Below are 57,671 nucleotides of genomic sequence, written 5' to 3' on the forward strand. Positions count from 1 at the left end.
TTCATGACCAAATAATTCGCTTTCTAACAGTTCACCTGGAATAGCACCACAGTTTACCGGGACAAAAATATTATCGGTACGATTAGATAAAAAGTGTACATTGCGAGCAATTACCTCTTTTCCTGTACCCGACTCACCTAGCACTAAGACATTCGCTTCGGTTGGTGCAACTTGTTCAATCAGATGCCTAACATTTTGTATCTCGTTACTTTTACCAACCAAGCTACGGAATAGCCGCGTTTTATTGTTTGCGCTGGTTTTGGTCGATGGTTGCCGTCTTTTATATTCTTGACAGCGATGTAACATTTGAGTCAAAACAGGATAAGTAACAGGCTCGTCTACCGCCCCAACAATATTACCTTTAGTTTTAAATACTTCTATATTACCGACAAAAATAAAAGGTTGGCGTGGAAATTTTTCACTGATATCTGACGCTAGTTCATAATTAGATGCATCTATCAACACAGCATTCGCTTCTCGTTGATTTTCTAAAGTAGAAATAGCAGACGAGAATGTAACGCTAGTAGAAATTTCACCTAAAAAAGCTAAAATAGTCGTTAGATTATTTGCTCTCACTTCATCAGAACTAATAATCAAAATATGACCCATACCACCCTCAGCTTTGCATTGTTGATTATAATTACCTGTAATGTAACGATTTTAACCATTCAAGGCTGGATAGCAATAGCATTTGAAGTAAATTGTTTAGCTTATTTTGGGCAAATAAATTATTCGCCTTTATCAATCAACAAAAAAAGAGCGGCAAAGCCACTCTCTATACTCAAACTTTTTACTCAGCTTCCTATCAAAACCAAACAACCGTAAAATGATGAAAACCGTTTGGCTGGTGTCTTTCAATTCTAGGTATGCCCTTGCAACCCTCAGCTTAACTTTCGTCGCGATAAAACACAGAAGCAATTTATCCCTAAAGTGTCAAATACTACCCATTTAATAGGGACAGAACTTGCCCAGCTTGTTGATTAGCGGCACTTTGTACAGCAATATTCGCTTCGCTTAATATTCCTGCCGCTACATTTTCAGATGTGGCCTGTGCATAATCAGTGTCTTGGATCCGACTGCGCGCGGCGGCTACATTCACATCTGTTTGTTGAAGGTTACGCGCCGCACTTTCAAATTGGTTTTGGGTTGCCCCTAAATCAGCCCGTGCACTACCGACAAATTCTATTGCACTATCGGCGGCAGTTAACGCATCTTCAGCACCTTGCGCTGTACGTAAATCAACATTCAATATATCACTTAATCCCGAAGCAACATCTTGGGTTTGCACGGCGATTTTTTGCCCTGCATTGGCGCCAACTTGAAAGTCGATATTGCTGCCGGTGCTCAATAATGACTTTCCACCAAACTCAGTTTGCTCGATAGTTTGCGAAATATTCTCTTGTAATTGACTGACTTCTGCTTGAATAGCATTGCGATCTGAATCGCTCAGTAAGCCATTTCCTGCTTGTACTGATAATTCGCGGATCCTATTTACATCGTTATTAATCCCAGACAAACCGCCTTCAGCAACCTGTGCCAAAGAGATACCATCATAGGCATTGGATATAGCTTGACGAGAACCTTCCACTTGCGAGGTTAAACGATCAATAATTTGCTGGGCCGCCGCACCATCGGCAGCACTATTAATACGCTTGCCAGAAGACAGTTTCTCCATAATAGATTCTTGCTTGTTTTGCACTTGTTGTAATAAAGAAGTGCTCGCACTACTATCAAATGAAATCATGATTTTTTCCTCAGCTAAGTAGGCACAGAATAGCAAATCATTGCACAAAACGTAAGCATACAAAAAGTATCAACATCCATAAATAGGATAATAACTCATACGCTAGAAGGCCTAGTGATTGCACTAAAAGTTACCGATAAAACAAAAGTTAATTTAAATCTAGCATACACCTAGTTTTTTAAATCACTACGAGTAGAATAATTATCAACTAAGTGATTGATAAATAAACGCTGTTTGAACGTTTAGCTGCTAACTTCTATAGAGTCCATTAAAACATGCTAAAAAATATACGACTACATATTGAAAAAGATGAAGATAAACAAAAGTTACTAGACGAAAAGTTAGCCGCCATAATCGTAGAACGTCAGAAGAATAATATAAACAGCTTTGCCCGCAACATTCCTTCCCTAATGCCGATATTGAATTCATCTGACTTACAAAGCCACTCTCTTTTTTGTAATAAATTTGGTGAAATAAACATAGTTGATTATGGCTTAGGGCGAACACTTTATGGTTTTCATCCCAAAGAAGAAATACAAAAACAACTAAAATCCTTCGAACAACATGCACCTTACATTTCATTATCAGCAGAACAAGGAAAGTCGTCTTCTCAACAGTCAGCAGAGCGTTCAACCAAGCTCAACTCTAGTCAAGGGTATCTTGATTACACTGCTTGTGAGCCTGTATCTGATGAGATTGAATGTGTAGTGGTATTAGGCTGCGGTTTAGGCTTGCACATATTAGATCTGGTGCAGAACAAGAATATTAAATACCTCATAATTTATGAACCACAAGCCCAGTACTTTAAGTGCTCTACGCTAGTCACTGAATGGAATGAAATTTTTGAAATAGCCAAAATCAAAGGTACACAGTTATTTCTGCAAATTGAAAAGGATGGACGAGACTTAGTTAGTGATTTAGAAGAATTAAAAGCCCACACGAATGTTCAGGGCTTTTATTTATATAAACATTACAATCATTCAGTATTTAATAGTTTATGCCAAGAACTCACCTCAAAATCTTGGAACACACTCATAGAGCAAGGCATTAGTTTTACCTTAGACGAAAATTACAATCAATACGTACCCATTTGGACGCCACCGATCGAATTAGACAAACATAAAGATGTCTCTAAAAACTCAAGTTTATTCAATAGAAACTTATTAGCTCTGAAAAAGTATTTCCCCGATATATTTAAAGAATTTGAAAATTATCAAGTTAAAACGTGGATCCCTATCGAAAACCAAGATGGTGAAATTAATATTATTAAACAGGACTCGCTTAACACTTGGTACGGAGAACATCCCCGCAAAGATTGTGAGTCAAACTTTAATAATTTTAACGAACAACCCAACAAAGACGGGTTAGTTTTAGGGTATTCAGGTACCAAACTGGCTCATTACATCCACTATCAATTTGTTAAAGAAACGGAGAAACTACTAGAGCAAGCAGAAAACGAAATTGGCGCCCTACCCGATAATGTTGCTTCAATTATTATGTTCGGGGTGGGCGTGGGTTATCAGATAGAAAAATTACTTGCAGAGCACACAGTCGAAAAACTATTTCTATGTGAACCCAACACAGACTTTTTTACGCTTCTCTATTTGCCATTGACTGGCAAGCAATATTTGAAAAAATTGACCAATCTGATGCACGCATCTATTTAAATATTGGTGATGACGGTACAAACTTATTTAGAGATTTACTCAGCCAGTTCTATGCTATTGGCCCCTACATCTTAAACAACACCTACTTTTATCAAAGTTACTACAATGCCTCCCTAAACAAAGCGATTTCACAGCTACGAGAACAATTACAAATTGTTATCTCAATGGGAGAATATTTTGATCATGCCAGATATGGAATATGCCACACTCGTGAAGTAATTCGTCGAGGCGCACCAATACTCAGGAAATCTCCGGCTCAAGAATTAACAGCCGACGACAAAGATGTCCCTATTTTTATCGTAGGAAATGGTCCGTCTTTAGACATGTCGATACCATATATCAAAGAAAACATGTCTCAAGCGATCGTTATTTCCTGCGGTACGGCCTTAATGCCTCTTAGTAAAGCCGGAATAACCCCTGACTTTCATGCTGAGATCGAACAAAACCGTTCAACCTTTGATTGGTGCAGTAGAATCGGAGATACAAATTATCTAAAAAATATCAGCCTACTATCCTGCAACGGTATCCACCCTGATACCTGTCATCTATTTAAAAACGTATTAATCGCGTTTAAAGATGGTGAATCATCAACGGTATCTGCGTTGAACCTACTCGGCGAGCAAAACTTCGAAGTGCTAAAGCACGCATTCCCAACCGTCAGTAATTTAGTATGTAACCTAGTTAGTCGAATTGAATTTAATAACATTTATTTAATTGGTGTTGACCTCGGTTTTGCCGATGTAAATCACCACCACTCTAAAGATTCAGGATATTACGATGATAGTGGGCAACAGTTGTACGATTATGCTGAGAAAAATAATACTTCATTAATAGTCGCTGGTAATTTTCGACCAACAGTTAACACCAAGCACGAATTTAAAGTGTCTAGGCAGGTTATAGAACAAGTGACAAATGAAAAAAACAGAAGTCAGGTAATGTATAACTGTAGTGATGGGGCTAAAATTAAAGGAACTATCCCATTAAGGTTAGAGAATATTTTACTGACAAACACAGTATCTTCAAAAAAAGTTACGATTCAAAAAATACAGAATAGTGTTTTTCAACCCGTTGTTGGGAAAATAGATTTTCCACAAATGTTCGACAATCAGTATTCCATCGACGTACTAAGAGACGAATTCAAAGAACTACAAAACACAGTTGATAGTACTAAAGCAACGGCTGCCGATATACAAAAATTACTCAGCACTCAAAAGAACATACTTTTTAACTCTTATCGTTCAGGTAAGTCACTGTTGTTTTATCTATTATACGGGACGGTAAATTACGCCAATGCGTTTTTAAGTAAAATGCTAGCCTCCAGTGATGGCTCAACTAGAAGCCTAGAAACATTAGAGAAATCATTATTGTTATGGAAAGAAGGCTTAGAAAATATTGCTGAAGATTACTTTACTCGAATGAATGATTATGACTCGTCATCTTCATTCATGAATATTCGTATTAACAAAATTTTACAGAATTTAGAGGTAACTCATCAGGTCGAATGCATTGATAATTACCCTTCAGAGACATTTAGACAAGCGTACTTGCAACTTTTCAAATTGCCACCGTGCAAAAGTAAAAACGAGGGTCAACCCAGAGAATTAGTTATTTTCGGTCGTGTTGAAAACAACTTGCAACAATTACAACATCCTAATTTGAAAAGGATTTTTATTGGGAGTATAGGGGGAAAAATCCTCTGTTGCATCACATATCCCCCACTACGGACGCTGTTACTAGCTTATATTGGTATAATTGGCACAAACCACTATTAGAAATCACTCATCACGACGTAGAAGCTGGAAAACAGCCATTTATGCATCCTATTTATCATCCTAGGCTTATGTCTATAATGCGTAAGCATCTTGATAAACCTGCTTTGTATATCCCCAAGTTAGCATTTTTAGAATCAGAAAATGTATTACCTGTAGCAGATATACAAGAATGCTTAGATAGGGTGCATGACATAAAAGCCTTTATTGAGTTTGATTTATATCTATTTATTCCCTTAATTGAAACAGGGTTAGAAGAGTTAACTATTGATATTCGTGGTAATCGAGGAAAGATTCATTCTGGCAATGTACTCATTGAACACATGTATTACTTAATCGACAATGAGACATATATGAAAAGAGTTAAGCTACTAAAAGACACGGTCGATAACCAATAAAAGCTTTAATAAATAGGAAATAAATTGGAAGAGCATAGTTTTGTCAAATTTGTAACGGGCATTGATCTGGTTTATTTATCTAATCCCAAAGTGGCTAGTAGCAGCATAAGTTACATGCTGATGATGCAATCCTATTTGTCACAATCTGATATTGGCGAACATAGTGAATTAGGAAAGGCAATAACAAACAGGCGTCCTATAACCAAACCCTATCCTAAATTGCCTATATTTACTTTTGTTCGCGAGCCAATCGATAGGTTTGTCTCTTATTACAACAATAAATTTGTGAATGCCCCAACGAATGGGTTTGAACTTAAACATTTAGATAGACTAGGATTCAGTCCTACTATGTCAATTGATGAAGTAGTCAACCATATGCTAGATATTCCTGTCTACAAAATGGAACATCATGCACAGCCGCAGTTTCGTATAGTATGTAAAGACAATAACCCAATTGCTGATTTTGTAGGAAAAGTTGAGAAAATTGCCCATGAATGGCCAGTCTTAGCCAAACTATCAGGCCAGAATTTGCAATTGGGTTTATTCAGAAATAAAACGTCAAATAAATCTTTCAATACTGAAGATATAAGCCCATCAACCCTTTTAAATTTGTATAAATACTATGAAGGTGACTATCTCTTATTTGATTACCCATTACCAAACGGCATTCCAGAAGACTATGACCAAACTGCCATTACTCATACTCCAGAAAAAGAAGTGCTACAAAAAATAAAAATAGAACTAGATAACCGGAAAGAGCATTTGCGACGAACTGCTGAAAGGTTAAATAACGCTGATTCATTGAGGGACTACAAAAAGAAAATGACAGAAAGGTGGCGTCAATTTAGCGTAGAAGAATATAGAACATGCATCTCATCTAACTAATTCAGGATTATTAAGCGCTAATGAATGAAAATAAAAATTCTATAGATCTTCGGTCACTTCAAAAACTATCAGACCAATATATAACCAGTGATTATAAAGTAAGTATATTACCTTTTTGGACGCCATCGACCAATTTTAGTTTGTTATTAGACCTTAAAGACGTTGATACATTAAAAGAAATATTGACGTCAAATAGAACTGAAGTCGATTACGATGCACTGCCTTAGTCAGAAACTATCTGCCCCACGCGTGACTATCGCTGTGCCATGTTTCAATGGAGCTCAAGCGCTACCTATTTCTGTAAATAGTTTACTTGCTCAAACATATCATGCAGTTAATTTGCTAATAGCGAATGATGGTTCAGAAGATGAAAGCCTTGAAATAATTAAAAAATTCGCAGCAGCAAACAATAAAATACAATATTTGGATTTACCAAGAAATAACGCAAGTAAAACAAGAAATATCATCCTCGAAAAAGCTAAAGATTATGACTTCCTGTGCTGGTGTGACTGTGGCGACGAATTACTACCAAACGCTATTTTCAGCATGGTTTACCAAGCTCAATTGAAACAAGTGAATGGCAGCGAAAAAATAGTTGTTTTACCTTTAAGAGAAATAAGAACCCCAAACGGAAAAAAATGTTTTACCTCAAAGATCTCTAGGTAAGGGTTTGAATGCATTAAAACGCCATCTTACCTTTCTCAATCCTGTCAGCCTCCATCAAGGCGGATTAATTTCTAGCCAAGCTATTTTATCGGTTTTAGAAAACTCGCCTCATATGTACGAAGAAAACCAGCAAAATGGTCCCGATTTTTTAGCTACCACAAAATTATTATCACAAGACTCAGAAATAGTATCGACCACAACACAATTATCAATTTATAACATTGAGGAAAGCACCTCTGAGCTTGGTGAAAAAAACAACAAAATTATTACCCGCTACCCTGATTTTATACAAGGTATGGAAAACCATTCTTACTATTTTGATCATCACCTTGATAATGTCCATTTTAAGAATAATGCGATCGGCACACACTATTTACGCCGAGCCATAATGTTAGAAAATGCCGGTGATAGCGCTTTAGCTAATGATGCTTATATGAGGTCAAAGAGTTATACTCAGTGGGCGCAAAGAGTACTGGAGTTAAGTAAAGTCTGTGAAAAAGTTGATGATGTGGTTCGTTTATACGAATTATTCGATAGCTCGCCTTCAGCATACTTAGAAATTGATTTTTTCAATACTACGCTGGTTCTACACAAAAAATCACGATACTTCGCCGTTTACTGACTCATGGTGAATATGAGAATGATCTACTCGATAAAGCTATCGAGTTAATTGACAAATATAACATACAAACCATGTTCGATTTAGGCGCTTCAGTAGGGTTATATAGTGCGATTATTGCTAAACATACACAAGTGAAAGAAGTACACGCATACGAACCTACCCCTCTCACTACGATTTATTATCTAGGACTCAACAAGCGAATAACCTACAAGGCAAAGTGCATACTTATGAAAAAGGCGTTGCGGACTTTAACGGGCAATTAACGTTAGCCATATCAAATTCATTTGGCGGTGCCAATCGACTAATTAATGATGCCGATGTAGGAAAAAGCATCGATTTACCAGAAATACATCACGGCAAAAGTCTAGTTCATTATGACAATGTAGAAATGATCGATGTCATTAGTTTAGATCACTGCCATAACATAAAAAACGAAAGGCTATATTTAAAAATTGATATAGAAGGGGCAGAATTGCCCGCACTAATAGGCGCAAAGAACTTATTAACACAAAATGAATGTGTGTTACAAATTGAAGTATCTCCCAGACAACAACCTGAGATTAAACAGTTTTTAGAACAAAATAATTATACCTATTTAGAGACGATAAACAGAGATATGTTCTTTTATAGCATGACTTTACTTTCTACTGAGACTTAATACCAATCACAAATTGAAATGTCGCCATTAAAACCCTGTTTTAGTTCTCCGGTAGGTAAATAATCTGATAGCGCTTCAATATCCCCATTGCAAAAGCCAATATCCGGTAAATTTTGGATGGTTTTTTTACGCACAATGACACTAATATTGTAAGCATATTTTAACACCGCCGCATCACGACAATCGAAGCCAGCCAATACCAAATGGTATAATAATAAGCCCCCATTCCATAAACTGACATGCCCCCTACAATTTCATGCTTTAGTGGAGGAACGGTAATAACCAGAATACCATTTTCCTCTAATAGAGAGTGGAGCTTGCGTAAAAAAAGGTTAGGGTTTAATTGGTGCTCAAGTACATGGGAGCACCATAACGCCTCATAAGGCTCTGCTGATTGGTATTGCATTACGTCTTCAAACACGAAATTAACATCGTGGTATTCGGCTGTATTAAGGTCTGGATGTTGGCGGTAATCTAAAGCAGTTACCGTTTTTTGTTTCGACTGAAATGTCGGGTATGCCAGCCAGCACCACAGCCAACATCAAGAATAGTATGAAACTCAAAATCCTTAAGTAGCTTTTGCATAGCTTGACCTGAAGTAGAATACTTTAACAAATCAGCATACTGCTCATCTAATTTTTCAAGGTAAGATCGATCATTATCATTAAAGTAAAACATAAATAGGTCCAAATTTAATACTTGTTTGTTGTAGAGTAATCGGCTGTATAACTAGATACATTATCTAAAATTAACACTTTGCTATAAGAGAGAAGTAATATTTAGATTTTTCCCTATAGAATTCAATTGAACTTTAATTTCATGATTATATTTAAAAGCGCAGATAACAACATTGTCCCCATCAACTAAATCTAACGGAGTAAGAACAGAAATATCATCGATCTCCACAATATTTTTCATTGTCAAAGCCTTATCAACAATCCCTCTTACCGGAACACTTAATTGGGGTAATATGAGTTTAGCTACAGTTCCATAGCCGTATAGAACTACTGATTGATACTTGTTAACCGCTTCAATATTTCGACCTAAATCAACTAGGGACTGATAAACCAGTTGCGCTTCCTGATCCGCAGATAAAGCAATTGTGTTTTTAGCAAATTTTTCATAAGCGTAAAAAGCATCAAATTTATGCCGCAAGAAATTATCGTAATGATAATAGCTCCACGTTGAAGTTAAGTCAGTCAGTTGCAAGACGTTAATCCAAAACTGTGCATCAAAGAAACACTCATAAATATTGACGTAATTGTCGTCAATCGGTGATTTATAAAGACATACAACCTGTTTATTAAAATACTTAGCTTCTATGAGTACAGATGACGATACTGCTATTACAGTCTTTACGTTTTTATTCGACATCAATTCATATACATTCACATTTTGCAGATATACTAACTTTTCGATATTTAGCCCACTTACTATTTTGCTAAAGTCTTTTTCTGGCATAAGAGGATGTTTGATTAAGTAAACTTTTTGATGGTTTGCAGCAATGTCCCGGATACGCGCCTTGTAATCGAGCAAGTTAAGAAACTTAGTGCCTTTCTGACACGCTTTATCAATAAAAAGTTGACCTATTATAAGTGCGCTGTCCGGCTCTATTTCAATATCATTCAACATGAAATTGTCACAATGTTCTGATAACAACTCAGCCTGTTGGTAAAAAAAGCGTCAGGAGTACGATTAGAGATTAAGTGCTTTTGAATTGAAGCGACATTTGAATAAAACGAAAACATAACATCTTTGCAAAATCGCAATGGAGAAAACCATATATCAATATAGCTTATGCCTAAACAGTCAAAATAGTGTCGAGATTGCGGAGATAACTCATAAGCTATTAACAGGTCTACACCAGCCAAATAGTCAATCACTAACTCATTAGACTCAACACTGTTAATATCTGGTTCAACAAAATTTACCATTTGATTCGGATAATCTTGATTGATGAGTTCAAAAAATTTCTTTATGGGAAATACATGTGTTAAATCAGAATCTAAGGTTGGATTCATACCTAGATTAGTCAGTATTTCGGCTAAAAAATGTAATTTTTCGACACTCTGCTTACCAACATGGGCTTGCGTCGTTAGAAAATCATAACTTATTAAAATATGCTTCATTAGATGAATAGGACACAAGAATTACTTCTCAGCTCTCCACTTTGTTATAACCTGTCTGTAATGACGAACAGTCTCATTTAAAAACAGTTTGTCTGTAAATAATTGACTAACGATATCTCGACAACTTGAAAATAATGTACCTGAATCAGCAATTTTTATAGATTGCATGAACTCCAACATTTTAACTTTTAATTCTTGCCAGTCCCCTGTTTTCACCAAAATGCCTTGGCTACCATTTGTTATCATCTCGACAATTCCACCCGTTGCATAACCGTAGACAGGCGTCCCTGCAGCCAAAGACTGTAATACAACCAGAGGGAAGTTATCCGCTTTACTGCAATTCAAAAAAATATTCGCGGAGTTATAGCAAACATTTAGTTTATCTGGGTCTTGAACAAAGCCTGTGAAAAAGCACTCAACACCTTTAAATAAGGCTTTATCTTTTTCTGAAATTTTACCAACAACCAAAACCTGAAAATCGGCATCCACATCTTGCAGGATCCTAATAGCGTCATCCATTCCCTTAAAACGATCATTAATACTATAAGCCAATAACAAGATCGTAAATTTAGCAGGATCCAAGCCTAAGCGAGTTCTACTTTCTACTTTACTCTTAGGATAAAAAGTTTTGATATCAACACTATTGTGAATTACCGCCACTTTATTTTTGTCGATACCCGCCGATACAGCCATATTTTTTATAAATGTGGAGGGCGCGATATAACTGACATTTTCTTTAAATAACCTCTTTTTAAGATGCAATTGAAGCGACGTAAAATCAAACTTACCCGCGATAGGCCATTCATCACGTTGGGGACATTTACCGCATTGAAGTTTAAAACGTTCGCACCCCAACGAATTTATACATCCTCCGGTAAAAGGAGAGAAATCATGCATTGTCCAAACAACGGGAAAATATTTCGACAACATACCAATTGTAATGGGCGAAATTGCAGTAGTCGTATCGTGAACATGTATAACGTCAATATTTAAACGGAACATTTCAGATTTAAGGTGCAAATATTCCCATGGCAATAATTCTTGTCCCCCCAATTTTCGCAGCCTATGGTCGATGTATTTTATTTTACTTTCATACTTTCCGTAGATGCTACTTTCATTGGCATCGTAACCATATTCTTTATCGCGTCGAAAGTGATGACAAAAATGTCCACTTTGTCGAAGTAAGTTAGCTAAATTAGTGGCAACTTGACTACCGCCTCCTCCTAAGCGTGACGCTTTAGAAATGAGTGCAATTCTCATTAATCATTTCTTCCGAACGTCAACTTGGAGTGATATTTGACAGGCAAAATCACAGGCTAAGTACCTCAACTATTCCCTGCGGGGATTTCTGCGATTGTTCATAAATAATTCTAGAAATTTCATCTTTGTAAGCAAATGAAGATATTAATATTCTTTTACAGCCTTTTTTCAACGCTGTATCTAAACTAATAACCTCATAGCCAGAAACAGTATATTGGTCACAGACCTCCGCTTTTCTGTCAATTAAAAACTCGACATGTAAGTCAGCTTTTTCTATATATGGGAGTAACTTTTCAAAGAACAAACCCGCACCATAGACAGAGAAGTGAGTCCATTTTTCTGTCTCTAAACGTTCGACTAAACTTAGTACATTATTATCTGTATCCATTGACATAAAGCCGGACTGCTTTATAAGAAACTTTTCTGATAACAGTGTAATGATGGCTTGGGGCCAATGAATTTTTCCAATTTTAAGTTTGAAATTTTGGCAAAACTCTAGATGAAAATTAGCAACGCCATATTGCTCAACATCTTTCAGTTGAGTTGCGGTAACTATCGGATAGGCAACATTTGAACCAAAATTATCCTGATGAAAAATACGCGTAAACAACGCAGATTCGTCTTTAGTAGGAAATTGAATATAACGATACAATATCGGAATGACTTGTTGGATCTCGATACAACCGAAGCCTAATTCATAATGCGTCAAGAAGTACTTTTCAACTCCACACATAAAATCTTGCACACTATTCGAATTTTCTACCAAAGCGTCTGCAACAATTGGCGAACCGACTTCGTCATTTTCATACCCTAAAGTCGTCCCGCAATCCCCGACCAAAAAAGGTTCTATACACTCTGGTGAACGAGAAAATAACAAGCGCAAGTCTCTGACATCCGTTTTGGCATCGAGAAAACTCCTATAGTGAGTTGTACTCGCATAGCGATATATTCTTTGCGATGAATATAACAACAGATTAGCTGCGCTCTTGGTATTTAAAATCAACTCAATTTGATGTTGAATAGTCCCCCCATTACCTAAATCAACGACAGTGCAATTTTCAAAGTTATCTCCGATATTATGAGCGTAATAGCGGATGAATAACTCCTTCTGCATAGCGATGTTTTGTTTGACTGTTTGGCTATTTTTTCTTGCCACTTCAGTCAACTGTTTTAACAAATTCTGTCCCTGATAATACAAACCATCAGCATTTCGCAGTAAGACTTCGGCATGAGATTGCAGCATGCCATCTGGTTTTAATAAAAAGTCTCGATAAAAGTCATCGACTGTATAGCCACGTCTTTGCACCAGTATATACAGCAAATCCTCAAACCAAGTATCAGACTCTATATTTATCGATGGCCAAAATGTGGATTTACGTGATGCATAAAGCTTTTTAACGTTAATGTTCGATACATTACGTTGTTTCAAGCGAGTTTCAATTAAAGGAGCAAATACCTCAGCTTCTCGCATCAGGCACAAAATACAAGCACTTCCTGCAGCTATGGTTTTATCAATTACCCAATCAGAAAACGACAATAAAATCGGCCCCCAAACCAAAGAACCGATACTAAACGCAATAGGTTCTGAACGGGCTTTAAAGTGTGTTGATGAAAGCATTCTCGCCGAATTGAAATTTTGCGTTTCAGAAAACAGGCGACTTTCTAAACCCCAAATAGCTTTAATGTCCAATTCAGCAGACAGATATTTTGCTTGAAGTTTTTTTGTTTCGGCATGTTGAAATCCGAAACAATATTATCTCCAAGATGTAACCAGCCAGACTTATCGATTTTTTGTTCGTTGGCTAAGTGCTCAAACAATAAACCCGAAGATTTATTCAGTTTGTACTCAGAAGAAACATGTAACGGTAAAGATTGTAACAGCGTTGAATTGTGGAAGAAGCAATCACGTATTTGTGTTCGGCTAAGATACATATCAGAAATTAAAATCACTTCGATACCATCATCACGAAGTAACTCAATAAATTTCTGCATAGGCTGATAGATAAAGCCGACTTGTTTTTCAACCTCTAACTCTGCTAGTTTTAGTTTTTTATTGACAGCAGATGAAAATGGCAATTCTGTGTATATATCTTCAAGTGTGACTTCACCATATACAGCCTGTCGCCTTAGTTGGGTTTCAATATTTACTCTAAGTTCTTTAAACTCTTCGCATCCCATAGGCCACTCATTTTCGTTTCCATAAGCTTGCAAGGCCATTGAAAATACATCTGTAGGATGGGCCACTTTTCTAAAGACAATCGTATCAAACACGTCAATTGAGACTAATTTGATCTTTCCCTCGTGTATAAATTTAGCGATAGAATTAAGTAACTCTGACATATTAGAAGAAACCTTTCGTCATGCTTAGAACCAACATTTGAAAACCAATTTCACGTTATTCATTCAAAATAGTTAACATCAAGAATTTTCTGCATCGCTTCTTCACTAGGAATGATAGTCGGATTGTCTACCGCACCATCCCATGTTTTAACTGGCACTTTCCAGTTTCCATAGTGTTCTTGCAAAAATATTTCAGGATGATCAGGAAATAACATCTCACCAGCAGTGGTCGATTTAATAGAACAAGGTAAAAAACCTTTAGTACTAATAACATTGGCGGCAGGCTCGAACCAGAAGGTTTTTTCACCGCGTACATAATGCATAATAAAATCGAACATCACACCGTCTTTATACAATTGCATTGAACCCACAACCCTCCCCTGAGTGAATTTCAAAGGTGGCGTACAGTGCCAGTTTTTACCAAAACGGGCTTGCAAAAAAGAGTCGGTTTGAGCAGGGCCGTAATAAACACGGTTATCAATAGTATGGGACTGAGCGGGAAATAAGGGCTTATCAAACCAATGTTCACAATTAAGATCACGCCAACCAAAACCTTTCTCGTGTTCTATATATAAAAAGAAATTGACTCGCCATTGGCCAGTCACTAATAAAACACTTTTGATCTGCTTGTTACTATAACTTAACGACACCTCACCCATTGTTGCCAAAATCTGCAACAACTTGTTCAATTGCTCAGGCCCTTGAGGATTAATTAACACACCCAGGGTATCCGTTTCTGCAAACAAACACTTGTCTCTATACAGATTGAGCAATGCGCCGCCAATGATACAATGTTCAGTATTGTGCTGCTTTAGCACATCAGTTAGCGCTAACAATAAGTCTAACCCTGCGTCTAATTCTTTTTGCGGCCTGACGCCTAAATGATGTACTCGGCATTCATAACCAAGTTCCCGATACACGGGCTCTAGTGCAAGTGTGGCTGCGATATCTCGTTCAAATACGGCAAAGTCTAAGTCTTTATCCCAAGGTAGAAAATCACCATCACGGACCATACCTAACAATGAGCCACCAATTAAAACCGCTTCAATTGCAGATTGATTAGATACATCTAATACTTCTCTGCATACTTGATGAACGTTGGCGTAATCAGAATAAATCTTATTTAAGTTATATATCATAAAAGGACTACTCTATGGCCTTAACTAAATCTAATACACTATCTAAACCCTGTTTAATTTTCTGGATAGAAGCGCTATCTATTTGTGATAGAGCTTTTTTCAAATCAGTGGTTGAGATGCTGGGTGTTCTGGGTAAATATACCACTTCGCAATAGGCGTTTAATTCATCAAATTTCCCTTGCCAATCGGCTCCTATACCAAAAATATCGACTTGATGCGTCTGAATATCAGATACTTTTTGTGCCCAGTTATCTTCTGCTATCACTTGGTCAACACAGCCTAACGCAGCGACTATTTTTGCCCTTTCTGCATAACCGTAGATACATTGTTTGCCTTTTAATAAATTAAATTCATCGGTAGACACACCGACAATCAATTTGTCTCCAAGCTCGGCTAAACGCTGCAACATATTCACATGACCAATATGTAACAAATCAAAAGTGCCATAGGTAATAATTGTTTTCATTTAACTCTCAGCGGTAAATACGGTGGCAGACTTAACGTCACTTAACGACCAATCTTTTTGCGGAACTTGCCACTCACCATAATGCCGTTCTAAGTATGCTTCAACATGGCTAGGTAAATTAACTACACCACCTGCAAATGGATGACTTTGAATAGCACTAAAATGTTTAGCCGGCATTCGAAAACCACGAGAAGCTAAACAATAGTCCATGTAATCTCCCTGAATATACTTAACAAAAAAGTCGATACCGGGAAAAGCACCAGCGTCGTCATTAGGCAGTAATTTAAGGGCTCGAATTGCGCCAATCGGCACCGCTCCGTAGGCTTGTTGATTTACATATTTATGTAACGTCCACGTCACACCTGTTAGTGCAAACAGTTGGGGTAATTGTTGCTCTATCACCGCTATGCTGTGATCCAGATAATTGGCATCAATAGAAAAATCTAAATCGTCATCCCAAGGAATAAGAGCATTATCTCGATACACACCTAATAACGTACCAGCATCAATATAATGAGGCACCTCAAGAGAGGTTAAATTTTTAGACAGGGTCAGTAACAACTCTACTGCGGTTTGCCCTTGCCGATGAGAATTTTCTAATTGTATGGGCTTTATCTGTCTTGCAGGCAATACTTCCACTTTTATTTGTGGAACAAGTTGATGCAATTGCTTTTCTATTTGCTCAAAAAACTCACTAGCAATCAATATTTTATCAGGAGCCAGCGCTGCGATATCTGTTGGAGAAACAATGGGGATACCCTCAATGTTCGCGCCATACTTTTTGCTATCATTATCAACAAACGCCAAAACATCATAGTGTTCAGATATAGCAGACAGTGCTGAACGACCAGACAAACTTGCGCCGAATATCACAACTTTTGCCCCTCGGTTAAGGGTTTTCTGCATATATTTATCCTATTTAAATTCAGCGGCTAATTCATATTATAATTAATTATCGGCTTACACTGATTTGACTTTAATCGAACAAAAGATCTAAGCCGTACTACCCGCGTCGACTGTCATCACTGTGCCGGTAATTGACGATGATTTATCACTCAGCAAAAATATCACCATGGCCGCTGCATCTTCTACTGTGGCTAATTTCCCCAAAGGACTGCGGCGTTTAATGGTAGCCAATTTGTCACCTTGCAAGCTATCTGTCATGTCAGTTTGCATATAACCTAGCGCCACACAATTCACCGTAATACCGGCTTTACCTACTTCTCTGGCTAACGACTTAGTAAACCCCTCAAGGGCTGCTTTACTGGCGGCATAAACACTTAAGCCATTAAATCCCGTCTTAGCAATAATCGATGAAATATTAATAATGCGCCCGGTTCGATTCAGTAACATAGAGCGCAATAAATATTTGCTCAATAACATAGGCGATTGCACATTCAATCGCATTACATTGTCTATTTCGTTATTTGGCATAGTTGCTAAAACGCCGTCGTGCCCTACAGCGGCATTATTAATTAAGCCATAGGGTCTGCCAAACTGTTTGATGATTTGCCGGCAAAGTGCAGGGATTTTCTCTAGATCAGAGAGGTCAGCTTGTATAAAATGGCAATGCTCAGGTGTCGATTCGGATAATGCCTGCAACTCAGCAGAGAGCGTTCTCGCGATAGCCACCACAGCATAACCGGCGGTTAACGCTTGTTTACAAATCTCCAGGCCCAAGCCTTTGCTTGCACCCGTGACGATGACATAATCGGTCATGCTTTTACTTCCTGTTTTACTGTCGATTGAGTTTACCATTTACGTTATGGGCCATGTGCTCAACCACAGTAATTTTGGTAGGAATTTCAAAACGTTGCAATTGATTTTTGCACATATGAGTGACTTGACGTCGCATACTGGCAATATCCAGCTTAGCCAGCTCTGAATTATCAAACAAAACAATATCAGCCACCACTAACTGCCCCATCAAAGGGTTATTTTTAGCATACACCCGAGCTTGACTCACATCGGCAATTGTTAATAAAACCTGCTCAACTTTTTCGGGATACACTTTATTGCCTCCCACATTAATCGCACCAGTGGCACGCCCCAAAAATACCACCCTGTCAGCAACCACTTGCACCTTATCTTGAGTATCCATAAAGCCTAACTCATCAGTCGTAATATTCGATGGCACTTTAGCTTGTTTATTTGGTTTAACCAGTAAGTGATGTTCACTAGATATTTTAAGCGCCAGCGGTAATTCGCTATTATGCAGCCAACTTAGTGGAAACCCAGCCTTACCATCGCTTACCACAAAGCCTACTCCCGCTTCGGTAGAAGCATAAATATGCCGAACTTTGGCCTGAGGAAATAATCTAGCTAGCTGATCTAACAATGTTTGATCAACAATTTCCCCGCCTAAAGTGATATGACTCAAGGCTAGATCAGGTAATTGCTTAGTCATCAAGAGTTGTCGCCATAAACTAGGTGTGGCCGATACCGCTGTTACCTTGTTTTTTTGCATTAATGCTAACTGACTTAACGGCTCGCCACCTGTTGCATCGACTAAATCAGCCCCACTAAGCAAGGCTTGTAAAACCACTTGTAAGCCAGCAAAACGACAGGCTTGATACATTAACGCCCAGCATAATTTTTGTAACCTTGCGCTGTGTTTCGTCTCTGCGGTTAAAGAAATAAGAGTATGAGCAAACCACTTAGGCTCACCCGTCGTGCCTGAAGTAGCAAGATACCAACGAGTATTCGAGACTAACGGCAACATCTGGCTATTGGACACATCTTGCCCGTTCAAGGGCCAAACTTGTAGTCCATCCACCAACGGAATAGTGACATTGCTGGCACACAAATACATAGCCGAACAAAAACCATCAAAGGCGATTAAACTAACCAAAAAGTCCACTAAATGGCGATCAGTTAAGGCAACTTTCTTACCTCTAAGCTGTGGATGCCGTTGTCTAATTTTGAGCGCTTTTTCCACTAAATCATTTACAGACATAGATTGCTCAGCGTAGAACAAGGTGCCATTCTTTTGTTGCTTTTGGATTTGCTCTAGCAGATTAGCCATACAATTACTGTTGACTAGCGCATTGCTGATAAATGGCGACGAACTCGCTAAATGTACTGGGGTAAGTGTCAATTGCGAGCTCTGTAAAGGGATCAAAACCCAAGTCCTCTTCCAGTTGTGCCACTAGCATGGCATAACCAAGTGAGTCTAGACCGCTTTCCAATAGCAAAGTGCTGGCTTCTATCGGCTCAACGAGCTGGCAATCGCCTAGCTCGGCAACTTGTTGCATCGCCAGTTTAATTTGTTGTTCTAAGTCCAAGGTCATTCCTCTTATAAAAACTGAATGTCGTTACTCAGGTTACGAATATTTTTGGGTAACTTTTGCAGTATTGTCTCGCGTTTTAGTAACCATTGTTTAAGTTCATATTGGTAATGCAATATAGCAAATTGTTGGCCATTTCTTTGTCCGCCATTTTCGAGGCTAACTTGTTCATATTCAAATACTTTGTGCATTTTATTTGCCGCCGTATTAAAGGACAAGACTTGTGCCAACAAATGGCTGTATCTAATGCGCTTATCACTAGTAAAGGGCTGATGAATAGCGACAAAATCCAACGCCGCCAACTCTAAAATAATGCCCGTTACCTAGCCACACATTGGTTTCACCTAGATAACACCCCCACTCTGGCGTACTGGTGTGTAGATCTGAAAAATTCAACACCCCTATCGGCTGTTTATTCTGCCATAAAATGAAAAATTGGCGGCTTGTATCACACGCTAGCTTTTCAAACCAACGGCAATGATCTTGCCACTCCACTGGTTGATCGTTATGCATATTCTGTTGAATTCTAGGACTATTACGCCACTGCCACACTAGCTTCAACTGTGATTGACTTAGGGCTTTAAACTCGTGACTGGGTAAGCCAACTTTCATACGGCAAATTCACTTTTGTCTGACAGTGTTAACATCAGTTCGCTGATAGCTTTTGCTCCATCTTCTATAGGCTGCTGCAACGCCTTTACATGCATTGACTGCAGCAATTCAGCTTGCTGCCACAAACTCATACATGTACTGATCAATTCATCTATGCTCACCTGGTCCCATTGTTTTACCAGACACCACCCCTGCTTAGCAGCTTGTTGACTGGCAAATTTTTGATTATCTGCAACCACCAGCAACATAGCCGGCGTCGCGCAAGCTAAACACTCAAACTGACTGCCGCCCGCCGCTGATAAAGCCAAGCGAGTACCGACTAATATTTCAGCCATATTTTGACAGTCATGATGATGAGTAACATTCAATTGACTATTGGCGATGAAATGTTGCAAAGTGTGCAATTGTGTATAAGCAACGCCTGTGACCACTGTTATTGACATAGCCGCGTTAATTTTCTGCAAAGACTGTAGTGCCAGCAAAGTCATATTCTGGGGATCACTACCGCCAAACATCAAGGTTAGCGTGTTACGCTTACGCCAGTTTTTGTCACTAACCTGTAAAAACTCTTTCCTTAATACCTGATAACTTTTGCCAAGCGCCAACTGAGCTTGGGGCGCGCTAACTTGGTAATTTAGCTTTGATGCGTTATGGGCACCATTAATCACTAGATCAGCGTGCAAATCTCCGCTGTTATTCATGTCATCAAAAACAGCAAGTTTGTAATTGTCATGACATAGAACTTGTCGGTAACTTGGGGCAAATTGATAACCATCTAGCACTAACCAATCTGCACCGAGTTCGGAACATTGATGCTTGACCCAGTTTGCCTCAAGCAGTTTTATATCGTGGTAGTCATCGCTTACTTGGTTGCTAAGGGCTTGCTCATCAAAAGTGGCAAGCGGCATAATATCACCAACCCAATCGCGGCGTTTTTGGCAAAATGATTGCGATGATTCAGACATAATGAACAGCACTTGGTGGCCTTCACTATCAAAACTTTGCGCCAGCGCCAAACAGCGCATGATATGGCCCAAACCAATTTGGGGTTCACCCTCTACCCGAAATACTATACGCATTTTAGCCAACATAGATTATTCGATCATCGACCAATGTAGTGCGGTGCCTTTTCGAAGTGCTTGTTTAGCCACTTTCCCTTGAACTGTCTGCCAGTATTTAGGCGCTAGACCAAATGCAGGGCGTACAATACGCATATTATCTGTGGTTAACACTTCACCTTGTGCTACATCTTGACTGATATAAATCGAGCGACGATATTGCTTCGATTTTTCTTCAGCTTGGGTGCCAGCATAGGTAACTTGGCCCAACGCTTGGTAGGCACGCTTAGTTTCAATCACTAAGCGACTTAATTCATCCGGCTCCAAAGAAAACGCAGCGTCTACTCCACCCGCACTCCTATCCAGTACAAAATGTTTTTCGATAACTGTCGCGCCTAAAGCTACGGCAGCAACAGACACACCCACTCCGCCCGTGTGATCAGACAAGCCAACTTGGCAATTAAATGCCTGCCGCATATTGGCGATAGTAGCGAGATTCGTATTGGTAGGATCTGCTGGATAAGTGCTGGTGCATTTCAGTAAAATAATATCTTGGCAGCCAGCTTCTTTGGCGGTATTCACCGCCTCTTCAATTTCACTTAAGCTTGCCATACCAGTAGACATGATCAAGGGTTTATTTTTGGAGGCTGCCTTTTGAATTAACGGTAAATCGGTCAACTCAAACGATGCAATTTTGAAGCATGGAGCGGCTAAATCATCCAGAAAATCCACGGCCTGTTCGTCAAATGGTGAGCTAAAAGCGAGCAAGCCTAAAGACCTAGCAAACTCAAATAAAGGTTTATGCCAATCGTATGGCGTGGCTGCCTTTTGATACAAAGCATGTAAAGACTCGCCACTCCACAAACTGTCTTTTTCTTGGATCACAAAGTGGTCGTTATCCACATCTAAAGTCATACTATCAGCGGTGAAGGTTTGCAATTTAATAGCATGGGCTCCCGCTTTTGCTGCGGCTTCAACCATTTGCATAGCTAGCTCTACGTTTTGCTGATGGTTACCACTTAGCTCAGCAATAATAAAAGGAGGGTGACTTGGCCCTATTAGCCTATTACCAATTCGAATATCAGCCATGGTTTTCACTCTCAGCCTCTTCAGCTAAATGCTCGAAAATGGAGACGATACTCTCGGTTAAGTCTTCAGCTTTATCGCAATCACAAGGCAGTTTCTCGTTTATCATGTCCGAGTACTGCAGCGCGTGTTTAGGACAAGGCGCGCGTTGTTCTGTGGCAAAGTCAGGCATTAATACCGCAGGCTCCGCTGTAGCAGTTATAAGTAACACTGGGCAATTAACCGCCTGAGCATACCAACGATCACCACTTGATTTACATACCACTAAATCACTTGCGCTCATCATTTTCAGTAAGGTGACAGGGTTATCATGACTATCTGCACGAACCCACACCTCGTAGCCTTGCTGTTGTAGTAACTTTTTCAACTCTGCTGTATGAGGGTAAATATATCCATCTTCAGAATGTGTTAAACACAAGCCAATGACTTGGCTCGATTTCGCTTTTTTGGCTAAGCGCTTATCCGCACTGATTTGTACATTCTGTTGCAATTCAGCTATATCAAAACCACAACAGTGTTTTAAGTAAAACTCCGGATAGCCGCCATCGGGTAGTACCGAAGAATGCCACCAAGGTGTTAACCACTGTCGCATACCAATAAAAGTACTGTCCAGAAACGCACTAGGCACATTAACGTATTCCGGTTCTAAGCTTTGATCCTGCACCTTATCGAGTAACTCAGCAATAGACAAACTGATAAAGTTACCAACTAAGGGCTCTGCGGCGTCTTTTAAGAAACGAGATAAAAAGCAGGGCATAAAAGCGGTATCTAAATTAACGATCTGTGAATATTCTTGGCCTATAATGTTTTCTGCCAATCCTAAAAACGACTCCATGGCTTGAAAAAATCATCGGGCCATTGTTCTGCCGATAAAGTATGCATATGAACATTTGGTTCACTGGCACTGATTATTTTTGCAATATCATCATTAAAGGTTAAAAAGTGTATATCAGCTCCGGGCAGTTGTTGCATAAAAAAGCGAATAGCAGGCAAGCCAATGGCACAGACATCAGCCGCAGCCAACATACGTATAATTAGCACTTTGTCATTTTTATTGGCAAGCTTAGCCATTGAATACTCCATTTTTTCCTTGTATATACGCTTTATACATTAATTCAGCCCTAATCCAGTCCTCCAAGGTGTCAATGTCTTGCACCAAGTATCGAGGCAAAAAATGGGAATACTGTGCTGACTAAAAATTTTGTCTTTTTGTAAATATGCTGCGGTTCTTCCCCAGTAGAATTGGCCTGCGTCATGAAAAGCGTCTGTTAAGTCTTGAGATCTTTTGCCAATATCTTCAGGCCACAAGGCAGCAACTCCCTGCTCAGATGAAACGAGTGCTCTTTGCACAGGAAAATCAAAACTGGTGACTGAAAATGCGAATTGCATACTTTGTTTTTGCTTCAGTTGTTCTATCCCAGATAGTAACGAACTCGGGCTTAAAAAAGGGGCGGTAGCGTAGATACAGCAACAAAACTCTGGTTCAAACATATTCTGTCGGCAGTATTCAATGGTATGGCGAGTAACGGGGGTAGTGCCTGTAAAATCATCGGCTAAGTCTGCTGGGCGTATAAAAGGCACCTCAGCGCCAAATTGAATTGCCACTTCAGCTATTTCTTCACTATCGGTAGACACAATAATTTTTTCGAAGGCTTCACTCGCTATCGCCGCTTCAATTGAATACGCAATAAGCGGCTTGCCAGCAAACAGTTTAATGTTCTTTTTCGGGATCCGTTTGCTCCCCCTAGCAGGTATTACCGCCAAGTTCACACTAACACCTCACGCAACGAAGCAATAACGTGTGTCTGTTGGTCAAGGGTCATGTCTGCGAATAAAGGCAAGGTCAAGGCAGACGAATAAAACTGTTCTGAAACTGGAAAGTCGCCTTTATTAAAGCCCAAATGTTGATAGTAGGGATGAAAATGAATAGGTATATAATGCACATTTACACCAATCCCAAGGGCATGCAATTTATTATAAATAACTTCTCGATCATGATTTTGCAACTCTACCATGTACAAATGCTAAGGCACTTTCTTCGGATAGCTTAGCATCGGGTAAGGTAATAGGTAGATTGGCAAGTTCAATATGATATCTAGCAACCAACACTTTTCGTTTTTGTATAAAGCTATCTAGCTTTTGTAACTGAGACAAACCTAAAGCCGCATGTAAATCGCTGAGCCGATAGTTGTAGCCCAATTCAATTTGTTGGTAATACCAAGGGCCATGACTCTGCCCTTGCATGAGCTCTAAATCACGAGTGATGCCATGTTTGGCGAACAAAGTCAGTTTGTCACGTAAAAGCGTGGAGTTAGTCAACACCGCTCCGCCTTCTGCAGACGTAATTGATTTAACAGGATGAAAACTCAACACCGTCATATCCGAATAACGACAACTGCCAATTTTAGTCCCTTGATAACGTCCACCTAGGGCATGAGCTGCATCTTCAATTAACACAATATCATATGCACTTGTTAGTGCTCGAATAGACTGCATGTCACAACTTAAGCCAGCGAAATGCACCACGACTAAAACCTTAGGCAAGGTATTAGCTTTATTGGCTTGGTTCAGTTTTATGCTAAGCAGCTCGACATCAATATTACGGCTAGTGGCATCAATATCGACAAAATCAATTTTGGCTCCACAATACAACGCACAATTGGCTGACGCAGCGAATGAATTTGGCACTGTCCATACGCAATCACCTTGACCGACACCCGCAGCTAAACAGGCCACATGTAACCCAGAGGTTCCACTATTTACCGCCACCGCATATTGACTAGAGGTATAGTCACACAGAGCTTGTTCAAATTTTGGAACAACCGTACCTTGAGTTAAAAACTGATTACGTAACACATCGACTACCGCTTCTACGTCAGTTTCGTCTACAGAATGTTTGCCATATGGGAGCATGTAAATAATCGCTTACAAGGTGTCTTTGTCGAGTTGGGTTAACTCTTGAACCGTTAAAAAGTGAGGGTTGGTGCCAGAATGATATTCAAACTTATCAGACACAGCTTGCCCACATTCGCCTAATTTATTCTTCTTATAATCGATATTTTTATCAAAAAATTTAATTGCAGGTGTAATCACATAATGATCATCAAATTCGAGGGAATGATGGGCCATTTCTTCTGGTACCATCACTTCATGTAATTTTTCACCTGGACGAATGCCTACTAGTTCGAATTGACGACTACCGCTAATAGACTCTACCAAGTCTACAATACGTATTGATGGAATTTTAGGTACAAATATCTCGCCACCCTGCATACGTTGAAAGTTCTTAATAACAAATTCTACCCCTTCATCAAGGGTGATCCAAAAGCGTGTCATTTCTTCGTGAGTGACGGGTAATACATCCACGCCTTGAGCCAGTAACTTATGATAAAACGGCACCACAGACCCTCTTGAGCCCACAACATTGCCATACCGGACAACCGCAAACCTAGGCCCCTTAGCGCCAGCAATATTATTGGCTGCCACAAATAACTTATCTGAGGCTAACTTAGTTGCCCCGTATAAATTAACCGGATTGGCAGCTTTGTCTGTAGACAAAGCAATGACGCGACTGACATTGGCATCGATTGCCGCGTCAATCACATTTTGGGCACCATAAATATTGGTTTTAATACATTCATTTGGATTATATTCAGCCGCGGGAACTTGTTTTAACGCCGCTGCATGTACTACATAATCGACATCGCGCATTGCTGATATCAATCTTTCTTTATCTCTTACATCACCAATAAAATAACGCATCGGTGATGCATCAAAATCTTGCTGCATTTCAAACTGTTTTAATTCATCGCGGGAATAAATAATGACTTTTCTAGGTGAGTAATTCTTCAGCAGATACGCAGTAAAACGTTTACCAAATGACCCTGTTCCACCGGTAATTAGAATTGATTTATTGTTGAACATAGCCAGCCTTAATATTCATTTTCGCAGAATAAGTTAATTTTGCAGAGATACCTTTAAACTAATCTTAACAGAGTTGTTTTTAACTTTAACAATCAATTATTTATATTTTTTAACGGCTTTCCTGCCACGCAGTAAACTTGAAAGCTGTTTTAATGACGTTTTAAACAATTGATTAGCATAAGCAACTAACGCGCCATTTACTGCTAATTCTGCTTTTACGAAGTTTTCTTTATCTAAATCAGAAATTTCAGTCAAAAATTGTTGAATAAAATCATCTCGGCGGGTAACTAATTTGAGAAATGTAGCTTCATCAGGCTCTGCCTCCTTAAGCAAAACAGACAAATCCTGATTAATATCTTTTAAAGGAGAAGGTGTGTAAGTGTGGTTTAACGTTATGTTTTTCAAACTGCTGCTTGACGCTTTTGCCTTTGCATTTCATAAGCCTCTTCTTTTGCAGACTCAGGAATTTGCATCCAGGCCGTTTTAATCGGTAAAAGTAGAGTAATCACTTCGTCAATAATCTTCAAGCTATTCTGTACATTGGCATCGATTAGGCGCTGTAACATGTATTCATACAAATCAAACAGATTGCCCGCCGCTTCACTTTTTGTAGACAAGTCTAATGTGTCTCGCAAATTCATAATTATTGCCGAGGCTCGAGATAAGTTTTCCGACTTGCCAGCAAAATCTTTTCGCTCGATACAGCCTTTGGTGTAAGCCAATTTATCCAAAGCGCCCTGCATTAACATAAGGGTTAATCTATGGGGATCTGCTTGGCTAATGTCTTGTTTAAGATTGCCTTTTTTATAGGCATTGATACCTTTTAACGCCATGTTATTCTCCGTTAATTGTAGGGGCTATTCAGTGTCGTCTAACTACCTAAAGACGCCAACAAAGCCGAACCGGTACTGTTTAATTTAGACACGGTCAAATCTAAATTTAAATATTTGCTTCTTAGGATATCTTCGGTGCTTATCATTCTAAGCTCCAACTGTTCTCTATCGGTTAATATTTGTTCTTTCGTATCTTCTGCTGCGTTTTCACGCACTTTTAATAAGCCACTATAAGAGGTGTATTGGTCGACGAACTCATATAAACGATTGGCGACGCCTTCGGTCTCATCAGTGAACAAATTAGCGATTTCATCAAAATTATCACTCAACGCATCTCTTAATCGGTCCTCACCGCTACCAAAACCAAACTTATCTTGGCTACCGATCTCTAATTCACCATCATCATTGAATTCAATACCTAATTGAAAAAGGCCACCTAACTCAGATGAATTAACAGCCGAAAACATAATACTGTTTAAGCCTGACTGGATGCCTCTGATCATGGAGTCTCCAGCGAAGGCACCATCTTCTTCAAGGTCTGATTCACCATATTTAGTAAGACGTTGTATCTCAGCATTTAATTTATTGTAGTTATCTACAAAATCCCGAATCGTTGACTCAACCCCCTCACTGTCAAAACCAATACTTAATTTTGAGGTTCTGAAGGTCACGCCATCGGCTTCTAATTCTGACAATTCGGTAACGTTAAACTCAACATTTTCAATGACGTTTTCAAATTCATTGGTTTTACTTTCAACCGCTATGCCATCAATAGTCGCTTTCGCATTTTGCGCTGGAACAGTTGGAGTGAGGCTATCAGCTGCAGTTGTCACTTCATCGGAACGTACTGTTGATAAACGATCTAACTCTGCAATATCACTATCATTGACTATCACCAAATCGTTACCTGCACCGGTTCGATCTGAAGTAAAGATTAGTTTTACCCCACCATCAGCGGTCCCAGTAGAAACAATGCTAGACGTCACACCAAAGTTACTACTATTTGCATTAATAGCAGAGCTTAGATCTTGCAAACTCATAGTGTCGGTAATATTAATACTAAAAGAGTCAGAACCGCCCCCAGATTCTTTAGGGGCTTTAAATGTCAAAGAGCCGGTACCAGAAGACAAGATTGAATCTGCAGTACTGCTAAAACCGCCATCAATGGCATCGGCTGTTTGAATTCGGCTACCACTAGCCAATTGCGAAACAGAAATTAAATAATCAGCTTCAACCGCACTGTTTGAGGCTTCAGCGGTAAAAGGTTCGATACCCTCAGTTGGATTATCGATAGTCGGCTCACGACCTTTGAGGTTGGCTTCGGTGCGCAAGTCATCGAGTGTTTTTTCAAAATCTTCCAATTTTGATTTAAGCTGGCCTAAACCAGATATTTCGGCTTCAACGGCTTCATCTTGAGCATCTAGGCGTGCAGTTTTAGGCGCCCTTTCGGCTTCTAACAACTGGCTCACTAAACTCTCTAAATCTAAGCCTGAACCAACACCTAACGATTGAATAGACATACGTCACCTCGATACAAATAAATAGAGACAGGCAACATTGTAAACTACATGCATGTCTCTATGTGTGATTTAGTCAATTAACTAAACCTGTTTATTAAATAATACGCCAACTGCCGTGCCCACATCTGCATTTAAGTCTTTTAACCTTTCAGACAATGTCAAAAACTCTTCAGATGGAATTTGTCTGATGACCTCTCCAGATTCAGAGTCGGTAACCTTAACAACCTGCTTCTGGCTATTTTCATCAACCGAAAAGGCCAATTGCCTATTACTAGTTTGCGCAAACTCACTTACTTCAGACACGGCGTTAATAATCTGTTCAGGACTATTTACCTGCTGAGGATTACTTGCCTGCTCAGCCTTACTTGCCTGCTCAGGGCTGCTCAATACAGATCGACTATCCTTTACTTCGGCTAAGCCAGAAAAATCTTTAGTTATTTGCGCAGATTTTTCATTTCTCACCTCAGTTCCACCATTGCCAGTCCCTACTGAAGAATATGAAGCAAAATTTTGGCCAGTACTTTGATTGTCAATTCTCATAAATCACCTCCAAATTAACAACAAATGGCCAACTATATCTAGCCAGCCATTTACTATCGGTTATATTAGTTAAATTGTTAACTAATATCTATCCAAGTAAAGACAAAGCCGTTTGAGGCTTTTGATTTGCTTGGCTCAAAACCGACAATGACGCTTGCTGAATAATTTGATTACGGGTCAATTCAGCAGTTTCCGAGGCAAAATCTGTATCTCTAATTCGAGAACGTGCGCCCGAAACGTTTTCAGAAATATTACTTAAGTTTCTAATAGTAGATTGAAAACGGTTTTGCAACGCACCTAAATCTGCTCTGGCAGCACCCACTGTAGAAATAGCGTTAGTGATTGCAGCTAATGCAGCTGATGCGCCAACTGTTGTCGCCACGGTTGTATCAGCTAAAGACAAGCCCGACGCACCAAACCCACCTTCTTGTGTAATTGCCACATCAATAGTTTGACCGCCATTCGCGCCGACTAAGAAAGAAGACGAAAAGTCACCTTTCAAAATATCCAAGTTAGCAAACTGTGTATTAGAGGCAATTCGGCTAATTTCATTTTTTAGTGCCGTCACTTCTTTTTGCAGCGACGCTCTGTCGGCGGAAGAGTTGATACCATTTTGAGATTGGACCGCCAACGTACGAATTCGTTGTAACGCATTGGTTACCTCGCCCAACGCACCTTCAGCGGTTTGTGTTAACGAAATAGCATCATTCGCATTCCGTACAGCCTGATTTAAGCCTTGAACTTGAGTCGTTAAACGGTCAGAGATTTGCAACCCCGCAGCATCATCTGCAGCACGGTTAATTCTAAAACCTGAAGACAAACGTTCAAATGAAGTGTTAAGTGCTTGACCTGAACCAAACAGCTGGCGCTGAGCATTCAAAGAAGACACATTTGTATTTACATATAAACCCATAAAAAAACCTCCTGAAAACTCACCACCAGTCGATATAGACTTTGAAGTAGTAAGTTTGCCTCAATTTTAATGCTTAGGACCTCTCCTGCGCATTACCTCACTTTATTAAAACCGAGTACCTCTACTCAGATTTAGAATAAAAGCGATCAATTAGATCACCCCTCAACTAATGTTATCGACACTTCCTAAAGCAACTTTAATTTTTTTACTGTTTTTTTGAAAAAGTTGGCTATTACTTTTTTCACTCCAGTTTGAATTAGTGGCACGCCACATGCTTATTCTTTACACATAAACGCTATTCAGCCTATATACCCAAAGTGATGGATATTGCTCGGCGGCAAATACATGCAACCAACAAAAAGCAGTTTCGATAACAACGGAATAGGTAATGAACGAAGAATAAAGGGTAAAGCAAGTACTTTAGCCACATGCTCATGTTAGGAGTTGGAGCAAAAACCGTTTCAGTCAACTGGCGGGATTAGAGATGAATACTGGCCTCTCAACCAAGTTTCTACACTCTCAGTTCTGTTAGTTGACGTTTTATTAAAATGCAGTAAAGAATGATAGGGACTAACAGCCCCTGGTTTGAAAGAACCTAACCATTACTAGCGATATAAAAAAGGCCGAGGGCTCAATTCAGAACACCTCGACCAACTTGCTCACGTTAGGAGTTGGAGCAAAGACCGTTTCTGTCAACTGGCGGGATTAGAGATGAATACTGGCCTCTCAACCAAATTTCTACACTCTCAGTCCTGTTAGTTGACGTTTTAAATTTTATTATTCATTGTTATTTTTTATTTAAAAAAGGCCGGAGCATATGCTCCGACCAAATTGCTCTCGTTAGGAGTTGGAGCAAACTAGCTTTCTATCTAACCTTGGCAAGACAGAGAAATAGTGCCCTCCTTTGGCGATACAGTAACAATATTCCTTTACGTTACTCAGGTCGGCCTCTCATTTCCTACCCTCTTTTTTCTTTTCTATTTATCTGATTAAAACCACGCTCTTATTCCACTGCAGTTTTACTTCGATAAAATAGTAAATCAGTCAGGCCTTATCCTAATAACGATAATGCTGTTTGCGGCCTTTGATTGGCTTGCGATAACACTGTAGTACTCGCTTGCTGAATAATCTGATTACGCGTTAATTCTGCCGTTTCTATGGCAAAATCTGTATCTCGTATGCGACTTCTTGCCGCTGAAACATTTTCCGAGATATTCGACAAATTGCGAATAGTAGATTGAAATCTATTTTGTAACGCCCCTAAATCAGCTCGTTTGGCATCAATAATCGATATAGCTTCTGATACCGATGTCATGGCTGCTGATGCACCTTCGATTGTGGCAATACTGACGTCGCCAACATTCAAGCCTGATGCGCCGTATCCACCTTCTCGCTGCACATTCACACTAATAGTTTGGCCAGCGTTTGCACCTACCAAGAACTTGGAAGAAAACACGCCATCCAATACATTCACCCCACCAAACTGTGAAGTCGATGCGATTCGGCTCATTTCATCTTTCAGTGCTTTTACTTCTTTTTGCAATGCCACTCTGTCGGCAGAACTATTAATACCGTTTTGTGCTTGAATCGCCAACACCCGAATTCTTTGTAAGGCTGTAGTCGTTTCAGCCAGTGCACCCTCTATGGTCTGTGATAAAGAAATCGCATCATTGGCGTTTCTTACTGCCTGATTAAGACCCAAAATTTGGGTGGTTAACCTGTTAGAAATCTGTAAGCCTGCCGCGTCGTCTTTGGCGCTATTGATCCGAAAGCCTGACGACAAACGTTCGAATGAGGTATTTAAGCTATTGGTCGAATTAAATAACTGTCTTGAAGTATTTAATGACGATACATTTGTATTTACGAATAAACCCATTTTTCTTCTCCTAACCTAGTATCGACTTGTTATTTTATTTTTTAGCGTCGATGCCTATTGGTATTGCTAATGTTAATAATTGGCACACTACGTGCAGTATTTTATTTGTTAGCTGGTACTCATGGTTAACAATTTTGTTAAGTGTTGACGCACTTTAACAAAAGCATAATGTATGAGCGCAAGCTCAAGCTGACAAACAGAATTGATGGCCTAAACCTCAATACCTCACTACCTCACTGGCGTCTTTTCTGTTTGTTAGCAATTTAAAAACCTTCACCTCATATTGATAAATCAACGCCCTATTCCAGATATAACCCAAGAATCACTAGCTTCATTGTCTAATGAAACGAGACGATCCTAGATCCTTGAGAAATAACGGTAAACCGGCTTAAGAGTGAGTGGCATAAAGTAGTCATATTACTGGCAATAGCGGTACTGGATGTACCAACATTTGCCGCTGTCATTGATGGTAAAAATGGAGATAGAATACTGAGTATAAAACTAACTGGGTATTCAATTAATGTCGCTATGCTTTTGCTCTGTTTGACAACAACAGAGTTTGAAGCCAAGCTTTGTGGCGAGTCCACTTTTGTCGCTAAGCCTTTGGTTTTAATAATGTTAAAACCTAAATGCGAGCATTGACGTGGGCTATCAAAATTGCAGTCCGACTTAGATGTCTGACAACTAGTATTCATCGACGAAGCACTCGTCTTAACGAATAAGTTCATTTCCATTCTCCTAACGATTTGGTTAACATCCGCGGCTATTTTTATTATTAGTTGCCTTTGCGGTAACAGGATCTTGCTTTTATTTTTATTCGATCTCTGTTCAGTCGTTCGCTTATGTTTTTATGAATTGCGTAACGTCTATGTACATTTATCGTGTGGGTAGTAGAAATTCTTTAGTGAAAAATAGCACTAATTTTTAAACTTGTTTTATATCAGAAACTTAGGGGCAAAAAAAAGCCGGAAAAATCCGGCTTATGGCTCTTATTTGAAAGAGAGTGTGGGCGCTACACTCACTTGCTCAATACTTAAATAACGTTACTACCTCATAGCCTATAACAAGTGAATGTCTCGACCCATGGACTGGAAGTAGAGAATATTAGCATCAACATTCTCTAAATTTATTATCCTAGTAAAGATAGAGCCGTTTGTGGTTTTTGGTTGGCTTGACTTAATACAGTCAAACTTGCTTGTTGAATAATCTGATTACGCGTTAGCTCAGCAGTTTCAGAAGCAAAGTCCGTATCTCTAATACGTGAACGTGCACCAGAAACGTTTTCAGAAATATTAGTTAAGTTACGAATAGTTGATTGGAATCTATTCTGTAATGCACCCAAATCAGCTCGTACGCCACCAACAGTAGAGATAGCGGCAGTAACAGCCGTTAACGCTGCTGATGCTTCGGCAACTGTTTCAACAGATGTCCCGGCAATCCCTAAGCCCGAAGCTCCATAGCCACTGGTTCTTTCTAGATTAACAGAAATATTTTGACCGCCATTAGCACCGACTAAGAACTTAGATGAAAAATCCCCTTTAAGAATGTCTAAGTTAGCGAACTGTGAATCAGACGCAATACGGCTAATCTCATTTTTAAGGGCTGTCACTTCTTTCTGCAAAGCCACACGGTCTGCTGAAGAGTTGATACCATTTTGAGATTGTACCGCTAATGTACGAATACGTTGCAATGACGTAGTGACTTCGCCCAACGCGCCTTCAGCAGTTTGGGTTAACGAAATAGCGTCATTCGCATTACGTGCAGCCTGGTTTAGGCCTTGGATTTGAGTCGTCAACCTATCAGTTATCTGTAAACCGGCAGCATCATCTGCAGCACGATTAATACGGAATCCTGACGATAAACGTTCAAAAGAAGTATTTAATGATTGTGCTGAACCAGACAACTGACGTTGTGCGTTCAGCGATGAAACATTGGTATTTACATATAAACCCATGGGTTTTCTCCTACACTCTCAGTCCAGACTAAGCTGGCGACCGAAGATAATTCGGTTGGTTAAATAACACTAATAGAGTAATAATTTTTATTATTTAAAATTATTACTACTGGCTCTCTCAGAAAATTTATCGACCTAATTACAAATCCCTTTAACGCTATTTGCCTTTTTTTGTCAAAAGCGGCATCTTTTTGCCGCATTGCATTTAGTATTCACTTGAGTTTCAATAAGTTAAGCAACCAAAAAAAGTATAAAAAAACTGATGAATTGGCTAAAAAAGTTGGAAACAAAGGGATCCATAACGCGTTTACGGATTTATGTGAATTCAAGGGATCATTGTTTTGTTGTTACAGAGAAGCCAAGAATCATGTCAGTAGAGATGGCGTCATTCGAATTCTTTGCCTAGATTTTCTCGGTAATGCTATTTTTGACAATGCTATTTCTGTCGCAAATACCGATCTACGGGATCCTAAACTCAGTGTTACGCCAGACGGAGAGCTGTTACTCATCGCCTATGCACGATTAACCACCTCAAATAATCGTACGGTTTCTTCTAACAATGTTAATTGGATATCGCAAAACGGCAAAAGTTGGTCTGCAATTCGCTATTTCGCGGATCAAGGTTGGTGGTTATGGCGACTAAATTGGTTAGACGGTTTAGCCTATGGTTTTGCTTACAATAGAAAAGCGAATGCCATTCACCTATACAAAGGTAACCCCAGAAGAAGCTTTCATTTACATCAGGCGAAGGTGCTCAGTTTAGCGCAACATCATTTGGGCTACCCAAATGAAAGTGATTTACTATTCCATAATAAAACGGCATACGCGCTGATCAGAAGAGATGCAGATTCTTATAGTGCTCAACTCGGTACTAGCAGTTTTCCTTACAAAAGGTGGCAATGGCTTGATTTAAACATTTACATAGGAGGACCAGTCATGATCCACCTAAAAAACCACATAGCACTAGTAGCCGGCAGGATCTTACAAAATAATAAACTGGTGACAGGCTTGATGTCGTTAGATTTACTCAATGGCCGCTTAACATTAATAACAGTGTTACCTAGCGCTAGGGATAACAGTTACCCTGACCTGGTGCTGAAAAATAATCGACTGTATATCAGTTATTACTCTTCTCACCTTGACAATAAGAGCAGTGTTTACTTAGCCGAATTAGATATTGATTGCTGATCAACCTTGCAATTGGAATAGCAAGAATAAAACTTAATTTGCTCGATCCACAGCGTTTAGATTAGCGAATATAGTCAAATAAAGAAGTCCCTGTCACTTTACTAAATGTGGCTTGTGCCGCTTGCAACGCCGTTTCCTGACGACTCAATTCAGACACTGCCTCAGCGTAATCCACTTCTTCAATATTAGAACGAGCGGTTTTGTTGATGATTTCTAAGTCTAAACTGGAGGCATAGACAGCCTCAGTAATATTTCCCCTGCCACCTATTGCAGAAATACTGTTGCCAACACTGGTTAACGCCGCATCGACCCCAGCTAACGCATCGTTAAGCGCCTCTTGGAAATCGTCGTTTGACAAGGTTTCATCATTTAATGCGATAGCAAAATTATTCAGTGTTTCCGCGATATTTTGTTTTTTCGGCGGCTCAAGTTGAAAATCGACCGTATTTCCCGCGCCCCCTCAATATTAATCGACACGCCCTGATACAAAAAGGCCGTACCGCTGTTAAAGTTGACGGTATCCATCACCGCTCCGCTTCCAACATTAGTGATTTCGGCTTGGGTAGCAGATAATATTGTCACTCTAAATTGGTTATTCGCTGGCGTTATTGCATCATAATTTGCGGCATGAAATTGATCGTATGTGCTTTGTTGCTGGATCTGTAGACTTGCTGATGTCACTCCAACCGAACCAGATATAGACGCTTTTGAACGCGCCAACACATCTTCAAACACTTCTTTTCCAGAGTTGTTTACTTGAATTTTTACCGTATCCGAAATTTGAATTCTATTGGCACCGGCATCGCCTTCAAAAGAATACTTGTTACCCGTTGCGCTTGGATCATAAGAAAAGGCCGGATCCGCTGACTGTAAGCCGGCAAATATATATTCTCCATTGGCATTACGGCTATTCATCAAATCAAACACTTGATCACGAATTTGTTCAATCTCAATAGCGATAGCTCTGCGATCTTCAACACCAACAATACCATTTCCTGATTGCACCATCAGAACTCTTGCTCGGTCGGCAGCCGTGTTCACAGCCTTCAATACCGTTTCTTCTTGCTCTAAGCTATTGGTTAATAAATTGCTGTTCTTTTGATATTGCGCTAGTAGATCAATATCTTCCGTTAAACGAATGACCTGCGCGGCACCGACGGGATCATCGGAGGGTCGTAGCAGCTTTTTACCAGAAGCAAGTTGCTGCTGAATATCAGATAAGTCCCCCTGATTTTCTAAAACAGCTTGAACACTTCGATCATACAATTGGCCTGTAGAAATACGCATAATTTTACCTGTAATTAAACCTTATTAAGCCATACCTAAAATAGTATCGAACAAATCCTGGGCGGTTGCGATTAATCTAGCCGCAGCAGAATATGACTGTTGATACCTGACCAAATTTGCAGCCTCTTCATCTAAACTGACCCCCGACACAGAATCAAACCAATCTTTAGACTGAGATTTAAGAGCGGCCGCTGCTTGCATTGAAATATCAGCACTGGATGTTTTTTGACCTATATCACTAACGATATTAGCGTAAGCTTCGTGAAAACTAACCGGCTCACCTGAGCCACTATTATTCAGCTGCATAGTATTTTCATTTTGCAAACCAGACAATAACAAGGCGTTTCTGTTGTCGTTTAAACCATCAATGTTGTAATTGATACTAAAACTATCCCCAGCTTTGGGAACGCCTTGAATAGATAAATCGTAACCTGGGTAATTATCTAACGCACTAAATGCGGCAGGCCAAGCAGGACTTGTACCGACACTTTCTGCTTGCGCTAACATGTTAGTAAAGTCAGTAACACCGGTAACTGTGGTAATAACATTTCCACTCTTATCTCGTACTTCGTAGCTGTCTTGCGCGGTAAAAAATATCTCAGCCGGTGCACCGACGCCACCAGCTCCTGTGGGGGACGAGCCTGCATCATGGATGCCACCAGCATTATCAAAACCAGAAGCTCGACTATCGGCAAATGTATTGTCTATAAAGGTATTGCTAACCTGACTAGATACTACCTGAGCATCCCCTAAGTTATTGATATTAGGCTCTACGTGGATTGGCGAGGCGAACGCTAAATCCTCCGGGCGCGTCATAATAACGTCTATTCGATCAGCGGTATCTTTGGTGGGCTGCAATAAATACTTATCACCGGGCGTATAGACGGTACCGGCTGAAAATTCTAGCTCTAGGCCACCAATCACAGAGGTAAAAGTGCCCGATTGCGCTTCAATAGCAGGATAAGTTTGTGTAATTGCGGTACCATTGATATCTAACACCGCAGAGCCATCAGCGTGCAACGCGGATATCGTAACGTCCAAGGTCGGCGGTGCGCCCGCAGTGACGCTATTAATGGTCACTTCGTAATCGGCACTGGTAATTTCGCTAGCTGCACCTTCTGCAATACGTCCAGTCACAACGCCCGTTCCACCAACATTATCTGGATATTCCAATCCGATAATATCCGGCAAACCGAAAATGTTACTGCCTAGCTGACCATCATAATCCATTCCCAAATTGTTTTGCGAATTCAACGATTCGGTCACCGCTAAAGCAATTTGTCCTAACTCTCTACGGCTGGTTTCCAAAACTTCTTCACGATAACGAAATAGCCCACCTATAGAGCCGCCTAAATTGGTTTCTTGCAAATTTAAAGAGGTAGGTTTGCCGGTGCTAGTTAACCTCAATGATTTGTAGTTAAGATCCGCATCGTTGTTAATTTCAAATAAATTTAGAGAACCATCTTGCAATACCAATGATTCACCTGACGTCAAATTAACCAAAATACCACCAGAGTCATAAGGATCATTGCGGGTTTCAATAGATAGCAAACTCGACAACTCTAAAATAGCACTGTCTCGCTGGTTCTTTAGGGTGCCCGGCTCATCGAAAATATTGTTCGACTGATTGACCCGAATCGCTTCGTTTAACTCAGAAATAGACTCAATTAATCCATTTACTTTATTAATATTGGCTGCTAACTCAATATTGAGTTCACTTTCTTTTTCTCGCAAAAAGCCAGAGACAGTACTGACTTGCCCGATCAAAGATTCGGCTTCACCCAACACCAGTTGCCGAGCAGCCATACTCGTTGGATCATCCGCCGCGGTTTGCATAGAAGCAAAAATCGGCTCATACTCTGCGAAATACTGTTGGCTTCACTGGCAAGTACATTATCTAAAATGGTCGCTTTGTTATAAAAACTCTCATGCTCAGCCAGTTGAGTGGTATCTCTTCTCAACTGATTTTGTGCAAAAACGTTTAGCACTCGCTCGGTTGTACCTTGTCCTACACCGCCATACAGTTGGCTAGTAAAAGAAGTACGTTCACGTACGTAACCTTCAGTATTAACATTTGCGATGTTATGACCAGTGGTGGTTAATAACTCGTTACTGGCGTTCACGCCACTTGTGGCAATAGACATCAAGCTGGCAGTTCTATTTGTGCCCTTATTATCTAACAGCATAAGTTAACTCCCAAATGTGTAACCGAACGCTTTTTATTCATGGCAACAACCTTTGAAAACGCTCACTTTCAAGCACAGACATCACTTTTTTTGCATAATCAGGATCGGTGGCATAGCCCGCTTTTTGCAACTCTTCAAAATATTCTTGAGACTGGTGACTTTGTTTTATTGCTTGTTGATAACGAGGGTTTTGTTGCACAAAATTGACATAATCATGCATAGAGTCATCAAAGCTTTGATACGCCCTAAAAGGTGCCTTTTGTGTTTTCGCTACGCCCTTTTCAACTTCTAAGGTGTCGACTACGGCGCGATCGCCTTGCCAACTTCGATCGGCTTTAATGCCAAATAAGTTATGCGAATTTTCACCATCGGTTGTGTGGATCATGTACTGCCCCCAACCTGTCTCAACCGCCGCTTGTGCCAACATCGCTTTAGGGTCAAGCCCCAACTTTTCGGCAGCTTGTTGTGCCGCTGGATAAAGTTGTTCGACGAAAGCTTGCTGGTCGGTAAATGCTGCGGATTTAAAAGCTGACAAAGACGTGGCTTCTTGCTCTGATAGAACATTTTCTTGTGCCGCCTGAGTGCTTTTAACAGCTTGGCGATTCAAGCTCGACAAATCACCATCATTGCGCATCACGCCAGCCGGCATATAGCCATCGCCTAATTGACCAAGTTGACGAACGATGATATCCGCTAATCCAATACTGCCATTATGAGACAAATCGTCGGCCAGCTGTTTATCATGCATATCACGATAAAACTTCACTTGCTCTGAATTAAAAGGGCTGTCTTTATCTTCCATGACGTCTTGTGCCTTACGCATAGACTTCAGCATCATCTGCACAAAAATACCTTCGAACTGCTTAGCCGCTTCTTCTAGCGCGTCTTTGTCACCACTTTTGGCGGCTTGACGCAAAATATCCAGACCTTTGATATCATTGGCATTTCTAGACAATTCAAGCTGATTTTGGCTATTGATTGAGTTTTCCATAATGATGTTAGATAACCACTAAATCGCCTTGCAAAGCACCCGCTTCACGCAACGCTTCTAAAATTGCCATTAAGTCACCCGGGGCAGCGCCCACTTGATTAACCGCCCGAACCAGCTCATCTAAGGTCACGCCTGGGTCAAACTTAAACAAACGGGAATCATCTAAATTCACATCAACAATAGATTGCGTCGTGACAACAGTCTCTCCTTCAGCTAAAGCATTAGGTTGAGCCACTTGTTGATTTTCAGCAATAGTCACCGTAAGTCCACCATGGGTAATGGCGGCAGGTAATAGCCTCACATCTTGACCAATAACTATGGTGCCAGTACGACTATTAATAACAACACGAGCCGCCGCTCGAGCGGGCACAAATTCGAAATTTTCTAGTGTGGCTAGAAAACCCACTCGCTGCCCCACTTCTCTTGGCGCGGTAACCCTTACTGATGCAGCATCGATGGGCGTGGCTATTACATAGCCTTTATCTGGATCGGCTCCTAAACGGCGGTTAATGGTGTCGGCCAAAATTTTTGCGGTGGAAAAATCAGGGTATTTTAAGTTCAGGGTCAAATAATCGTTTTGCATAAAACCACTTGTGACCGCACGCTCCACCAATGCACCATTGGCAATACGTCCTACTGTGGGGGTATTCACAACAATTTTTGACCCGTCGCCCCCTTCTGCACCGAATCCGCTGACCACTAAGCTGCCTTGTGCCACAGCGTAAACGTTGCCGTCTAATCCTTTCAGAAAGGTTTGTACTAACGTGCCACCTTGTAAACTAGCGGCCTCGCCAATTGAAGACACTGTCACATCGATAGTTTGACCAGGTTTAATAAAAGGAGGTAATTCGGCGTGTACCGCAACCGCGGCAACGTTTTTGATCTTAGGTTTGACACTACTATCTAAGCTAATACCAAAGTTAGAAAGCATGGTGCGGAAACTTTGTTCCGTAAAAGGACTTTGTTCGCCTGTCCCCGGCAAACCAACGACTAATCCATACCCTACCAATTGGTTACTTCGTACGCCTTGCACCGAGGCTAAATCTTTAATCCGTTGGGCGGCAGACAAAGGGCTGACCAGTACACTACACAGCAGCATCAAATAGATCGTTAATTTCATCATAAGTTCCTCACTACAAAGGCCAATATTCGGAAGAAAAGAAGCTGCTTAACCACCCTTCTTTTTGAGCAGATGCAAAATCACCGGTGCCACTGTATTGAATGCGAGCATTGGCAATTTTAGTAGAGGTGATTTCATTGGTTGGACTAACGTCTGCTGGGCGAACGACTCCCGTTAAACGGATATATTCATCGCCGTTATTTAACGTGAGCCATTTTTCACCACGAACCAATAAGTTTTGATTGGGTAGCACTTGTACGACTGTTACTGAAATACTGCCGAATAAATTGTTACTTTGATTAGCCGATGAATCGCCGCTGAAGTCTTTTGATGAATCAATGCCTAGTTGAATAGACTGATTGCCAATATTCAACGCATTGCCACCCAAACCAATAATTGGGCTCAAATCCACTCCTGACTCTTTAGAATTACTGGTGCCGGCAGATTTAGTGGCTTGTGTACTTTCTTGCAACGTAACCGTAATGATATCGCCGACCCGTCGAGCTTTTACATCTGAATAAATACTATTCGCCATATCGGCTTGAAATATAGAGCCATCTTCAATAATTTTCTGTTGCGGCGATCTCCGGCAAAATAGGCGCGTAAAAAGGGTCATTCGGCAGCGGTGTTTTCTCCACTGTAGACTGACAAGCCGTTAATACACAGATACTAAAACTCAGTACGCACATTTTTAAAAATAAAGATGGATATACCACGATCATATACTCGCTATAGTTGTTGAATAACCTGTCCTAACATTTGGTCGACAGAGGAAATGACTTTTGAATTCATCTCATACAAACGTTGGCTTTCAATCAAATTAACTAATTCTTCTGTTACATTAACATTCGATGTTTCTAGCGCACCTTGCACTATACTGCCCAATCCTTGTAAGCCTTGTGACACCTTGAATAGGCGCACCACTTACCGCTGTTTCAACATACAAATTCTGCCCGTTAGGTTGTAAACCTGCTGGGTTTACAAAGTCAGAGATAGTAATCTGCCCTAACACGGCCGGATCAGCTTGCCCACGAATTGACGCCGACACCTCACCATCTTGCGAGACGGTTATCTGCTGGGCATCTTCCGGTACAGTAATCTCTGGTTGCAACAAAAAGCCGGCACCAGGCTGTCACAATTTGCCCTTGATCATTTAAGGTAAACTGGCCATTTCTGGTATAAGCAATGCTGCCATCCGGCTGCAAAACTTCAAAAAAGCCTCGTCCTTGAACCAGCATATCCAAGGAGTTTTCCGTGGTAAGCATATTGCCTTGGGTATGCGCCTTTTGCGTAGCAACCACTTTACTGCCGGCTCCAAGCATTAAACCTGAAGGCAGTTCAGTGTCGGCCGATGAACGGCCACCTGGCTGATTAATATTTTGATAGAGTAGATCTTCAAATATCGCGCGATCCTTTTTAAACCCTACCGTACTGGCATTCGCCAAATTGTTCGAAATGACCGCAACATCAGTTTGTGCAGCGTCTAAACCTGTTTTACTTATCCATAGTGCGGGATGCATAGGTGCCTCCTAAATGTATAAATGCTATTTATGTAGTACTAAATAATTCTGAGCAATTGATTCCCTCGGGTATCAATCGACTCGGCTTTTTTCATCAATTTAACTTGCATTTCGTAGTGTCTCTGCAAACTAATCATGCTGACCATTTCTTCAACAGGGTTAACATTACTGCCTTCCAGCATGCCAGAGTGAATACTCACGGTTGGATCTGCGTCGGCCAACTCACCACTTTTTAATCGATATAAGCCATCTTCCCCCGCTGCATATTCTGAACGTTCGGATCCACTAACTTTAAGCGGCCAATTTCTTCCAGCACGTTTTCTGGTGCGCCTTGAGGGCGAACCGAGACTGTGCCGTCTGCCGCAATATCAATACCAGCAAGAGGGATAGGCAGAAAAACGGGCCCTGCGTCACCCATAATATTGTTGCCATATGAATCTTTTAATTCGCCGTTTGCGCCTATTTCTAGACTACCGTTACGGCTGTATGCTTCGTTGCCATTAGCATCTTGCACGGCAAACCAACCACTACCTTGTATTGCCATATCAAGGTCTCGATCAGTTTTGATCATCGAGCCACTCGCATAGTTCGTGGTGGGACTTTCAGTCATAGAAAAGACTCGGGTCGGCAACCCTTCGCCGTATGTCGGCATAGCGCGAGATTGTTCTAACATCGCCTTAAAACCGTTGGTTTGGGTATTCGCTAGATTGTTAGCCCGAACAGCGGTACCAAGTAAGTCTTGTTTGGCACCACTAGCGGCAATGTAAAGCATTTTATCCATGACTGATTCTTGACATTATTGATACGTAACTAGATCAAATGCAATTAAGGTGCCATGAAGAAAATTCGCCGATTGCGAGAGAATTGTTAAGAGCTTAAAGCTCGATCCTGCAAGCCGATGGTGGCCTTGCATATACAAAACAAAAAAGGCTGCAACCATGCAGCCTTTAATAGTAGGTAATACGCTATTAACGAATATTCAATACCGTTTGATTCAATTGATTATTGATTTCTAGCGCTCGTGAGTTAGCTTGGAAATTTCGCTGAGCAATAATCATGTCAATCAATTCAGTGGTCAAATTCACATTCGCTTGTTCTAACGCTGAGGAATTAATGTCACCAAAAGTACCTGTTGTCGCTTCACCAGCTAAGGCTTCACCAGACAAAATACTCTCTTGCCACTGGGTGTTACTTTGTTGGTTTAGACCTTGATCATTAGCAAAACGTATCAATGCAACACGAATAATAGGTTCAGAGGTACCGTTAGAATAAGTGGCTCGTACTAAACCGTCAGCGCCAATTTCTATACCAGTTAGTCGTCCTACGGCTAGACCATCTTGCTCAAGCGAGGTCACTTCGAAGGCTGATGCAAATTGTGTAGGTTCATTGGCTGTGGCATTTGCCACATCTAAATTAAAATTAGTGGTGATCGTTTGTGATGGATCTGAACCGTTAGCCAAAATCGTAGAGCCTAAACCTTCAGAGACAATATCGCCCGTTGCAACACTGGTACCATCAGCGTTTTGAATAGATTCGAAATCACCACCCGAGCTAAACGTCATGCGAAATCCCGCAATGCCATTACCGGCTCCTAATGATGTTTCACCAACCACATTATCGCCGGTTGTTGGGATTGAGCCAATAGTATCCCCCTCGGTATTGAGTGGTTCGTCATCGATATAGGTAATACCTACCCATTCGTTACGCTGTGGAACGGCAGCTGCTGCATCAGCGTCTTTAATGTAGTAATACGTCATGACATGGCTATCGCCTAAGGTGTCATACACCGTTACTGAAGTCGCGGCATTATAAGTTAATGGATCATCAGGATTGAATAAGTCGATATCTTTAGCATTGGCACCAGCCGGTAAGTTCATCTTTAAACTCACTTCAGAGGTTGGCGTGGGCGATCCTGAAGAATCAGGAATACGCACGGGTTCTGTGGTGCTTAAGGCTACAGAAGAAGAGCTACCATCAGCATTCACCGGGAAACCTAGTAAGTGATCACCATTAGAATTCACCACAAAATTTTCCGAATTTAACTTAAACTGTCCCGCACGGGTAAATGAATAATCACGAGAATCTAGTTCTGGCACCGTGCCAAAAAAACCATTGCCGGTAATCGCCAAATCTAGTGAGTTATTAGTAAACTGCAGGCTACCTTGTGTAAACTGCTGTGCCACTTCTTGGGTCGTTACCCCGTCACCGACTTTTGTTTTTCCGCTGGCCAATAGTGATGATGCATACACGTCACCAAACTCAGCTCTAGATTCTTTAAAACCTACAGTATTGACGTTGGCAATATTGTTTGCTGTTGTATCTAGGTCTTTTTGCGCTGCTGACACGCCACTTAATGCTATATTAAAAGACATACTTATTTCTCCTGTTAACCACCGATTTGAATAACATCGTCAAGTTTGACACTGACGTCACCATCCAAATTAAGAATTATACCTTGGCTACTTGCCGCCAAACTGACACTGTCCACATGACGATTGATTGCAGTGGGTATTTGCTGAGTTTCATCCGCAACTTGACCTTGCGCTTTAACAACATAATTGCCACTAGGCATTTGATTGCCCTTACCGTCTGTACCGTCCCAATTAAACTCGATATTGCCCGCAGCTTGCGTGCCGGCACTAAATGTTCTAACTATTTCGCCCGCTTCCGTTTCAATGGTAATTTCTAGATTTTGCGTAGTCTGTTCATTAATCACCACACCTGAAATATTTTGCCCGGCCGCCCCTACATAACCCACATCACCCTGTAGCAGCACCTGCTGACCAATTAAACTAGAAGCCTGTAACGCTTGATTTGAGGTCATTGACGTAGCAAAGTCCGCAAACTTGGTGTTCAGGTTTTCAATCCCTTCAGCCATTGTAAAACTTGTCATTTGTGCCACCATTTGATCATTATCAACTGGTTTTGTAGGATCTTGATTGGCCAATTGCTCGGTCAACAAAGAAAAGAAATCTTCTTGCGTAAGCTTGCCATTATCAACTGTACTATTAGCTCGCTCTTCATCGGTGATTGTCCCATCGGGATCTCTTTCCCAGCGAAGATTACTATTTAAGCCACTACTTACTGTATCCACAATATTTCCTCAAACTGATTCATGCTAAGCGCCATGCATTTATTGACCTTGTCCGAGTCTCAATACATTTCTAAATATACGTTTAGTTGTATCAGCTACTTGAACGTTTGTTTCATAGGCTTTTGATGCCGACATCATGTCCGCCATTTCTTCTACAATGTTGACATTAGGCTTATATATATAACCATTTTCGTCAGCCATCGGATGGCCTGGACTGTATTCGATCTGCAAGGGTTTGTTGCTTTCGACCACACCAAGTACATTGACTCGAGCGCCTGCATCTTGCGATGCTTTATTTAGTTCCGCCGCAAAAACGGGATGACGAGCCTTATAGGTTTCACCATAACTACTACTAACACTGTTTGCGTTGGCGACATTACTAGCAGTGGTGTTCAAGCGTACGCTTTGCGCACTCATACCGGTACTAGCAATATCCATTACATTAAATAAACTCATTAGCCTTGGCCTCCTTGAATTGCTTTTTTCATGCCTTTAATTTTGCCATTTAAAAACTCCATGCCGGCTTGGTAACGTAGTCCATTGTCTAGAAAAGTATTTCGTTCAACTTGTACATCCACCGTATTACCGTCTCCGGTATCGGGTTGATGGGGAATGCGATACTGCAATTCACCACTGCTTTGCATATTGCCTTTAATATGGTTTTCGTGCGTACGAGTTAAATTGTGACCACTAGAATATTGAGCGCTTTTCATGACTTTTTGAAAATCAAGATCTCGTGCTTTATAGCCGGGGGTATCAGCATTAGCTAAGTTACCAGCGATTATTTCCATTCGATCGGTGCGAACTTGTAATGCTTTGTGATGGAATCCCATCAATTTATCTAAGCTGATTGCCATTCGTTTCTCCTCGTTATGAACAAAGAAAAAGCAAGGGCTATGCCAAGGATTGAAAAAGTCTGAATTTAATGAGAATTAGTAGGCTTACTGCGGCTTTTTTGGTAGTACAGGCCAATATTACTGCGGATCATTATAAACTGATCAGACAAATCGGCGATAGATTCGGATGCCCCTAAGAATAAAATGCCATCATCTTGCAGGCAAGCGGCAATCTTTTGCAGTATTTGTTTTTTAACATTTTTAGAGAAGTAAATTAAAACATTGCGGCAAAATACAATCTCAAATTTTCCTAAAGACCCATAGCTATCAAGTAAATTTATGCTGTTAAATTTGATAAGACTGCGTAACTCTGGTTTGACCGTTAACTTGTCATTATCTGAGGCTGTGAAGTACCGCTGTTGAGACTGTAATGGTAAGCCTCTCGCAATTGCTAGTTTATCGTACTCACCTTTTTTGCATTGCTCTAACATATCTGTGGAAATGTCGGTCTCGACAATTTCAACATTTGGCTGGCGGCTCAAACTAGCCTTAGCTTTATGCTCTAACCAAGTCATACCAATAGAATAGGCTTCTTGCCCTGACGCACAAGCAGCACTCCACACTCTGATGCTTGCGTTTTTACGAGAAAACTGAGGGAAGATAACATCTTCTAACAGCGCAAATGGATAACGGTCACGAAACCATAAGGTTTCATTCGTGGTCATGGCTTCAATTGCATCGCTTTTAGTTTTCGGGTTGCCCGCCATGATCAAGTCAATATACTCATTAACAGAAGCAACATTCGCCGTTTTTAATAAAGGCCCAAGCCGACTGCGCACTAAGTATTGTTTATTTTCGCCAAGTACAATGCCGCATGCCTGCTCTAAGAATTGACAGAACCGTTGGTATCGATATAAATCTAATTCATCTAATGGCACCACATTTCCTACTTGTCATTTAGATGTGTATTACAAAAAGTTGACTCAATCCTATTCATTAGACTTAGTCATTACCAAACCATTTTTGTACAGAAGTGGCTAACTCGTCAGGGTGAAATTTAGCAATAAAATCATCGGCCCCAACTTTTTCCACCATCGCTTGATTAAACACGCCACTTAACGAAGTATGTAAAATAACATGCAGATCTTTTAACTCTGGCGTATTTCTAATTTCAGCGGTCAAGGTATAACCATCCATTTCAGGCATTTCAATATCTGAAATTAACACCCCTACTTTATCGGTCACTTTACCTGTTTCTGCAGCAATTTCTTTTAAACGCTGGAGTGCTTCTAAACCATTTTTGGCTAATTCAATATTCAAGCCTAATGCCGACAGGGCTTTTTTCACTTGGTTACGAGCAACCGACGAATCATCGGCAATAAAGATTATTTTCTCTTCTTTATTATCCACGCGTAAATTGCCTGCCAATTCGTCACTCAAATCGGTATTAACCGGCGAAATTTCATTGAGAATTTTTTCAACATCTAAAATTTCAATTAATTCATCTTCAATTTCAGTAACCGCTGTTAAATAACTTGCTTTGCCACTGCCTTTAGGCGGAGGCATGATTGATTGCCAATTGGTATTAATAATGCGTTCGACTGAACCCACTAAAAATCCCTGCACCGAACCATTGTACTCGGCGATAATGACAAAAGATGTCTTCAGATCTTCAATACGTTTGCCGCCAGTCGCTAAACTCATATCAATCACAGAAATAGTCTGGCCACGTATATGGGCAATACCACGAACGAAATCATTGAGTTTAGGCATAGAAGTTAATGGTGGGCATTGTAAGACTTCTCGTACTTTAAAGACGTTAATGCCAAACCGTTGTCTTGAATTCAGCTTAAAGAGCAATAATTCCAATCTATTTTCACCAACCAATTGGGTTCTTTGGTTAACAGAATTCATAATTTCAGACATGTATAACTCCAGTAAAAAAACTTTTGTAAAATTCGTATTAAAAGCGGCGTAGGTTTTGCTTAGTCTGTAAACAACAACCACTAAGTTCATGACATAGCGACCATTTTTCAGGTGTCTATGACTTACATTTAGTAAGCGCCTAAAAATTGACGCTATATTAAATGCATAGATTTAGTGATTTTCCCTCTAGCATAGACAAGTTAGCAACAAGTGAACATGAAAAAATTATATTATTATCGACTGATAGCTACGCTAACCTTAAATATTTTCATTTTTAATGGCGCATATGCTGCTGAGCCTGCAGATAAAAGCAGTAAAGAGAACTTGATTGCTGCAACCAAGACTTTTATGTCTGACAAGTTAAACAACGGTCAAATGCATGAAACTACGGTAGAAGTAATGCCCATTGATGATCGGATTGTTATCCCGAGATGCGGATCAGAATTTGAGTTTAGCGTAAAAGAAGAATCCTTAGGCCAATCAAACATTGCGGTCAAAGCAGAGTGCCAAACTAACAACTGGTATATGTTTGTCATCGTAAAAGCCATTGAGATCCAACCGGTTGTAGTGTTAACCAACGCAGTCAGTCCAGGCGACCTTATTGACTGAAAATAATGTGCATATTGTTAATATGGACAAAAAACGTTTAAGAGGTACCACTTTTGCCGATATAGAAGAAGTACTGGGTGCACGAATGAAACGTAGAGTGACAGCAGGTAGACCAGTAGACCCATCTAACTTGTGTTACGTGTGTAAAGGAGACAGCGTTACTATTTCGGCGAATACGGCAATTATGCAGGTAAAAACTGACGGTATCGCTTTAGAAGATGGTAGTATGGGTGATACAATCGCCGTTAGAAACAGCCGTTCTAACAAGCGAATTAAAGCAATTGTCGCGAGTGCTGGACATGTTGAAATAAATATTTAGCGAGCAAAAACAAACGCTAATCAGGTATCGCCCTATTTAATACAATAAATTGAATTAAATATTAAAGTTTAAGTAGGTTTGGTCGATAACCTTATTGAGGATAATTAGGTAATGGGTATTCGTTATGTCTATTAACAATATAAATAATAATGGTAGTGTTAAAACTACTATTGATAATCAAAAGCTTAGCCAACAACAGCAAGCGGTAAGTGACAGTGCGCAACAAGCTGGTTCGCAAAAAGCGGCGACGTCGCCAGTTCGTCAAGACTCTGTATCTTTAACGTCTTCAGCTCAACAATTAACTCAAGTACAAAAGAAAGGTACTGAAGCGCCAGTTAATCAAGATAAAGTTGAACGGTTAAAAAAAGCAATCCAAAGTGGTGAGTATCAAATCAATGCTGAATCTGTAGCAAAAAGAATTACCGCCTTAGAATCAGAAATATTTGGTACAAACGGATAAACACAGCATAATAAGGGTTATCGTAATCTTTGGTATCCCTTATGTCTGAATTAAAAAAAGCAATAAAAGATCAATACAAATTTCTACTTGAGCTACAACAAGTACTAGAAACTGAGCTTCATTTAATTAGCACGAGAGACGCAGAATCTTTAATTAATCTTTTAAAGAACAAAGAATCGGTCCTTGAGTCAATTCAAGCCCAAGACAATATCATTCTAAAGTTATACCAAAACACTCCCGAACAAGAAAAGACAGAACCCGAACTCACTGCTTTATTTGCGCAAGCAAAAGAAATGCTATCCCAATGTAAGTTTCGCACGCAAATAAATCAAACTGCGGTCGAGCAAGGGCAGCTTCGTTTAGAGCACCTGCGTAATTTACTGCTAGAATCTAGAGCAAAAGAATCAATGACTTATGATAAAAGTGGCCGTACAAGAGGAGGCTCAAGCGGCGGCGGGATAAGCGCCTAAAGAGTTAGACGCGTAACTTTTAGCGATAATTTATTGCGGCTTGAATTAAACAGCCGGTTCAAAAAATCAACAGAATTAACGACTAAGAAATCCATAAGCCTAAGTCACCTGGATCCTGGATAAACCGAACCTCTGGATAACGCTCTTTTTGTGTCTAGCGATGTTGGATTGTCTAGCGTAAACGATACTCTTTATCCAGAACTCAGGTTAGGTAATCAAGCTAAAGCACGCCCCGTGAAAAATGCTTGCTGTGCTTCGAAACCAGCTTTAGCGTTTAATAGTAATGTACCTTTTTGACTTTTTTCGGCCTTGCGGTAGACAAATAAATATCATTTACTAGCTTTAAATCTAGCTCTAACTCCGTAGCGTAAGTATCATCTCCTACTGGATAACTTTTTACCACGCGAGCACCACGGATCACGCCTCGCACCGAGGTTTCAAGCTGAGTGTTGTTAATCACCAAACTAGATAAAGACTGCTCACCGTCCACCTTTTGCCCATATACTTGCTCGGCTAATTCTCGATAGGCATCCAACTTAGAAGCTTTCAGTGCCATCAGCATTTTACTCGATTCGCTATCACCATTTTGAATCGAAATAGGCGCATAGCCTACAGCCGAAATGACTGGGAACGTTTCGGGCTCAATGGTTTCCCACTCAACATGCTTGCTGAACATACTTGTACAGCCCGATACTAAAATCGCCGATACGGTGATCAACACGCTAGCCCATTTACTTAACACATCTATATTCATCTTTTTTACACTCTATATATTGCCGTTAAATTGCCGTGATAACCCGGTGATCAACACAATAAGTTTAATGCAACAACCACACCAAAACATAATGCTGCGCAAAAAGATGAGCAAAATGTAAATTAGCGCCTTAAACCATGTAACTTGGGTACGATTCGTGCTTCGTTAATCCAAAGATTAATGTTAGAACATGAAAGTTAAAGCATGAATGAGGTACAGCATGCCAGAATATTGTCGGTAAACCTCAGAAGTATTGTAAAGGCCATAAAATGATTCGAGTAAAACTCAGTAAACTATTATTCGCATGTGCACTTCTTGTCACAACCAGCCCCGCATTCAGCGTATGGTTTGAAGCATCTGGACAAGCAGTGATCCACAATGGCAAAAAGATCTTGCCCGCCAGCAAGCCACGCAAGAAGCTATCAAACAAGCGTTGCTTTTCGCAGGCGCATCGGTCAAAAGTGTCCAAGCTATGGCAAACGGTCTTATTTCAGAAGATAGACTGGAAGTCACCACATCTGGCGAAGTTAACAACGTAGAACTAATCAGTGAAACCTACCACGGCGATATCATTACCGTGTCAGTAAGGGCCGATATTTTTCCGCAAGAGAACAGCTGCAGCGCCTCTGATTATAAAAAAAGTATAGTCACCACTTGGTACAAAATTAGTAAGCGGCAACAAGCTGCCGTAGGTAACATGTATGACTTTGGTAAAGTGATGGCAGATAGACTCCAGCAAGCGTCTCATCAATACTCTAAGTATTCGACTATTAGTAACGTCGAACAATATTATCTCCTCCTGACACCAATAAGAACTTATCAAATGCGCTAAAACTTGCGGCAAAAACCGGCACGCAATACGTCTTATTTGGCGAAATACTAGACTTTGGTATAGAAACCACTTCACATGCCAAGTTATCGTTTTGGAAAGATGATGAAGTGAGTCGACACTTATCATTGTCATTAAGTTTGTATGACGGCACATCTGGTGAATTGCTGCTGCAAGACAGGCTCACCGCTCAAGCGCCTTGGCAATTTGACCTGCACGGCACAGTAAACTCAGACAGCCCAGCCCTATGGCAATCAAACTTCGGCCTTGCAGCTCATGAACTGATTAAAAACATCAATCAAAAAATTGACGACACCATAAGTTGCCTACCCACTTACGGCAGAGTACTAGCCATCGGCAACGAACAGCTCACCGTTAATATCGGGAAACGCAATGGCGTAAAACCAAGGCGACTTACTGACTCTGTTTCAAGTAAATAATATTTATGACGACAACAACATAGCAACGAAACATTACCAACTACACCCAGAAAAAGTCCGAGTCACCCAAGTGTTTGCACAAACATCTGTGGTTGTTTCAGATAAAGGCGTACCATTGGCTAATATTCAACCAAACGACTTCGTAGCAAGGCGATAGTGGTTTCAATCAATTGCAGCCTAAGCCATAATGCTCAAGCAACAAACCCCGTCCCCGTAGTTTAATGGATAAAACAAGGCCCTCCTAAGGCTTAGATCTAGGTTCTTAATTAAAGCAAACGGGTGTGCGTATTTAAAATAGATAATTGTCCCCATAGTTTAATGGATAAAACAAGGCCCTCCTAAGGCTTAGATGTTGGTTCGATTCCAGCTGGGGACGCCAATTATTGATAATTATCAATAACTTGGGTAAATTAAATATTTCTATCATATCCATTTATCAAGTTATTATCTTCACCATCATTTTCATATCCAAACAATTTTAATTGCACTAGACTGTGCATATTTACTTGCCAATAAACCTAAATAGGATTATATATGCACAATAGTGCGTATTTAATTGGGTAGGTTTTATGAAAAATTGTACTTTGGTATCTTTACCTAACGGCAAGAAACGCTTGGTCGATAATAGAGATTCAAGGTCCTCTATGCCTATTGATGCTTTCACTACATTCCAAGATAAATTAATTAGCCGGTATCAATCGCAAGCAACCGTAACAGCATATAGAGGGCATGTAGCTAGGTTTATAGACTACCTTATAGAGTGTGGAGTTTTCTTAACTGATATACCTCCGACAGAAGATACCCTAAACAAAGTAATTGGATACTACCCTGAATTACTTTCTCGTGGGGCAAAGAGTAAGAATCTATATATTCAAAAAGTTGCAGATTCTTTAAATAGAACTCCGGTGACCTCTTCATCAGAAGCGCAAGCTGCAATCAACTTTTTTTTAGAATATGTCGTAGATCTAGCATCAAACACCAGAGATTATGCAGCGGATGTTTTGAAAGAGAACATCGACAACAACGCCGAGTTGTTCTTAGCTCTTAAGAGAAATCGCAATGTTTCTCACTATGAAATCCAACGAATAAAACAAAATTCAGTGCTTGGTGCAAATTTAAGAAGAATTAAACCTTTTAAGAAAACAGCACGACTCCGAAGTCATATTAATAATTCCACCTCAGAGATAAAGGATTTTCCGATTGAACACATTGAAGAGTTGGTTGCCAATGCTACGAATATGCGCGACAAAGCTTTTTGGTTAGTGCAAGCAGCGGGCGGGTTGCGACAAAGTGAAGCATTAACACTCAAGTGGGACCTGATAGACTTTAAAAATCAACAAATTCGAGTTGAAGACCCTAATAATTTGAGAGGATCAGAAGATTACGAAACGAGTCAGCGCCAGCCATGGAAAGGTCGAAATACTGCCATTGTATATATACTTCCTGTTTTAAAAAACTTACTTTTTGAAGCATTGCTTGAATTGCGACGACTGCCACCAACATCAGAGACTGGTTTAGTATTCCTAAAGCTAGATAGCAATGGTTATGGTTCACCACTTTCAGAAGCCAGTAACAATGCTCTTAACGACGCTTTTCGCGCTGCACAAAAGCGCATCGGGATGACGGATGAATATACCCTGCACTCACTTCGCCATTTTTATGGCGTTTTTTTAAAGAACTATTTTCCCGATGTTGAGCGTGGCGTATTAGGCCTTACAGATGGCGAAATAATGCTCATGATGGGTCACGCAAACCTATCTTCCACATATAAATACGCTCGTACTAAACGAGACAAGATCATAATGAAGATGGAATTATTGGATCGGGAAATTCGTGGTCATGATTCTGTATGCCTTGCGAGCATGGTAGCAAAATGGCATATGGATAAAGCAATGCAGTTGGATGAAAGTATTAAAGCCAAGTTCTCATTTCCTGAAAATAAATCGATAGTAAGAAATTTTTCAATTACAGGGCGTTCAGGAAAGAACGAATGATAAATATTTCTGAAGGGCTGGTAATAACGAATGAGAAATTGTTTCCCGCGTTGTTTGAACAAAGGTTGAAAAACCTGTTAGAAATAATAGAAAAGTACAAAGGACTCGTTCCTAGGGATTACGCGAATATTACTGAACCCAACGCAATAGGTCGCAATGCTTTTCAATATTATATAGCGCAAGTTACCTTCAGTAGTGAATTGCTTCAAGAACTTTATAGTTTTTTGTATGTGGATATAAAAACCAGAAGGAACTAGAGAACCTTCTTAACATTCAATTTCTCTCAGAACGGCATTTTAGAAGCTTTGTAACCGGCTGCGGTATCTTTTTTCTATGGCTCTGGGGTAAGAAAGACTTGTTGTTAAGCTGGAAGTTTAATAAAACATCCATTCGTGCTTTCAAAATCCGACATCAGGAGGCAATTGGAAATGAGTTGTGGAGATATGTGTGCTCTAACAATAAATTTAGTTATCTTACAAAGACACTAGTATTGATGACGAACTGGTCAAAGACTGGAGATGTCTCTTTATCACAGATATGGGATGCCGTTCGAAGTGGGCTAAAAGCTGGCGAAACAAAAACGAATCTATTGGCATTACCCATCGCGTTAGTTAACAATAGTGATTGCCAGTTTAACACTCAACAACTCGAAGCATTTAGATCATTCGTTACTGGTCTTCATATGGATAAAAGTGGTTATATCAAAGCACTAAACCTGGAAGAATTGGTGGCATACCACGCTAATGTTAAATCTTATGGTAAAGACGGAAAACAAAAGCGCTATGGCGGCAAGGATCTCAGAAATCCACTAAAAATCAAGTTGAAGGAACTCGCATCCAATGGCCAGATTGAAGAATACTGCAAAGCACTCGCTAACAAGCGTCGAACTAAAGCTGCTACAAAGGACGAACGGACAAAATGGTGGAGCTGGACTCAAGAGCTACAAACATATCCTGGTCGAGAGCACATTAATTTTTCTGATTTATTCAGCGAATGGATTATTGCAATAAAGTACTTTGATAGTTCAATAAGTTCGCAAGGGTATTCTTCAGGCAAGAACCGCATAGAACGCGGAAACTTAATAATTTTGCTCGACTATTTGTTTCTATACCTACCTTGGTATCAAGAATTAAATTCACACCCTGAAATAATTATTCCTTACTCAATATCTGACTTTAAACGCTGGGCGTTTTGGTCAAATGAGCCGTTAAAAGTAGCACAAAACAAGTTTGTACCTCCACTAACTGTTAAAGAGTTTTATAAATTACGCAGAGGAAAACAATCTCTGGCAGGTTTTATAAATACTTGCAGTCATTTTTTCGAATACATAATTTTAGAACATTCTGATATAGAAAGTCACTTTGAAGTTTTGGTGACTCCCGAGTTTAAAAACCCCATAAACAGAGAATATGACAAAGAAGGTTCAGGTAGCAGACGTAAGACAGATAAAGTGGCCTTTCCAAGAAAGGTTTTACCATTTGTATTAAGCTCCTTCGAAGAATTTGAAGAAGTTAACTATCGAATTCAACAAGCAATTCTTAGTGGAGAGATGGATGGTAAAAAATTATCGAACTCTCTGACAGTAAACAATGGACAAATAATACTTTCAGACTGGGATGAGAAATTTGAAATAGAGATTGGTGAAACGATCATTCCTATAGAAAGGATTCCGTGTTTATTCAGTTTAATTGAGCTGAAAGACAAAGATGAGGTGCGTATATTTGCTTTTAATAGCACATTCAGGATGTTGCGCGCCGCTATGCATATCGGAAGCCGAGTTCAGAGTACACAATGGTTAGATATCAACCATTTTGACAAACATAACTTTAGCACTACTAATTATTTCTCAAACCTTTTCGTGACAGTGGATAAGATTTATCCGATGCGACAAGTTCAAATTCCAAGCTATGTGTTTAAAACACTAATAAGGGAAAAAACTTTTCAGCTGATACAGATACCTATTAGTCCTTCAACTCAAGCTTATGAAGGCAATGAAAACGATACATCATATCCTGACGGTATAACTCCTCTCTTCAATAATCCCTCATCAAATAAGCCATTTAATGACAGCAGTTACCACTTGTTATGGTTATCGTTTCTCCAATTCCTCAATCAAGAATACAATAAATATTGCCGCTTAGATGGTAGGAAAGAAGATTGCCATGCTTTTGTTTATATTGATTCACGGCGTGAAAAAGGCCGTAGAGAGGCACCAAGAAATCCTAAGAGAATAGTCACAACTTATACCGATTCAAATGGCAATAGTTATGAGACAGAAGCCTCTGAAATAATTTACAGGCCAGTACATACTCCGCATTCAATGAGGAACTCCTTTACAACCCTTCGACGAGGATACCTAGACTCCCACATATTGATGGAACAGCAAGGTTGGTCAGATGAGGGAATGGTCGACCACTACGCGAACGGTGAATATATAGAGGATAGGTTGGAAAGACTAGAAAATGCAGATAAATCAGTAAGAAAAGGTACAACGCTTAAAGACTTCAAGAAGCAGGTCAACATTCTTGACGGCACTTCCCCTATTAAACCTAGTTTAGGCAATTCGGCGATGCAAGATGCAATTAGCTCAGGTGCAGATAATGCTATTAAAGCTCAAAATCTTATTTCTATTTCAATACCTGAGCTGGGCGATTACCAAGGAGAAGATGGCATTGAAATTTTTCGCAGATCCCAAACACGCACAAATATGACAGTCTTCGATGATTGCATTTGTCCTGTCGGCGGAATTTGCCCAAAAGAAGTTTTAGAATTGATAAAGGAAGAGCGCCGGTGCAGTATTTGTCCAATTGCATTATTCGGTATCGACAATATACCCGGCCTAAAAGCGAAAGCCCGTGGACTGAGCGATCAGACTGATAAAACTCGGAAAGTACTGAAAAACGCAATAAAAAAAGAAGTATCTGATGACACTTTAATGAAATTAAATTCGCAATTAATTAACGATAATCTGGAAATTTCAGCCTGTATTTTTTTGGTAAGAATACTTGAGGAAAACATGAAGGATAAAAAAATAGAAGGAGACTATATTTGTCGCGACCCTGACATGCTGAAACAAGCATTCAAAATTACTTTTGACAAAGATAGCGACATTCAGTGTTTCCTCTCACGTTTAATTGATGCAAAGATATATCCGCAATTTACTTCCGCAGATTTTTTAAACAAAGTTGAGATGGCTGCTAGGCGCATGCACAATAGCAGCCTAAATGTTGACGCAGTTGAAGTTGACCACATTGATGTCGTAGCTGGGCATATCGCTGCTATCATGCGCAAAAATAATATGACTATTGAACAACTTAGCAAGTCCAATTTATTGCCACAGCTAAAGGATATTTAAAGGTGGGAGCAAAAAAAGGTACTAATCATTTCAAAGTTTATCAAGCCAAAAAAGTAAATCAAAAACTTGAAGCGCTAAAAATGTTCCTAGATGAAATTCCCAAACGGCAGACATTCTCTGAATTAGGTAATTTAGTTTCGATGTGCGCTCATTTTATAGGTTGTCATCGCACTACAATTAAGAGGAATCCTGCATATATGAAGCTAATCACGGCTGAATTTTATAGCAGGAATCCTAATTTAAAAAACGTCAATCCAACATACTCGTTTCCCTCTCAAATCTCGGAGGCAATCAAAATAAGAGACGCTGAAATCGCCGTTTTGAGTGGCCAGTTAAATCGAATAAATATTGATTTAAAAGAGGCGAAAGCTAAAATTCAATATTACCTCAGCGCAGATTATAGACACGAACTGTTGAAGAGCGAGGCTGTGATTGAATCAAAGCCACAAGTCGAAAACACTGCTATAAAAGATTTTGAGTACACAGTACATTCACTAAAGTTACTCCTTGATTATGTTGATAAAAAAGGGTTCGGTATCGGTATAAGAAACGATGGTTCCAATAAAATTATTGCAGACGACGGTTTAGGTGGAATTTCAGTTGAAATTGTTGAAAGTAAGTATCTGCTGCCTTATCTAAAATATTTTAAAAAATTAGACAAATAACATGATATCGGAACTTTCAGTCTTGCTCGAAGCTCAACTCGCGAAAAGTGATACTGCTGTAAAGCTCAAAGAACATCTCAAAGAAATTGTAAAATCAGGTTATCAACTGCCTGTACGAGAAGGGGAAATAAAGTAAATAAATCAGCCCTCAGTAAATCTGCAAACATTAACCGTCAGGCACTAATAAAAAATCGAGGAGCTAAAGACACCTACGCACTGTTGCAGTGGGCTATTGAATATATTGGACTTGAGAATAGAGTCGATACAGATAAAAGAGCACGC

59 protein-coding genes, 1 tRNA gene and 8 pseudogenes (1 of these 68 only partly in view) are annotated in these 57,671 nt (G+C 40.0%); 20 read left to right on the top strand and 48 right to left on the bottom strand.

All coding sequences use genetic code 11. The annotated features are described in order from the left end of the window. Both RS130_RS23940 and RS130_RS19055 read right to left on the bottom strand, forming a co-directional pair. Positions 1-609: pseudogene (locus tag RS130_RS23940) on the bottom strand (sigma-54-dependent transcriptional regulator) (its annotated part extends 218 nt beyond the left edge of the window); the annotation flags it as partial. Positions 610-940: 331 nt separating this feature from the next. Continuing rightward, complete coding sequence (locus RS130_RS19055) at positions 941-1,744, bottom strand: flagellin N-terminal helical domain-containing protein (RefSeq protein ID WP_316027226.1); 804 nt, start codon at positions 1,742-1,744, stop codon at positions 941-943. Positions 1,745-2,019: 275 nt separating this feature from the next. Between RS130_RS19055 and RS130_RS19060 the strand changes: the two are divergent. The 7 genes and pseudogenes from RS130_RS19060 to RS130_RS19090 all read left to right on the top strand — a co-directional run. Continuing rightward, positions 2,020-3,515 (top strand): annotated as a pseudogene (locus tag RS130_RS19060) (6-hydroxymethylpterin diphosphokinase MptE-like protein); the annotation flags it as partial. A gap of 60 nt (positions 3,516-3,575) precedes the next feature. Beyond that, on the top strand, positions 3,576-5,183 hold the full coding sequence (locus RS130_RS19065) for a motility associated factor glycosyltransferase family protein (protein WP_316028097.1): 1,608 nt from the start codon (positions 3,576-3,578) through the stop codon (positions 5,181-5,183). 77 nt (positions 5,184-5,260) lie between these two features. After that, entirely contained in the window at positions 5,261-5,578 is a 318-nt protein-coding gene (locus RS130_RS19070; protein WP_316027227.1) for a hypothetical protein, read from the top strand. Positions 5,579-5,602: 24 nt separating this feature from the next. Beyond that, positions 5,603-6,463, top strand: coding sequence for a sulfotransferase family 2 domain-containing protein (locus tag RS130_RS19075; protein ID WP_316027228.1), 861 nt, complete (start codon positions 5,603-5,605; stop codon positions 6,461-6,463). Between the two features lie 249 nt (positions 6,464-6,712). Continuing rightward, entirely contained in the window at positions 6,713-7,129 is a 417-nt protein-coding gene (locus RS130_RS19080) for a glycosyltransferase family 2 protein (protein ID WP_316027229.1), read from the top strand. A 4-nt stretch (positions 7,130-7,133) separates the two neighbouring features. Next, a complete protein-coding gene (locus RS130_RS19085) occupies positions 7,134-7,751 on the top strand; it encodes a hypothetical protein (RefSeq protein WP_316027230.1) in 618 nt (205 codons plus the stop codon). A 148-nt stretch (positions 7,752-7,899) separates the two neighbouring features. Continuing rightward, positions 7,900-8,409 (top strand): FkbM family methyltransferase, encoded by a 510-nt coding sequence (locus tag RS130_RS19090; protein WP_316028098.1) that lies wholly within the window; start codon positions 7,900-7,902, stop codon positions 8,407-8,409. Here the strand turns inward: RS130_RS19090 and RS130_RS19095 are convergent. The 31 genes and pseudogenes from RS130_RS19095 to RS130_RS19240 all read right to left on the bottom strand — a co-directional run bounded on the left by RS130_RS19095 (position 8,406) and on the right by RS130_RS19240 (position 33,346). Next, positions 8,406-8,606 (bottom strand): hypothetical protein, encoded by a 201-nt coding sequence (locus tag RS130_RS19095; protein WP_316027231.1) that lies wholly within the window; start codon positions 8,604-8,606, stop codon positions 8,406-8,408. The two genes, RS130_RS19090 and RS130_RS19095, sit on opposite strands and share 4 nt — an antisense overlap. Continuing rightward, positions 8,570-8,944 (bottom strand): class I SAM-dependent methyltransferase, encoded by a 375-nt coding sequence (locus RS130_RS23945; RefSeq protein WP_428982872.1) that lies wholly within the window; start codon positions 8,942-8,944, stop codon positions 8,570-8,572. The genes RS130_RS19095 and RS130_RS23945 overlap by 37 nt, the downstream gene beginning before the upstream one ends. Beyond that, positions 8,893-9,087 carry a hypothetical protein gene (locus tag RS130_RS19100; RefSeq protein WP_316027232.1) on the bottom strand — a complete coding sequence of 65 codons (195 nt, stop codon included), beginning with the start codon at positions 9,085-9,087 and terminating at the stop codon, positions 8,893-8,895. The genes RS130_RS23945 and RS130_RS19100 overlap by 52 nt, the downstream gene beginning before the upstream one ends. 81 nt (positions 9,088-9,168) lie before the next feature. Then, the gene (locus tag RS130_RS19105) at positions 9,169-10,041 is read right to left on the bottom strand and encodes a polysialyltransferase family glycosyltransferase (protein ID WP_316027233.1); all 873 of its coding nucleotides are present in this window, start codon (positions 10,039-10,041) and stop codon (positions 9,169-9,171) included. Further along, positions 10,035-10,538 carry a hypothetical protein gene (locus tag RS130_RS19110; protein ID WP_316027234.1) on the bottom strand — a complete coding sequence of 168 codons (504 nt, stop codon included), beginning with the start codon at positions 10,536-10,538 and terminating at the stop codon, positions 10,035-10,037. The genes RS130_RS19105 and RS130_RS19110 overlap by 7 nt, the downstream gene beginning before the upstream one ends. A gap of 21 nt (positions 10,539-10,559) precedes the next feature. Beyond that, positions 10,560-11,798 (bottom strand): glycosyltransferase, encoded by a 1,239-nt coding sequence (locus RS130_RS19115; protein WP_316027235.1) that lies wholly within the window; start codon positions 11,796-11,798, stop codon positions 10,560-10,562. 49 nt (positions 11,799-11,847) lie between these two features. Then, positions 11,848-13,416, bottom strand: a complete 1,569-nt coding sequence (locus RS130_RS19120) for a hypothetical protein (protein WP_316027236.1) — start codon at positions 13,414-13,416, stop codon at positions 11,848-11,850. 44 nt (positions 13,417-13,460) lie between these two features. Further along, the gene (locus RS130_RS19125) at positions 13,461-14,138 is read right to left on the bottom strand and encodes a hypothetical protein (protein ID WP_316027237.1); all 678 of its coding nucleotides are present in this window, start codon (positions 14,136-14,138) and stop codon (positions 13,461-13,463) included. A 59-nt stretch (positions 14,139-14,197) separates the two neighbouring features. After that, positions 14,198-15,277: a LicD family protein gene (locus tag RS130_RS19130; protein WP_316027238.1), complete on the bottom strand. Its 1,080-nt coding sequence runs from the start codon at positions 15,275-15,277 to the stop codon at positions 14,198-14,200. A 7-nt stretch (positions 15,278-15,284) separates the two neighbouring features. Continuing rightward, entirely contained in the window at positions 15,285-15,743 is a 459-nt protein-coding gene (locus RS130_RS19135) for an FAD synthase family protein (RefSeq protein WP_316027239.1), read from the bottom strand. Further along, positions 15,744-16,649, bottom strand: a complete 906-nt coding sequence (locus RS130_RS19140) for a LicD family protein (RefSeq protein ID WP_316027240.1) — start codon at positions 16,647-16,649, stop codon at positions 15,744-15,746. Between the two features lie 87 nt (positions 16,650-16,736). Continuing rightward, positions 16,737-17,462, bottom strand: a complete 726-nt coding sequence (locus RS130_RS19145) for an SDR family NAD(P)-dependent oxidoreductase (RefSeq protein WP_316027241.1) — start codon at positions 17,460-17,462, stop codon at positions 16,737-16,739. 16 nt (positions 17,463-17,478) lie between these two features. Next, positions 17,479-18,768, bottom strand: coding sequence for an AMP-binding protein (locus RS130_RS19150; protein ID WP_316027242.1), 1,290 nt, complete (start codon positions 18,766-18,768; stop codon positions 17,479-17,481). A gap of 4 nt (positions 18,769-18,772) precedes the next feature. Beyond that, positions 18,773-19,033 carry a phosphopantetheine-binding protein gene (locus RS130_RS19155; RefSeq protein ID WP_428982812.1) on the bottom strand — a complete coding sequence of 87 codons (261 nt, stop codon included), beginning with the start codon at positions 19,031-19,033 and terminating at the stop codon, positions 18,773-18,775. A gap of 5 nt (positions 19,034-19,038) precedes the next feature. Continuing rightward, complete coding sequence (locus tag RS130_RS19160; protein WP_316027244.1) at positions 19,039-19,221, bottom strand: hypothetical protein; 183 nt, start codon at positions 19,219-19,221, stop codon at positions 19,039-19,041. Between the two features lie 67 nt (positions 19,222-19,288). Beyond that, the gene (gene pseH / locus RS130_RS19165; protein WP_316027245.1) at positions 19,289-19,642 is read right to left on the bottom strand and encodes a UDP-4-amino-4,6-dideoxy-N-acetyl-beta-L-altrosamine N-acetyltransferase; all 354 of its coding nucleotides are present in this window, start codon (positions 19,640-19,642) and stop codon (positions 19,289-19,291) included. Continuing rightward, positions 19,639-20,721 carry a UDP-2,4-diacetamido-2,4,6-trideoxy-beta-L-altropyranose hydrolase gene (pseG, locus tag RS130_RS19170; RefSeq protein WP_316027246.1) on the bottom strand — a complete coding sequence of 361 codons (1,083 nt, stop codon included), beginning with the start codon at positions 20,719-20,721 and terminating at the stop codon, positions 19,639-19,641. The genes pseH and pseG overlap by 4 nt, the downstream gene beginning before the upstream one ends. Before the next feature lie 15 nt (positions 20,722-20,736). Beyond that, positions 20,737-21,789, bottom strand: coding sequence for a pseudaminic acid synthase (pseI, locus tag RS130_RS19175; RefSeq protein ID WP_316028099.1), 1,053 nt, complete (start codon positions 21,787-21,789; stop codon positions 20,737-20,739). Further along, positions 21,782-22,603, bottom strand: a complete 822-nt coding sequence (locus RS130_RS19180) for a glycosyltransferase family protein (RefSeq protein WP_316027247.1) — start codon at positions 22,601-22,603, stop codon at positions 21,782-21,784. Before RS130_RS19180 ends, pseI begins: the two co-directional genes overlap by 8 nt. 2 nt (positions 22,604-22,605) lie before the next feature. Beyond that, positions 22,606-22,857 (bottom strand): hypothetical protein, encoded by a 252-nt coding sequence (locus RS130_RS19185; protein ID WP_316027248.1) that lies wholly within the window; start codon positions 22,855-22,857, stop codon positions 22,606-22,608. Then, positions 22,850-23,556, bottom strand: a pseudogene (gene pseF, locus RS130_RS19190) (pseudaminic acid cytidylyltransferase). Before pseF ends, RS130_RS19185 begins: the two are co-directional and overlap by 8 nt. After that, a pseudogene (gene pseC, locus RS130_RS19195) lies at positions 23,553-24,699 on the bottom strand (UDP-4-amino-4,6-dideoxy-N-acetyl-beta-L-altrosamine transaminase). The pseudogenes pseF and pseC overlap by 4 nt, the downstream one beginning before the upstream one ends. 12 nt (positions 24,700-24,711) lie before the next feature. Next, complete coding sequence (pseB, locus tag RS130_RS19200; RefSeq protein WP_316027249.1) at positions 24,712-25,710, bottom strand: UDP-N-acetylglucosamine 4,6-dehydratase (inverting); 999 nt, start codon at positions 25,708-25,710, stop codon at positions 24,712-24,714. A 96-nt stretch (positions 25,711-25,806) separates the two neighbouring features. After that, on the bottom strand, positions 25,807-26,115 hold the full coding sequence (locus tag RS130_RS19205) for a hypothetical protein (RefSeq protein WP_316027250.1): 309 nt from the start codon (positions 26,113-26,115) through the stop codon (positions 25,807-25,809). Then, positions 26,112-26,543, bottom strand: coding sequence for a flagellar export chaperone FliS (gene fliS / locus RS130_RS19210; RefSeq protein WP_316027251.1), 432 nt, complete (start codon positions 26,541-26,543; stop codon positions 26,112-26,114). The genes RS130_RS19205 and fliS overlap by 4 nt, the downstream gene beginning before the upstream one ends. A 38-nt stretch (positions 26,544-26,581) precedes the next feature. Further along, positions 26,582-28,063, bottom strand: coding sequence for a flagellar filament capping protein FliD (gene fliD / locus RS130_RS19215; protein WP_316027252.1), 1,482 nt, complete (start codon positions 28,061-28,063; stop codon positions 26,582-26,584). An 81-nt stretch (positions 28,064-28,144) separates the two neighbouring features. Continuing rightward, entirely contained in the window at positions 28,145-28,603 is a 459-nt protein-coding gene (locus tag RS130_RS19220; protein WP_316027253.1) for a flagellar protein FlaG, read from the bottom strand. Between the two features lie 88 nt (positions 28,604-28,691). Then, complete coding sequence (locus RS130_RS19225) at positions 28,692-29,516, bottom strand: flagellin N-terminal helical domain-containing protein (RefSeq protein WP_316027254.1); 825 nt, start codon at positions 29,514-29,516, stop codon at positions 28,692-28,694. Between the two features lie 1,051 nt (positions 29,517-30,567). Further along, positions 30,568-31,392, bottom strand: a complete 825-nt coding sequence (locus RS130_RS19230) for a flagellin N-terminal helical domain-containing protein (protein ID WP_316027255.1) — start codon at positions 31,390-31,392, stop codon at positions 30,568-30,570. Between the two features lie 338 nt (positions 31,393-31,730). Continuing rightward, on the bottom strand, positions 31,731-32,120 hold the full coding sequence (locus RS130_RS19235) for a hypothetical protein (RefSeq protein WP_316027256.1): 390 nt from the start codon (positions 32,118-32,120) through the stop codon (positions 31,731-31,733). A gap of 401 nt (positions 32,121-32,521) precedes the next feature. After that, positions 32,522-33,346 carry a flagellin N-terminal helical domain-containing protein gene (locus tag RS130_RS19240; RefSeq protein ID WP_316027257.1) on the bottom strand — a complete coding sequence of 275 codons (825 nt, stop codon included), beginning with the start codon at positions 33,344-33,346 and terminating at the stop codon, positions 32,522-32,524. A gap of 216 nt (positions 33,347-33,562) precedes the next feature. Here RS130_RS19240 and RS130_RS19245 point away from each other — a divergent pair, with 216 nt between their 5' ends. After that, the gene (locus tag RS130_RS19245) at positions 33,563-34,534 is read left to right on the top strand and encodes a hypothetical protein (protein ID WP_316027258.1); all 972 of its coding nucleotides are present in this window, start codon (positions 33,563-33,565) and stop codon (positions 34,532-34,534) included. A 61-nt stretch (positions 34,535-34,595) separates the two neighbouring features. Here RS130_RS19245 and RS130_RS19250 read toward each other — a convergent pair whose 3' ends face one another. The 14 genes and pseudogenes from RS130_RS19250 to RS130_RS19315 all read right to left on the bottom strand — a co-directional run bounded on the left by RS130_RS19250 (position 34,596) and on the right by RS130_RS19315 (position 47,494). Beyond that, positions 34,596-34,892: a flagellin gene (locus tag RS130_RS19250; RefSeq protein WP_316027259.1), complete on the bottom strand. Its 297-nt coding sequence runs from the start codon at positions 34,890-34,892 to the stop codon at positions 34,596-34,598. 32 nt (positions 34,893-34,924) lie between these two features. Next, on the bottom strand, positions 34,925-35,821 hold the full coding sequence (gene flgL, locus RS130_RS19255) for a flagellar hook-associated protein FlgL (protein WP_316027260.1): 897 nt from the start codon (positions 35,819-35,821) through the stop codon (positions 34,925-34,927). A 24-nt stretch (positions 35,822-35,845) separates the two neighbouring features. After that, positions 35,846-38,007: pseudogene (locus RS130_RS19260) on the bottom strand (FlgK family flagellar hook-associated protein). A 37-nt stretch (positions 38,008-38,044) separates the two neighbouring features. Further along, positions 38,045-38,998, bottom strand: a complete 954-nt coding sequence (flgJ, locus tag RS130_RS19265) for a flagellar assembly peptidoglycan hydrolase FlgJ (protein WP_316027261.1) — start codon at positions 38,996-38,998, stop codon at positions 38,045-38,047. Positions 38,999-39,005: 7 nt separating this feature from the next. Next, positions 39,006-40,118, bottom strand: a complete 1,113-nt coding sequence (locus RS130_RS19270; RefSeq protein ID WP_316028100.1) for a flagellar basal body P-ring protein FlgI — start codon at positions 40,116-40,118, stop codon at positions 39,006-39,008. Positions 40,119-40,131: 13 nt separating this feature from the next. Continuing rightward, positions 40,132-40,807, bottom strand: a pseudogene (flgH, locus tag RS130_RS19275) (flagellar basal body L-ring protein FlgH). 40 nt (positions 40,808-40,847) lie between these two features. After that, positions 40,848-41,638 (bottom strand): annotated as a pseudogene (flgG, locus tag RS130_RS19280) (flagellar basal-body rod protein FlgG). A gap of 38 nt (positions 41,639-41,676) precedes the next feature. Next, positions 41,677-42,419 (bottom strand): annotated as a pseudogene (locus tag RS130_RS19285) (flagellar basal body rod protein FlgF). A 187-nt stretch (positions 42,420-42,606) separates the two neighbouring features. After that, positions 42,607-44,010 carry a flagellar hook protein FlgE gene (gene flgE / locus RS130_RS19290; protein ID WP_316027262.1) on the bottom strand — a complete coding sequence of 468 codons (1,404 nt, stop codon included), beginning with the start codon at positions 44,008-44,010 and terminating at the stop codon, positions 42,607-42,609. Between the two features lie 14 nt (positions 44,011-44,024). Further along, positions 44,025-44,732 carry a flagellar hook assembly protein FlgD gene (locus RS130_RS19295; RefSeq protein ID WP_316027263.1) on the bottom strand — a complete coding sequence of 236 codons (708 nt, stop codon included), beginning with the start codon at positions 44,730-44,732 and terminating at the stop codon, positions 44,025-44,027. Positions 44,733-44,771: 39 nt separating this feature from the next. Further along, complete coding sequence (flgC, locus tag RS130_RS19300) at positions 44,772-45,188, bottom strand: flagellar basal body rod protein FlgC (RefSeq protein WP_316027264.1); 417 nt, start codon at positions 45,186-45,188, stop codon at positions 44,772-44,774. Then, on the bottom strand, positions 45,188-45,589 hold the full coding sequence (gene flgB / locus RS130_RS19305) for a flagellar basal body rod protein FlgB (protein ID WP_316027265.1): 402 nt from the start codon (positions 45,587-45,589) through the stop codon (positions 45,188-45,190). Before flgB ends, flgC begins: the two co-directional genes overlap by 1 nt. A gap of 65 nt (positions 45,590-45,654) precedes the next feature. After that, the gene (locus RS130_RS19310; protein ID WP_316027266.1) at positions 45,655-46,506 is read right to left on the bottom strand and encodes a CheR family methyltransferase; all 852 of its coding nucleotides are present in this window, start codon (positions 46,504-46,506) and stop codon (positions 45,655-45,657) included. 64 nt (positions 46,507-46,570) lie between these two features. Then, the gene (locus RS130_RS19315; protein WP_316027267.1) at positions 46,571-47,494 is read right to left on the bottom strand and encodes a chemotaxis protein CheV; all 924 of its coding nucleotides are present in this window, start codon (positions 47,492-47,494) and stop codon (positions 46,571-46,573) included. Between the two features lie 216 nt (positions 47,495-47,710). Here RS130_RS19315 and RS130_RS19320 point away from each other — a divergent pair, with 216 nt between their 5' ends. The 4 genes from RS130_RS19320 (at position 47,711) to flgN (ending at position 49,352) form a co-directional block, all read left to right on the top strand. Beyond that, the gene (locus tag RS130_RS19320; RefSeq protein ID WP_316027268.1) at positions 47,711-48,103 is read left to right on the top strand and encodes a hypothetical protein; all 393 of its coding nucleotides are present in this window, start codon (positions 47,711-47,713) and stop codon (positions 48,101-48,103) included. Then, a complete protein-coding gene (gene flgA, locus RS130_RS19325) occupies positions 48,096-48,422 on the top strand; it encodes a flagellar basal body P-ring formation chaperone FlgA (RefSeq protein ID WP_316027269.1) in 327 nt (108 codons plus the stop codon). Before RS130_RS19320 ends, flgA begins: the two co-directional genes overlap by 8 nt. Positions 48,423-48,546: 124 nt before the next feature. After that, positions 48,547-48,882 (top strand): flagellar biosynthesis anti-sigma factor FlgM, encoded by a 336-nt coding sequence (gene flgM / locus RS130_RS19330; RefSeq protein WP_316027270.1) that lies wholly within the window; start codon positions 48,547-48,549, stop codon positions 48,880-48,882. A 41-nt stretch (positions 48,883-48,923) separates the two neighbouring features. Beyond that, positions 48,924-49,352: a flagellar export chaperone FlgN gene (flgN, locus tag RS130_RS19335; RefSeq protein ID WP_316027271.1), complete on the top strand. Its 429-nt coding sequence runs from the start codon at positions 48,924-48,926 to the stop codon at positions 49,350-49,352. Between the two features lie 274 nt (positions 49,353-49,626). On the opposite strand, the gene RS130_RS19340 is transcribed toward flgN, so the two are convergent. Beyond that, positions 49,627-50,106, bottom strand: a complete 480-nt coding sequence (locus RS130_RS19340; protein WP_316027272.1) for an LPP20 family lipoprotein — start codon at positions 50,104-50,106, stop codon at positions 49,627-49,629. 433 nt (positions 50,107-50,539) lie between these two features. Here RS130_RS19340 and RS130_RS19345 point away from each other — a divergent pair, with 433 nt between their 5' ends. From RS130_RS19345 to RS130_RS19380, 8 genes are all read left to right on the top strand, one after another. Further along, entirely contained in the window at positions 50,540-50,938 is a 399-nt protein-coding gene (locus tag RS130_RS19345) for a flagellar assembly protein T N-terminal domain-containing protein (protein ID WP_316027273.1), read from the top strand. Then, positions 50,893-51,375, top strand: a complete 483-nt coding sequence (locus RS130_RS19350) for a flagella assembly protein FlgT middle domain-containing protein (protein ID WP_316028101.1) — start codon at positions 50,893-50,895, stop codon at positions 51,373-51,375. The genes RS130_RS19345 and RS130_RS19350 overlap by 46 nt, the downstream gene beginning before the upstream one ends. Before the next feature lie 19 nt (positions 51,376-51,394). Beyond that, positions 51,395-51,532, top strand: coding sequence for a FlgT C-terminal domain-containing protein (locus RS130_RS19355; RefSeq protein WP_316028102.1), 138 nt, complete (start codon positions 51,395-51,397; stop codon positions 51,530-51,532). Between the two features lie 147 nt (positions 51,533-51,679). Beyond that, a tRNA-Arg gene (locus RS130_RS19360) sits at positions 51,680-51,754 on the top strand. 190 nt (positions 51,755-51,944) lie between these two features. After that, a complete protein-coding gene (locus RS130_RS19365) occupies positions 51,945-53,369 on the top strand; it encodes a tyrosine-type recombinase/integrase (protein WP_316027274.1) in 1,425 nt (474 codons plus the stop codon). Next, complete coding sequence (locus RS130_RS19370) at positions 53,366-53,626, top strand: hypothetical protein (protein ID WP_316027275.1); 261 nt, start codon at positions 53,366-53,368, stop codon at positions 53,624-53,626. Before RS130_RS19365 ends, RS130_RS19370 begins: the two co-directional genes overlap by 4 nt. A 236-nt stretch (positions 53,627-53,862) precedes the next feature. Next, positions 53,863-56,724 carry a site-specific integrase gene (locus tag RS130_RS19375; RefSeq protein ID WP_316027276.1) on the top strand — a complete coding sequence of 954 codons (2,862 nt, stop codon included), beginning with the start codon at positions 53,863-53,865 and terminating at the stop codon, positions 56,722-56,724. A 2-nt stretch (positions 56,725-56,726) separates the two neighbouring features. Next, on the top strand, positions 56,727-57,389 hold the full coding sequence (locus RS130_RS19380; RefSeq protein ID WP_316027277.1) for a hypothetical protein: 663 nt from the start codon (positions 56,727-56,729) through the stop codon (positions 57,387-57,389). Positions 57,390-57,671: the final 282 nt, after the last annotated feature.

The organism is Paraglaciecola aquimarina, from assembly GCF_032464635.1.
GTDB lineage: Bacteria > Pseudomonadota > Gammaproteobacteria > Enterobacterales > Alteromonadaceae > Paraglaciecola > Paraglaciecola aquimarina.

Bases quoted from the DNA above. Each gene is read 5' to 3' on its own strand.
- RS130_RS19055 (WP_316027226.1), bottom strand. From the start codon at position 1,744: ATGATTTCATTTGATAGTAGTGCGAGCACTTCTTTATTACAACAAGTG.
- RS130_RS19065 (WP_316028097.1), top strand. From the start codon at position 3,576: ATGGGAGAATATTTTGATCATGCCAGATATGGAATATGCCACACTCGT.
- RS130_RS19070 (WP_316027227.1), top strand. From the start codon at position 5,261: ATGCGTAAGCATCTTGATAAACCTGCTTTGTATATCCCCAAGTTAGCA.
- RS130_RS19100 (WP_316027232.1), bottom strand. From the start codon at position 9,087: ATGTTTTACTTTAATGATAATGATCGATCTTACCTTGAAAAATTAGAT.
- RS130_RS19105 (WP_316027233.1), bottom strand. From the start codon at position 10,041: ATGTTGAATGATATTGAAATAGAGCCGGACAGCGCACTTATAATAGGT.
- RS130_RS19110 (WP_316027234.1), bottom strand. From the start codon at position 10,538: ATGAAGCATATTTTAATAAGTTATGATTTTCTAACGACGCAAGCCCAT.
- RS130_RS19115 (WP_316027235.1), bottom strand. From the start codon at position 11,798: ATGAGAATTGCACTCATTTCTAAAGCGTCACGCTTAGGAGGAGGCGGT.
- RS130_RS19120 (WP_316027236.1), bottom strand. From the start codon at position 13,416: ATGCTTTCATCAACACACTTTAAAGCCCGTTCAGAACCTATTGCGTTT.
- RS130_RS19125 (WP_316027237.1), bottom strand. From the start codon at position 14,138: ATGTCAGAGTTACTTAATTCTATCGCTAAATTTATACACGAGGGAAAG.
- RS130_RS19130 (WP_316027238.1), bottom strand. From the start codon at position 15,277: ATGATATATAACTTAAATAAGATTTATTCTGATTACGCCAACGTTCAT.
- RS130_RS19135 (WP_316027239.1), bottom strand. From the start codon at position 15,743: ATGAAAACAATTATTACCTATGGCACTTTTGATTTGTTACATATTGGT.
- RS130_RS19140 (WP_316027240.1), bottom strand. From the start codon at position 16,649: ATGCAGAAAACCCTTAACCGAGGGGCAAAAGTTGTGATATTCGGCGCA.
- RS130_RS19145 (WP_316027241.1), bottom strand. From the start codon at position 17,462: ATGACCGATTATGTCATCGTCACGGGTGCAAGCAAAGGCTTGGGCCTG.
- RS130_RS19150 (WP_316027242.1), bottom strand. From the start codon at position 18,768: ATGGCTAATCTGCTAGAGCAAATCCAAAAGCAACAAAAGAATGGCACC.
- RS130_RS19155 (WP_428982812.1), bottom strand. From the start codon at position 19,033: ATGACCTTGGACTTAGAACAACAAATTAAACTGGCGATGCAACAAGTT.
- RS130_RS19160 (WP_316027244.1), bottom strand. From the start codon at position 19,221: ATGCACAAAGTATTTGAATATGAACAAGTTAGCCTCGAAAATGGCGGA.
- pseH (WP_316027245.1), bottom strand. From the start codon at position 19,642: ATGAAAGTTGGCTTACCCAGTCACGAGTTTAAAGCCCTAAGTCAATCA.
- pseG (WP_316027246.1), bottom strand. From the start codon at position 20,721: ATGCGTATAGTATTTCGGGTAGAGGGTGAACCCCAAATTGGTTTGGGC.
- pseI (WP_316028099.1), bottom strand. From the start codon at position 21,789: ATGGCTGATATTCGAATTGGTAATAGGCTAATAGGGCCAAGTCACCCT.
- RS130_RS19185 (WP_316027248.1), bottom strand. From the start codon at position 22,857: ATGGCTAAGCTTGCCAATAAAAATGACAAAGTGCTAATTATACGTATG.
- pseB (WP_316027249.1), bottom strand. From the start codon at position 25,710: ATGTTCAACAATAAATCAATTCTAATTACCGGTGGAACAGGGTCATTT.
- fliS (WP_316027251.1), bottom strand. From the start codon at position 26,543: ATGGCGTTAAAAGGTATCAATGCCTATAAAAAAGGCAATCTTAAACAA.
- fliD (WP_316027252.1), bottom strand. From the start codon at position 28,063: ATGTCTATTCAATCGTTAGGTGTTGGTTCAGGCTTAGATTTAGAGAGT.
- RS130_RS19220 (WP_316027253.1), bottom strand. From the start codon at position 28,603: ATGAGAATTGACAATCAAAGTACTGGCCAAAATTTTGCTTCATATTCT.
- RS130_RS19225 (WP_316027254.1), bottom strand. From the start codon at position 29,516: ATGGGTTTATATGTAAATACAAATGTGTCTTCTTTGAATGCTCAGCGC.
- RS130_RS19230 (WP_316027255.1), bottom strand. From the start codon at position 31,392: ATGGGTTTATTCGTAAATACAAATGTATCGTCATTAAATACTTCAAGA.
- RS130_RS19235 (WP_316027256.1), bottom strand. From the start codon at position 32,120: ATGAACTTATTCGTTAAGACGAGTGCTTCGTCGATGAATACTAGTTGT.
- RS130_RS19240 (WP_316027257.1), bottom strand. From the start codon at position 33,346: ATGGGTTTATATGTAAATACCAATGTTTCATCGCTGAACGCACAACGT.
- flgL (WP_316027260.1), bottom strand. From the start codon at position 35,821: ATGCGTATTTCTACAGGCCAATTGTATGATCGAAGTGTTCAAGCTGTT.
- flgJ (WP_316027261.1), bottom strand. From the start codon at position 38,998: ATGGAAAACTCAATCAATAGCCAAAATCAGCTTGAATTGTCTAGAAAT.
- RS130_RS19270 (WP_316028100.1), bottom strand. From the start codon at position 40,118: ATGAAATTAACGATCTATTTGATGCTGCTGTGTAGTGTACTGGTCAGC.
- flgE (WP_316027262.1), bottom strand. From the start codon at position 44,010: ATGTCTTTTAATATAGCATTAAGTGGCGTGTCAGCAGCGCAAAAAGAC.
- flgC (WP_316027264.1), bottom strand. From the start codon at position 45,188: ATGAGTTTATTTAATGTAATGGATATTGCTAGTACCGGTATGAGTGCG.
- flgB (WP_316027265.1), bottom strand. From the start codon at position 45,589: ATGGCAATCAGCTTAGATAAATTGATGGGATTCCATCACAAAGCATTA.
- RS130_RS19315 (WP_316027267.1), bottom strand. From the start codon at position 47,494: ATGTCTGAAATTATGAATTCTGTTAACCAAAGAACCCAATTGGTTGGT.
- RS130_RS19320 (WP_316027268.1), top strand. From the start codon at position 47,711: ATGAAAAAATTATATTATTATCGACTGATAGCTACGCTAACCTTAAAT.
- flgM (WP_316027270.1), top strand. From the start codon at position 48,547: ATGTCTATTAACAATATAAATAATAATGGTAGTGTTAAAACTACTATT.
- flgN (WP_316027271.1), top strand. From the start codon at position 48,924: ATGTCTGAATTAAAAAAAGCAATAAAAGATCAATACAAATTTCTACTT.
- RS130_RS19340 (WP_316027272.1), bottom strand. From the start codon at position 50,106: ATGAATATAGATGTGTTAAGTAAATGGGCTAGCGTGTTGATCACCGTA.
- RS130_RS19365 (WP_316027274.1), top strand. From the start codon at position 51,945: ATGAAAAATTGTACTTTGGTATCTTTACCTAACGGCAAGAAACGCTTG.
- RS130_RS19370 (WP_316027275.1), top strand. From the start codon at position 53,366: ATGATAAATATTTCTGAAGGGCTGGTAATAACGAATGAGAAATTGTTT.
- RS130_RS19375 (WP_316027276.1), top strand. From the start codon at position 53,863: ATGACGAACTGGTCAAAGACTGGAGATGTCTCTTTATCACAGATATGG.